This window comes from Hominisplanchenecus sp. (assembly GCF_046967715.1).
Taxonomy (GTDB): Bacteria; Bacillota; Clostridia; order Lachnospirales; family Lachnospiraceae; genus Hominisplanchenecus; species Hominisplanchenecus faecis.
Window position 1 is genome coordinate 1 of record NZ_JBKVNQ010000019.1, and the last position, 43,212, is coordinate 43,212.

The following is a 43,212-nucleotide window of genomic DNA, read 5'->3' on the forward strand; positions in this document are numbered from 1 at the left end:
ATTCTTCCGGAAGGAACAGAACTGGAGGAAGTGGAGTAAGAAGCATTTAAGGAGATATTTGATGTAATGGCAAAATAGACATTATATTAATTTAATTATTTTTCGAAAACAGTTTGAAAGGAGAAAGGAAGTAGAAAAGCGAAGCTGGCAAAACTGAATGAGATGTTTCTGGAGAAAGTTTAATCAGACATACTCCAAAATCCCTCTGCATACATTGTAAAAAGATGCATGCAGAGGGATTTTTTTGAAGGATTATATTGAAGAGCGGGCAGTGGAAGTTGCGTATTATATAATTGAAACGAAGGCTACGGTGCGTCAGGCGGCAAAGAAATTCGGGATCAGCAAGAGTACGGTACATAAGGATTGCACGGAACGTTTACGGCAGATTGATGCGGGGCTGGCGGCTCAGGCACGCGAGGTTCTTGATGTGAACAAATCAGAGCGCCATATCCGCGGCGGTGTAGCAACCAGGGAAAAGTACAGGCATTTGCATGAGCTGCAGGAGCATCATATATGAAAATAAAAAATGCAAAAAGCAAAATTTCGAATGGAAATATGAGAATTCTTTGCAGATCATTATATGAAAAATGAAAAAGTGCGATATAATGAAAGATAAATGCAGTTGAAAAACCAAAGAAGAAGGAGGGCATAATTTTGCAGGAATATCAGACAGTTACTCATCAATTTGAACCGGTTTTTGATGAGGATTCGAAGGTGCTGATCCTGGGGACATTTCCGTCAGTGAAGTCCAGGGAGCAGAATTTTTATTACGGACATCCGCAGAACCGATTCTGGAAGGTGCTTGCGAATCTGACGGGATGTGAGGTTCCGGGGACAGTGGAGGAGAAGAAAGGTTTTTTGTTAAGAGAACATATCGCGGTGTGGGATGTGATCGCGAAGTGTGATATCATCGGTTCGAGTGACAGTTCGATCCGAAATGTAGTTCCGGCAGATCTGTCAAGGGTTTTAGATCATGCACCGATCCGGCAGATTTATGCAAATGGCGCGAAGGCTTATGAATTGTATCAGAAATATGCATATCCGATCACGGGAAGGGAGATCGTAAAACTGCCATCGACAAGTCCGGCGAATGCGGCATGGCAGATGGAACGTCTTCTGGAAGCATGGGCGGCAGTGAAAGAGAATCTGGGATAAACGGATTCTCTTTTTTTCTTTTTTTGTTTCATGAATCTGATTGTTTTTTAACCAAATCAAGTAAGTCCCCTGCTTCAATTGCGAAAAGCAATAAGCAGTGGGTGGGGACTTGCTTGTATCAGGAGGAGTGCAAGCTCCTTCTGATAAACTGCGGAGCAGTTATTTGGTTATGAGCAAGTAGCAAAGCGGATTGCGAATATCCGCTTGACTGTAAAACAATAAAAAGTATAAATTCGGATAATGTGAAAAAAAAGATAATTTTTTAAAAGAATATGAAAAAATTTCTTGCAAAATTGTATTAAATTTTGTGAAAACAGAAAGCAAATTTATGTTATACTAATTAGCAAATAAGATGGAATATAAATGAAAAAGAGTGTGATACCAGAGAAAAAGAAACGAAATGCCGGAAGCAAAAAAATGTAATATATGACAGGGGAATGGCGGAGGCATTTTTTTAACTGAAGGTGAGAAAAAAAGTGAACAGGAGAGAAAAAGAACCAATAGATTTTGTAATTACCTGGGTAGATGGAAATGACCCAAAATGGCAGGAAGAAAAGGATAAGACGCTGATTGCTCAGGGACTGGGTGGTCATATAGATGGCAGGAAGGAGCGTTACCGGGACTGGGACAACCTGCAGTACTGGTTCCGGGGCGTTGAGAAGTATGCACCGTGGGTGAGGAAGATCCATTTTGTTACCTGGAGACATGTACCGGAATGGCTGAATGTGGATCACCCGAAGCTGCATATCGTAAAGCATGAGGATTTTATTCCGAAGGAGTTTCTGCCGACGTTTAATTCGCATACGATCGAGTGGAATTTTCACAGGATCGAGGGACTATCGGAGCATTTTCTGTATTTTAATGATGATATGTTTTTGTTAAATAAAGTGAAACCGACGCACTTTTTCAAACACGGAAAACCGGTGGATATGCTGGCTCTGCAGCCGGTGGTGGCGAATAAGGATAATGAAGTGATGTCCTACATTTATTTAAATAATGCGATACTGCTGGCAAAGCATTTTGATAAGTATGAAAATATGAAAAAGCAGCCGGGAGCTTATTTTCATGTGGGTTACCCGCTGAAGTATTACTGCTATAATGTGATGGAGATGGCTTTTCCGAGGTTTACGGGCTTTTATACGGTACATGGTCCATCGCCGCTCAAAAAGAGCACGTATGAGACGCTGTGGCAGGCGGAGCCGGAGCTTCTGAGGAAGGTGTGCAGCCATCCGTTCCGTCACAAGGAGGATGTCAGCCAGTATGTGATCCGGGAATGGCAGAAGCTCAGCGGTGATTTTGTGAATAAAAACAGCTACTGGCTGTGCAAATATTTTGATGTGTCAGATCACAATGAAAAGCTGCTCAGAATGATCAGAAAGCACACAGGAAAAATTGCCTGTGTCAATGACAGCAATCACGGCATTGATTTTGAAAAGGCGAAAGCGGAGATCAATGCAGCATTTACGGAAGGATTTCCGGAGAGGTCTGCATTTGAGTGTGAATAGAAAAAGGTGAAAGCGGAACGCAAATCTTTGATTTACAACTAACTGAAAAAGGGGAAATGTATGAATATTCTGTTGGTAGGCGGCACTTGCAGCCTGATGAATAATATCATTCTCAAGCTTCGAAAAGAAGGGCACAGAGTTTTTCTGCTGACGGGAGATAAATATAAACACAGCAAATATGAAAAAGTATTTGAACGGTACGATTTTCCGTATGACAGTGAGAATCTTAATGAGATCATCGAGAGTGTCAATCCGGATGTAACGATCCTGCTGGGAGCTTTTGATACGAACTATCTCTGGAATGGCGAGGAGCGTGAGACGGTTCATTTTATTTCGCATATGGTGAATATCCTGGTGGCCTATTCGGTGGTGAACCGAGGAAAACTGATTTATCTGTCTTCGGATGAGGTTTTCAGTGGCGATTATCCGGATGATATCACAGAAGGAGAGAAATTTTCCGGATATGGAATACGCCCGGCAGCGTTGTCACAGGCAGAGGAGCTGTGTGAGAATTTCCGGGTGAACCGGGGACTGGATATCACGGTTCTGCGGCTGGATCATCTGTACAGTATTCCGAAGGATAAAAATGATATCAACAATATCTGTGCGGGCATGTGTCTGGAGTATCTGCGTGACGGATATATCAAAGCGGACGAGAACCACACCTTTTCGATGTTGTACGAGAAAGATGCCGTGGAATATATTTACAAGGTGGTAAAAAGTAAGAAAAGGGCACATTCGATCTATCATCTGTCATCCAATGATGTGGTAAATGAGGTAGAGCTGGCATCCTGGATCTTGCAGGCGATGCAAAGTGAAGCAAACATCGTGACGACACCGGGGAAAAACGGAAGATGTGTGCTTTCCGGAAGAAAATTTGAAGAAGAATTTGATGTTTACACATTCTGCGACTGCAAAAAGACCATTGAAAAGATGGCTCTTTATATGCAGAAGCACAAGAATGTATTTGTAAATGAAGATAAAGAGGGATCCATCCTGAAAAACCTCTGGGAGAAATGGAAATGGCTGGTGCGGGCACTGGTACCGTTTATTGAGAACCTGATCTGTTTTATTCCGTTTTTCATGCTCAATAACCGAACGGTCGGCAGTCAGTATTTTGCAAATCTGGACCCGTTTCTGCTCTATGTGCTGCTGTTTGCAATCGTGTACGGACAACAGCAGGCAACGTTCTCGGCAATCTGTGCGGTAGCCGGATATATGTTCCGGCAGATGTATACGAGGACCGGTTTTGAGGTACTTTTAGATTATAATACTTATGTCTGGATCGCACAGCTGTTTATTCTGGGACTGGTTGTGGGCTATATGAGAGATCAGATCCGTACGATGCGGGCGGAGAGTGCGGAGCTGGAGGAGCATTTATCAAGGCAGATCGTGGATATCCGTGATATCAACGAGAGCAACGTGCGTGTGCGTGAGGTCATGGAGCAGCAGCTGGTCGGTCAGAAAGACAGTCTTGGAAAGATTTACAGTATCACAAAACAGCTGGATCAGAGTATGCCGGATGAGGTTGTCTTCCATGCGGTTGAAATGCTCACAAAACTGATGGAAACAAAAGATGTGGCATTTTACAGTGTGGTGAATGATGATTATGCACGTCTCTTTTCGGCATCTTCGGAAAAGGCGAGAAGTCTTGGAAACTCCATCCGCTACCGTGAAATGACGGAAATCTATGATGAACTTCTGGAAGAAAAGGTGTATATCAATAAAACGATGGATGAACGTTATCCGCTTATGGTACGGGGCATCTATGAGGATGGAAAACTGCAGATGGTCATTATGCTCTGGGGCTTAAACTGGGAGAAGATGACACTTGGACGGGCAAACTTCCTGACGGTTGTCAGCTACCTGATCCAGAATGCCGTGCTGCGGGCACAGAGATATATACAGGCCCTGGAAGAAAAGCGTTACAGCCATGGCTCCCGTATTCTGGAAAAAGATGCGTTTGAGTCTTTGGTTCAGGCCTATGTGAAAGCAGAAGAAAAGAACCTGGTAGAATGTACGCTGCTGAAAGTCTGTGTACAGTCGGAACAGTATCAGGAGGTTGGCCGGAAAATGGTTGAAAAGATGCGAGACAGTGATTACATCGGTATTATGGAAGATGATCAGCTTTATGTGCTGCTTGCTAATACCGGTCAGGAAAATGCCGTGATCGTTCAGAAGCGATTTGAGGAGAATGGATATCGTACAGAAATTGTGGAGTAGATAAAGTATGTCCCGGAGAATGAAATTTTTTATATTTTTACTTGTGATAAACTTTATTGTGGTTGTGATCTATGTGATCTGGAACCATTTGAGAGGAAAAGAAAAAAATCTCAGTACATGGATGAAGGCGATCGTGATGCTTTTATGCCCGGTGGTCGGACCGACGTTTCTCTGTGCGGCCTTTTTGCTGTACAAGCTGTTTATGTCACAGGCGATGGATCTTTCAGATGTTGTTTTCAGCAAAGAGAGAGTCAAAACCTTTATTCCTCCGGATGAAGAGCGGGGAAGAAATATGGTTTCCATCGAAGAGGCCCTGGAGGTTACGGATAAAAAGAGCCTTCGTACATTTATGATGAATGTGATCCGGGGAGATTACCGAAAATATTTGTCTTCGATCTCACTGGCTTTGAATAATGAGGATACGGAGACAGCACATTATGCAGCTTCGATCCTTCAGGATGTACTTGGAGAATTCCGAGAGAACGTACAGGAGAAGTATCAGTTAAGCCAGATGGAGGATGAACAGCAGGTGCAGCACTGCATTGAGCTGATCGAGTATATGAATCCGATACTGGAACAGAAAATTCTGACAAATCTGGAACAAAATTCCATGATTGAGCGAATGGATGAGGTACTTGAGAAGGCCTGGAGTCTGGAACCGGAAAAGATCAGCAGTGTGGTCTACGAAAAACTGTGTGCAAGGTTGATGGAGATTCCGGATTATGAAAAATGCGGCAAGTGGGCACAGCGTTCCATAGAGCAGTATCCAGGAGTGCTCTCGAGCTATACCTGCCAGCTGAAACTGTTCTTTTCCAATGGGGATAAGGAGAATTTTTTCCGTGTCATGAACGAGCTGAAGGCTTCGGACATCACGATTGATAAAGAAACACTGGAACTGATCCGAATATTTATGTAATGCAGAAGGATGAAATGATATGTCAATGACAATACTGGTAATTTTAAGATTTCTGGGCATTTTTGCAGTCTATACGGGTGTGACACTGGCACTTCCAGCACTGATGTTCCGCAGGATCCTGCGGGGCAGAAGTCTGGCAGAACAGTTTCTGATGTGTTACACCTTCGGTAATTTTTATATTATCAATATTGTGTTCTTACTGCAGCTGTTGCATATTTCAAATTTCTTTACGCTTGCCGGGCTGACTGCGGTATTGAGTATTGTAATCGGAGGCAGAGTCAATCGGATTCCTTTAAAGCAGCAGGCGGGAAATACCTGGCATCTGTTTGGCAAACTTCTGAGAGGAAGAATGAAATTAAAATCAGCAATTTTTCTTTTCCTTGGAAAATGTGCAGCGGGAATAAAGAGACTGGCGAAATTTTTCTATCGTCATATTGTGAAAAATCCGATCCAGAGTATGCTTCTGCTGGGAATCGGAGTGTGTCTGTGCTGGATCTACGGAAGACAGATTATCTTAGTCTATGGTTATCGTGCATCAGATATCCCGGTGCATATGAGCTGGATCAATGAGATGAGCAGAGGAAAAATTTTTGCGAAAGGTGTCTATCCGTTTGGTTTTCACTGCATGATCTATTATCTGCATGCAGTCTTTCGCTTTGATACATATGTGATCTTATGCCAGTTCTTTTTTGCTCAGGTAATCTTTATGCATCTGGTATTGCTGGCGATGCTGAAGCAGCTCTGCAAAACAAAATACATTCCATACATCGGAACTTTTGTATTTCTGCTTGGAAATTTCTGGTCCGGCCAGACTTACTCACGATTTTATGCGACTCTGCCGCAGGAATTTGGTATGATTTTTGTGATCCCTTCCATTTATTTCCTGATCCGGTTTTTTCAGATATCGAAGCAGAAACTGGCGGATAAAGAGACGAGGCTTACGCTGCAGTGCTTTGCGATGGCGTTTTCTCTGACACTGGCGATCCACTTTTACGGTACGATGATCGCCGGGTTGTGCTGCATCGGGATCGCGTGCGGATTTTGTTTTCGCTTTCTGCGTAAAGAATATTTTTGCCGTATCATGTTTACGGGAATCTGCAGCGTTTTTCTGGCGGTGCTGCCGATGGGGATTGCTTTTGCGACCGGAACGCCGCTTCAGGGTTCCCTCGGATGGGGCTTAAGTGTCATCAATGGAGGCAAAAGTTCTTCTTCGACAGAGACAGAGGCAGAGACAGACGAAGCAGAAACATTAGAAGTCTCCACCGGAGATGACAAAAATACGGTGCGGGTTGTGAAGCCGGATGGTACGGTTATGGAAATTGATGTCAGTGATCTGCCGTCTGCACAGGAGAACGAAAGCGGCGGACAGACGCAGACAGAAACCACGGCACCGGCCGTGCCAAAAGTATCTTTTGGTGAAAAAATTCGAAAAATTCCGGGGAAAGCAAAAAATGCTTTATCGGAAATGAGCAGTCGAATCCTGGAATTCATTATTAAACTGGATGTGAAAAATATCGGTTACATGATCCTGGCATCTTTTGCACTGCTGCTTTTGCTTGGATTTATATTCTGTGTTTTCAGGCGGACAGAATACGGAGCGATGCTGATGTCCATGGGATTCTGTATGTGGATCGTGACCATTTTGCTGTGTGCAGGCGTGTTTGGACTGCCGCCGTTGATGGATGGAGCAAGATGCAGTATTTATTATGTTTATCTGCTCAGTGCGGCTCTTACGGCACTGGCAGACGGACTGCTGTATATGGTGCTGCCGTTGCGGAAACTGCGGCTGGTAAGGAATGCTGTGTCGCTGGCTGTTACGGCAGCGGTTCTGATGGGAATGTTCCAGAATCATATGATCAAACAGTCCGGTTTCTCCAGCGGTTTTGCGATGAATGGAGCGATCACCTGCCTGAGCAATATTATCCATGAAAATGAAGATAAGACCTGGACGATCGTATCGGCGAACGATGAGACGCAGATGGGACTGGATCACGGATGGCATTATGAGACGATTACGTTTCTGCGTGGAATGGAAACTCTGGAAAAAAATACGAAAGTCATCATTCCGACCAAAACGGTTTATTTCTTTATTGAAAAAATTCCAGGCGATTATGCGGTTTCTTATGCAAAGAGCGGTCAGTCGATCTCCAGAAAGGGAGCCAGCCGTTCCCTGCCGAATGTGGGCGGCATCGGTATGTATCAGGGAGAAGGAAGATGGATCGTGATGTCCAGAATGTATTATTGGGCACAGGCGTTTATGGAGCTTTATCCGAATGAAATGAAGGTCTATTATGAGGACAATAAGTTCATCTGCTATAAGATCGAGCAGAATATGTATCATCAGTATAATTTTGCGATAGACTACAGATACAATCAGAACAAGATGCAGGATGAGACAGCAGAAGATACACAGGATGAGACGCAGCAACAGAGTGAATCAACGAATGAAACGCAGCAACAGAGCGATGCATCCGGAAAACAGGAGGCAGGAAAATAGAGTATGGTTTCAAAAAGAAAATTTTTCAGTATTGTGATTATGATGGTTGTACTGTTATTCCTGACTCAGTTTTCCATGGTACTGCGAGATCAGGCAAACCAGTATGATGCCAATGCCAGTCTGTCTGAGCGAAAAGCAGACGGAAAAGAGGTCATCGAACAGTCGAAGGCAGAAAGAAAGGATCTGTCTTTACTCATTTCGGAAAAAAGCGTGCTTTTTATCGGCGATGTTTCCGGTGCTATGGGAACGGAGGTAAAGAGATGGGCGGACTATGTGAAGTGGGATATGTTTTCCGTTAAATCCATGGACGAATACATTCAAAGCAAGGCTCATCTTCCGGAAATGATCATTCTGGAATCAGAAAAGTATGCACAGGGAGAAGATCTGGATTGCCTGGAGCGTTTTCAGAAACGGGGAGCGATCATTGTCTTCGGATGTCTGGAAGATCCGGCTTTGATTGAAAATAATGAGGAACTGATGCACTTTCTCGGAATCAGTAAGGTTGTTTCAGAAAAAGTAAAGCTTAATGGTGTAAAGTTATTTGAAGGACTGCTTCTTGGCGGTGAACAGATCTATGAAACGCCGGTTAAAGAGAATGAGAAAGACAGGCAGGATCTGACGCTCGATGTGCCGTGGTATCAGGTTGGAAGCGGCACCAAGACCTATATGGTCGGAATGTTTAAGGAAGAAACCAGCAGGGATATCAAAAATGAAGATCTGCCGACGCTGATCTGGAGAAATGGTATGTACCGGGGCAGTATTTTTGCAGTGGTCGGCGATTATTTAAAAGACAGCACGGCCAGCGGGATTCTGGATGGAATGCTGACAGAGGCATCAGAGTACAGCATTTATCCGATCGTAAATGCACAGAATCTGTCGATGGTCAATTTCCCGGGATTTGCGGATGAAAATAATGCGGAAATGATGGAGCTGTACAGTCAGTCGGTGACCGGAGTCGGACGTGATGTTATCTGGCCGACCTTGATCTCCATTGTGGAACACAGCGACCTGAAGATGACCTGCTTTATCCAGCCCCAGGCAGATTATAAAGACGGGATTGAGCCGGACAGTGAGTTCCTGGAGTTTTATCTGAAACAGTTCAAGGAGCAAAGTGCCGAAGCAGGTCTTTCCATGGAATATAAAAGTGCAGATTCGCTGGAGGAAAAAGTGGATCGTGACGGCGAATTTTTTGCAAATGCAGACAGTGATTATCGCTATGGTGCAGCATTTTCGGAAGAACGGGATCTTACCGATGTGCTGAATTTATCGGAGATAAAGCTGCTGAAAGATGTCAGTACGCTGATCTGTGAGTATACCGAGAAGCATCCGGTCGTGTCCTATGCTTCGGACTCGATCACACTGCAGTCGGTAGTCGGTGACGGCATGCATTATACATACAGTGCGGATCTTCGCATGCGAAGCATTCAAAGTGCACTGGGGTATACGAATATCATGCTGAATCTGCAGGATATTTTCTGGCCGCAGAACGAAAAAGACCGCTGGGAGATCATGGAGAGGCGATTTGCGAGCAATCTTCTGACCTACTGGAATAAATTTAACTGTTTTACGGCGACGACACTTTCCGAGAGCGACCGGAGGGTGCGTACCTTCCTGAATGTGGATTATACGGAATCGCGGGAAGAAAATGTGATCACTTTAAATACGACAAAAGCGGACAGCTGGTTTATTTTGCGGACGCACGGAGAAAAGATCGAGGACATCGAAGGCGGAAGTCAGACAAAGATTGAAAAAGATGCTTATCTGATCCATGCGGAAGATCATACTGTAAAGATACAGGTTGACGAACCGGGGCTTTCCTATGATTCCCGGCATCAGTGATAAAGAAGAGGAAGAACATGAAGGTTTGTATTGTAGCAGAGGGCTGTTATCCTTATGTGGTCGGAGGCGTTTCCGGCTGGATCAACAGCATGATCAAGTCATTTCCAAATATTGAATTTATTCTGCTGACGATCGTGGCAAACAGATCCGTGCGAGGCAAGTTTGTGTATGAACTGCCGGAGAATCTGACGCAGGTCTATGAACTGTATCTGGAGGACTGCGAGTGGGAAGAAGGAGAGAGAGAGCGAAAAGTACGAAAGCGTTTCCATCTCTCGAAGAAGGAACGCACCGAACTGACGAATCTGGTTATGAACCGGAAAATCGAATGGGGTGTGATCTTTGATCTGTTCCAGCGAAAAGGCGTGTCGGTGGATGATCTTCTGATGGGACCGGATTTCTTTCAGATTGTCCGGGAGTGTTATAAGAGACAGTATGCCAATATCGTTTTTTCGGATTTCCTGTGGACGATGCGATCGATCTATCTGCCGCTTTTCTGGACATTGAAGATGAAAGTGCCGCAGGCAGATCTCTATCACTGCGTGGCAACCGGATATGCCGGTGTGCTCGGCAGTATGGCAAAGCATTTCCATAACAGTTCGCTTCTGATCTCTGAGCATGGCATTTACACCAGAGAGCGAGAGGAGGAGCTGATCAAGGCAAACTGGGTCAAAGGTGTCTACAAAAACATCTGGATCGAGCAGTTCAAAAAGATGTCGCTTCTGGCTTATCAGAAAGCAGATACGGTAACATGCCTCTATGAACGTGCAAAACTTCTGCAGATCGATCTTGGCTGTCCGCCGGAGAAGATCCGGGTGACACCAAACGGGATCAATATGGCGAACCTTACAGATATTCCGGGAAAAACCAGGGAGGATGAGCAGTGGATCAATGCCGGAGCAGTGCTGCGTGTCGCACCGATCAAGGATGTCAAGACGATGATCCAGGCGTTTGCGTTTGCGAAAGAGAAAGTTCCGAATCTGAAACTGTGGATCATGGGACCAACGGATGAAGACAAAAAATATGCACAGGAATGTTTTGATTTGGTAAAGGCTCTGAATGTTTCGGATGTGGAATTTACGGGCAGGATCAATGTCCGGGATTATCTGGGGAAAATGGATTTTACGCTGCTTACCAGTATCAGTGAAGGTCAGCCGCTGACCATTCTGGAGAGTTTTGCGGCACACAAGCCGGTCGTTGCAACGGATGTCGGAAACTGTCGGGAACTGCTTTTCGGAGTGAATGACGGATTTGGAGATTCCGGAATCCTGACACATATCATGAACATTGAGGAGATCGCGGAGGCGATGGTGACGCTTGCCTGGCACAAAGAACTGCGGGAGCAGATGGGAGAGGCCGGATACAAACGAGTAAAACAGTTTTACCGGATTGAGCAGATGAAAGAGGTTTACCGGAATATTTACAAGGAGTTTGCAGATCAGCAGCAGATCGAATGGACAGAGAAGCCTTTTGAGATCAGATAGAAAAAGAAGGGAAAGAAGCTATGGCTGGTATAGGTGTTAAATTAAATAACATATATGGAAAAAATACCCTGACAACCGACGTAATCGGTATGGGCTACAGCACCGTCATGACCATCGCTCCGATGCTGACGGTCATCGGTGCACTGTGTATCATGGAATATTTCCTCGATTTTTCTTCGGTCGGATATGTGACAAGGGAGCTGTTTTCCTGTACAGTGCTTTATATCTTTATCTTTGCACTGCTGACGGCATCGCCTTTTAACTCGGTGCTGTCAAAGTATATGTCGGACGTGATCTATGAGGAAACGTATGCGGACATTATGGCATGCTATTATGTCGGACTGTTTTTAAATATTCTTTTGAGTTCTCTGGTCGGAATTCCGTTTTGTATTCATGAATATCTTGTCGGAAAAGTGGATATCATTTATGTTTTTACCGGATATTGTGGATTTATCGCACTGGTATTTGTATTTTATTCGATGCTTTATCTGTCCATCTGTAAGGATTACAAGAAGATTTCGTTCTTCTTTATCATTGGAATGACAGTCACGGTGTTATTGTCCTTCTGGTTTGTGCGTGGGTTACATAAAAGCATCACCTACAGTATGCTTCTGGCACTGACGATCGGATTCTGGCTGATCGCGGCTTTGGAATTTTCGGTGGTACGAAGTTATTTCCGTGAGAACAGTGGAAATTACCGGGCGGTGTTTGGATATTTTAAAGAATACTGGCCGCTGGTTGCGACAAACTTTCTGTATACGCTCGGACTGTATATCCACAATTTTGTTTTCTGGACGACGGATCTGCGGATGATCGTAGTTTGTAGTTTTGTCTGTGTGCAGCCGTATGATATGGCAACCTGTCTGGCGATGTTCACGAATATTTCGGCGAGTGTCATTTTTATCAGCCGTGTGGAAATGCATTTCCATGAGAGATACAAAGCCTACTCGGAAGCCGTGATCGGCGGAAGAGGGTGCGATATTGAAATTACCAAAAAAAGAATGTTCCGTATGCTGGCTGAGGAGTTGATGAGCCTTGCCCGTGTACAGTTTATTATTACACTTGTTATATTTTTGTTTTGTATGATCTTTCTTCCAAGGCTTGGATTTGGAGGTATGACCATGCGTATTTATCCTTGTCTGACAGCCGGATACTTCATTCTCTTTCTGATGTATGCGGAAATTATATTTTTATACTATTTCAATGATCTGAAAGGATCTGTGATGACCGGTCTGTCCTTTTGCCTGTCCACTATGATCGGCAGCATCATTTCCACGCATTTTTCGGAAATCTGGTATGGAATTGGTCTGGTGGCTGGCTGCTTTGTCGGATGGAGCGTTGCCTATGCGAGGATCCGAAATATGGAAAAAAATCTGGATATTCATATTTTCTGCAATGGACATTTGTTGAAGAGAACCAAAGGTACCTGCCCGTCGCCGAAAGTATTTGATCGATATCAGGGAGATACAGAAGAGAGGATGAAAGAATCATGAAAAAGGTACTGTTTGTAATCAACACACTTGGCGGTGCAGGTGCAGAGAAAGCTCTGCTGGAGCTTTTGAAAAGATTTCCTGAGAACGAATATGAAGTTTTACTTTATGTACTGCTGGCACAGGGAGAACTGATCCATCAGGTCCCGGAACAGGTGAAAATTTTAAATCAATCTTATTCGGATGCGTCGGTTTTATCGAAAAAGGGAAAGCATATTCTGAACCGGCAGATCTTCAAACGTCTTTTTATGAGAGGAGCTATTTTCAAAAATCTTGGATATATGCTCAAAAATATGGCAGAAATGCTGAAAAAAGGAAAGCTTTATCCGGATAAGCTGCTCTGGAGGGTGATGGCGGACAGCGCACAGGTGATCGATGGACATTATGATATGGCAGTTGCCTTTCTGGAGGGCGGATCAACATATTATATCCATGATCATATCCGGGCAGACCGCAAGGTTACGTTTCTGCATGTAGATTACAGTTATGCAGGCTACAGCCGCAGTCTGGATCGGGATTGCTATCTGAATTTTGATCGGGTGTTTACGGTATCCGATGAAGTAAAAAAGAGTTTTCTGGAAGTTTATCCGGAGTGTAGAAGTTACACTGGTGTGTTCCATAATCTTCTGGATAACGAAGAAATTATCCGAAAATCAAAACTGGCAGGAGGATTTGAGGATGCTTACGATGGCAAGCGGATCCTGACGGTTGGACGGCTGACGGCACAGAAGGCCTATGATATTGCTATTGATGCCATGAAGATTTTGAAAGATCATGGTGTAAAAGCAAAATGGTATGTACTCGGTGAGGGTGAGTTAAGGGATAGGCTTCAGATAAAGATCAACCATCTTGGCTTGAAAGATGACTTTATTCTTCTTGGGGCAAAGACCAATCCTTATCCTTACTATGCACAGTGTGACTTATATGTACATGCGACGCTGTTTGAGGGAAAAAGTATTGCTATTCAGGAGGCACAGATCCTGGGATGCACCTTACTGGTGTCAGACTGCAGCGGAAATCGTGAGCAGGTCATTGATGGCGTGGACGGAAAAATGTGCCAGCTGACCCCGGAAGGCATCAGTGCAGGGATCGAAGAACTTCTTTCGGACGAAGAGAAATGTCGGGAGTATGGCAAGAAAGCCTCAGAAAAGCTGACAGTAGAAAAAGAAGATGTCCTTCAGATGTTTCGGTTTAACGATAATTAAGATGTGCAGTTTTTGAACGCAGAGAAGCGGATTGTGAATGTCCGCTTTACTTTAAAATAAGGGACAGATACGAGGATAAAAGCAAATATGATTGGATTTTGGAAGAAAAAAAAAGCCTGGGAATTTTCACAGGAAGTTCTGGAAGAAGGAGAAGAAATCCTCTACGAAAATCCGGAGAGAGGATGGTACGAGATCTATACCTTTCCGGTGGAAGAAAAAATCGATCCACAGGAGTTAAAATGGAGTCTGCATGAGCAGGAAACACTGGCACTTGTCTTGCTGGATCTTCAGAAATTCCGTGAAAAACCGCTGGATGAACAGGCGATTTATAACATAAAAACGATTTTATATTTTTTCGCATCACATAAAAAAGATGTGATCCTGCGTCCCGTATACGACCGGGAAGGAAAAGGGCTGGAGGCGGAGCCAGAAAGTTTTGAGCTGGTTCTGACGCATCTCATACAGATCGGGGAAGTGCTGGAAAAAGAGAAGCACAGTGTTCTTGTTTTTCAGGGCTTTCTGGTGGGAAGCTGGGGAGAGATGCATACCTCGGCATATCTGACGGAAGAACATATCAGACAGATGTGGGATATGCTGAAAATACATACCACAGACAAGATCCGTGTGGCAGTGCGGACACCGGCACAGTGGCGTACTTTGATCCCGGAAGAGAAATTTCAGAAACGGGAATGGAAGGCTTTAGGTCTGTTTGATGACGGGATTTTCGGATCGACAACGCATCTTGGGACTTTTGGCACGATGATGCGTGAGGCGGTCGGATGGGAAAAGCCGTGGAGCCGAAAGGAAGAGCTGGAATTTATCGAACAGATCAGCCGTGATTTCCCGTGTGGCGGAGAGGCGATCGCTGAGGCAGATCCGGACAGGGCAGATCAGATCCTTACAAAGGATGCAAAAGCAGTGATATCCGAGATGCAAAAGATGCATCTTGCTTATCTGAATCTGGTGCATGATACGAGAATCCTGGATCAGTGGAAAGCACAGAGCTGCGGCAAAGACGGCATCTGGAGCGGCAAAACGCTTTATGAATACGTCAGTGCCCACCTCGGGTATCGTTTTGTTCTGAAAAAAGTGGAGATGCTGGTGCCAAAACGTGATAAAATAAAGTTTATTTTTGAAGTGGAAAACTGCGGATTCGCTTCCATGTTTCAGGAGGCACAGCTTTTTTTGATCCAGGAAAACGAAAAAGAAAGAAAAGAGATGCTGCTGTCAGAAGAAGTGCAGAAGTGGCATGGCGGAAGCACATACAAAGTGGAGACAGAGACCGGGGCAATGAAAGGAAATATTTTTCTTCAGATCCGCAGGAAAAAAGACGGAAAAATCATTTCTTTTGCAAATAAAAACAGTGCAGACCGCCTGCTGATCGGAAGTCTGCACAGTGTATAAAGCCAGAAAGAGTTCTGTCGGAACGGTAAGAGCTGAGTCCTGTTTCATCATGGGATCACAAGTCTTCCGACAGAAACGGTGGCACTCTCTTCGGAACCGGTGTTTGCAAAATGAATGACCTGTCTGGTGTAGGGATCTTTCATTTCCAGATTCACCTGATAAGAGCCTTTTGCAAAAGAGCGTACATCGAGTTCAATCTTAAACTCAGACTGATCGCTGCCGGCGATCGAGCGGTTGTCGATCTCTGTTTTCATCCGTCTGGACTCGCCTGTCTCCTGGTTCGTGAGGATCAGAGCAGTATCAAACTGCCGGTATGCCGGGGCAAAACCGACGTTTTCAATCGTAAGATACAGAGAGGCCTTGTCGCTCATAAAGGCATGGAAATCCAGGCTGGATGATTTTATAAAGTAGCGGTAGCCCAGATGGGCACGGATATAATCGTAACCGCTGCATCCGGAAAATACGCCGGAGCCGGTGTAAGTAGAATTTTTCCATTTATTCAGCACGGCAAGATCGTGATCCGAATTCAGGTACGATACGCACATCGTGGACAGATCCGAAATGGCATTGTCCAGGTTATTGTATTTATTATCGATCGTGACTTCACCGCCGTTTGGAACATACTGGCAGAGTTTGTTCTGGAAAAGAAGTTCTTCGCTCCTTGTGCCCTGTTCGTTAAATTCACTGGCGGAAGTCAGTGGTGTATCATCGTATGTACCGAGATCATAGACAGAGCCGAGCATACCGTCATTGAAAAGTCCCAGTCTGGAAGCAAGGCTCCCCTCGTCGCTCTGGCCTGCCATTGGTGTACGGCTGTAGAGAATACCGCGGAGCTGAGCCGGGGTACGCACAGCAAGATAGATCGAAGGCGAAATGTTCTTTGCCAGTGTCTCTGCAAGCTGACGCATCTGGTCAATGTCTCCGTAGTTGGTATTGTTCATCTCGCCATTGTTGCCGATAAAAAGTCCCTGAAGGATATAAATACAGTCGGCATGGGCATTTACTGTGGCAGAAACCTGCTGGATGTGGTTTTTGATGCGGTAAAAATCAGAAGGCTCCGTTTTTTGGGCTTTGCCGTCCCAGTCATAGAGAAAGCGAAGAATGATCTGTTTTTTCTTCTTTTCGCAGATCTTAAAAATGCGGTTAAGCTGCGAAAGAGCGTTGGCACTGAGATCCTGATCAGCATAATTCCGCAGATTGATCTCCAGAAGCATGAGAGGGTACGGAGTGTCCTTACAGCTTCTCTGGCACCAGATGTCGGCATCCCTGGCAGTTTTATCCTCGGCAAGTACATAGCCGTTTATCTTATAGAAACCGCAGAAAGGGTTTGTAATATCCGCTGTAGATTCTTTTGAGTCTGCCGGTGTATAGACAACGTTCAGCTGCCGCACCGACAGGGCATAAAAAGAAGCTGCGATTACCAGTGCAACGCACAGAGTAAAGACGGCGATATTGCCCCAGAAAGATAATTTTTTTTTCATAAAATGGTTTAGCTCCTTTTGGATTTTATGTCTATTTGTCTTTTGGCTCATGTTATGATGTTGGGGTCAAAAGATGCCATACGAATTGTTCCGTACTTCGTACTCCCACAATTCTGGCATCATGTTATTATACCTAAAAAGAAAGGATTCGTGAAGAGTGAAACAAAAATCAAGAACAGAATATTCCGTTATGAATACAAGTGTAGCGTTTGTGGCACAGGTTTCGGCAATTCTGATGGGATTCTTTACAAGAGTTGTTTTTACGAGAATGCTCAGCGAAGGTTACGTTGGAATTAACGGCCTGTTCACCGATATTTTGAATATTTTGTCGTTATCCGAGCTTGGCGTGGGAACGGCAATCACTTATGCATTGTATGCCCCGATCGCAAAAGGGGATATTAAAAAACAGCAGATTCTGATGCGGATGTTCCGCACCTTTTATCGCATGACGGCACTTTTTGTCATGGCAGCAGGTCTGTGCCTGATCCCGTTTCTGAATATTCTGATGAAAGACCGCCCGGACGTGGATCATCTGGTGCTGATCTATTGTCTGTATCTGTTAAATTCGGTGGTATCGTATCTGTTGATCTATAAAAAAACCTTGATCGATGCTCATCAGATGAATTATATTACTGTACTGTATCACAATGGGTTCCTGGTGCTTCAGGATATCTGTCAGATCATTATTCTGATCACAACAAAAAATTTTGTCCTGTTTCTGAGCGTTGCCGTAGTGTGTACGATTATCGGAAATGTGTGCATGTCCAGAAAAGCAGATGCATTGTTTCCATATCTGAAGGAGACCTGTCATGAAAAACTGCCGCAGGAAGAGCGGCGGGATATTTTAAAAAATGTAAAAGCGATGCTGATGCATAAACTTGGAAATGTTGTAGTCAATAATACGGACAATCTGCTGATCTCCAGTTTTGTCGGAGTGGTCAGTGCCGGAATTTACTCCAATTATTTCCTGATCATCGGTTCAATCCGTCAGGTTCTTGAACAGGCTCTTCTGGGGGTTTCTGCAAGTGTCGGAAATCTTGGAGTACTGGAGGATAAAGACCGGGTTAAAAGCGTTTTTGAACAGCTGTTTTTTATCGGGTACTGGCTGTTTGGATTTGCCGGTATCTGCCTTTTTGAAATGTTGAATCCGTTTGTGGAATTTGCGTTTGGCAAAAAGTATCTGTTTTCAAGAGAAATCGTGCTGGTTCTGTGCATCAATTTCTTTATCAACGGGACAAGAAGAGCAGTTTTAATCTTTAAAGAGTCGATGGGACTTTTCTGGTATGACCGTTATAAGGCGATCGCAGAGGCATTGCTGAACCTCAGCATTTCCATTCTGCTTGTACTTCATTTCGGAATTGTGGGAATTTTTATCGGAACGTTCTGCAGCACGGTTCTGACCTCTGTGTGGGTAGAACCTTATATCATTTATAAATATCGTCTGAAAAGACCAGTATCTGAGTTTTTCAAAACATATGCATACTATATGCTTGTCATGGCAGGAGCGTGGACGATTGCAGAATGTTGTTGCCGGATCACAAGCGGATCGCCGCTCTTCCTTCTGGTTTACCGTTTCTGTATCTGTCTGCTTCTGGTCAATCTGCTTCTGTGGGCGGTTTACCGCAGAACGGATAACTGGAAAAGAACAGAAGCCCTGCTGTATAAAGTATTTCAGAATATATGGAAGAAAGTAAGGAAAAAGTGACTATGAGCGAAGAAAAAGGAAAAATATCTGTGATCGTGCCGGTCTATCAGGCAGAAAAATATCTGGCAAAAGCACTGGACAGTGTGATAAGTCAGGATTACGAAAACTGGGAATTGTTTCTGCTTGTTCGAAAATCTTCGGATCAAAGTGAAAAGATCGTCAGAGATTACGAGAAAAAATACAACAGCATCCATATGATAGAGAGGGGAGAAAATAAAGCCGGTGAGGCGAGAAATCAGGGGCTGGAAAAGGCACAGGGAGAATATGTGCTGTTTCTGGATTCGGATGATTATCTTCCGGATGCATCCGTCATGCAGCGTTATGTCCGTATGGCAGAGCAGACAGATGCAGATATTGTAGTTGCCAATTATGCGAGACTCTGGAACGGAAAAATGCTGCCTGCAGTCAGCCACGCATCTTTTTCCAGATATCATCGAGATTCTCAGGAATTTCAGTTTCGCGGCTTCTTTTCCGCCGGGACACTTTCTTATGTCTGGGGAAAACTTTATCGCAGATCATTTCTGGAAAAGAATCAGATCCGTTTCGCAAAATATGATTATGCAGAAGATAAATTTTTCAACATGCAGTGTTATCTCTGCCGTGCAAAATATATTTTCCTTTCCCGGATCGGCTACATTTATCGAAAAAATGAAACATCCATATCCAGCCGGTACCGTGCAAATTCCAGCGAGTGCTGGATTGCGATGGCACGCGATCTGAAAGAATGGATGTCGGATCATGAAATCCAGATGGAGTCCTGTGAAGAACTTGTCTGGTATCTGATCTTTTTTGCGACATTTTTTGATGCAAAAATGGAATATGAAGAACACAAAAAGAAACTGAGATTTATCTGGAAAACGCTGCGGCTTTATGGAAAAGATGAATTTGCACGGGAATGTCTGTGCAGACTGGCAGCAGATAAAAAAATCTGGAAATTACAGGATAAGAAATGGGTTGTTATGACCAAAGGATTCTGTATCGGTATGAAGCTTAAGCTTTATCTGTTGCTGTCCATCGGAATCCGCAGCCTAATCCGGCGAAGAATAGATGAGAAATTATCTGATACCGGACTGCGGGAAGTGTAAATACAGGCAGCGACTCCGTCAGGAATCGCTGTTTTCAAAAATACGGATCAGCTGTGTCTTCTGATTGCTTTTTTTGAATCGCTGCAATGTTTCCCGGAAGGTGGTGTTTCGGAGCGTATAAGTATTTTTCAGAAAACAGAAAAACGTAATCGGCCACAGCATCGGCCACAGAAGCGGACAGCGTCCTGCTTTTGGAAAACGTACTTTCATCTGCAAATGTCCTTCCCGGAAATAAGTAAGCAGATTTACTTTTTTATAAGAATGACTGCCAACAAGTTCCTGTGATACATCCGCACCGAGATCCCCATCCTCCAGGATCCTGGACAGGAAAGCATCGCAGTCGGAGAGATCGTAGTGCACATCCGGATCGATCATCTCCGGTAAATTCAGATATATTCGGCAGGTTTCTAGGACGCTCTCGTAGAGATGGAGAATGTGCGACTTCTGACACCAGCTGTGGATCTTTGCAAAATCAACCTCCTGTGCATGCTGCTCCAGATAAAAAGAAAAATCAAACAGCAGCCGGATACCAAATCCGCTGTAGAGATAATGTTTCAGCATATGGTGGATCATGTAAAACACGTATTCCGTAGGCGGAAATACATGGTAAGAAGATCCGTTGATTTCCTGTGTTTCTGCTTTCAGATTTTCAGCGGAAAAGACTTCATCGATCAGCTGGTTCGCAGGTTTATACTGATATACTCCAACCACACGGTAATGCAGCTCCAGAAGAAAGCTGCGTCCTGTCTTTTCAAACGTATAGCGATAAGTGGTGTGATGATCAGAAAGTTCTTCTTCATCCAGATAGCCGTTTTCATGCAAAATCTGTTCTGCACAGTGAAACGCATCTTTATCATTAATATAGAGATCCAGATCGCCGAGTTTGCGATATTCCGGAACCGGATAAGAGGCAGCAAGGCTGATCCCCTTCATAACAAAGCAGGTAATGCCATGCTTTTCCAGAAGCGATACCGTGCGACGTGTGAACTGATCGATCTGATAGTAATTCAGCATCATGTGCTTACTCTTCTGAAGTATCTGCGGATAAAGACCGGTATTCCGGAAATAAGGAAGTACAAACGGAAGCGTACAGTGACGGTCTGCAAGTGCAAAAAGTGCAGGATAATCTTCCGGTGAAATATCCGGCAGATCCGAAGAGGGATCATCAAATGGCGTGGTGAGCATTTTTAAGTAAGTGTTGTATAATGAATCCATAGCAGGTGGCTCCTTTGATCATGGTATGGGGACTGATTTTCATTTTTATAAAGTGGCGAACAACAAATTTGTCTTAGTTATCATAACATTTATAAAATAAGAAGAAAAGAGGAAAAAGGAATGAAAAAAGCAGAAGGTTACGTGATACGAAAGTTAGAAGAAGAATATGTGCTAATCCCATGCGGCGAGCGTGCCGAAGAGATGAACGAGACAATCTCCTTAAGTGAAACAGCGGGATTTATCTATATCAATGCTGACAAAGCAGACAGTACAGAGGAGCTGGCAGGACTGGTTGCAGAAGAATACGATGTGCCAAAGTCAGAAGTATTGGAAGATGTAAAGGCAGTGGTAAAAACATTACAGCAGAAAGGAATTCTGCTGTAAAAAGAATCTGCTATTTAGATCCTCGCAAAAAAGCAGTGATGCGAAAGCAGACAGGACGCAGCGGCAGCATAAAAAGCCACAGAGCAGAGAGAAAGCGGTACAGCGGATTCTTTACCGAAATTTCCTTTCCATTGCGTACAAAGGCGATCAGGCGGCCTTTGATCTGGTCGGCACGCAGCGGACCTTCGATTTCAGATTGATTGTCTCCGACCATAAAGAATCCCTCCGCAGTGATCTTACAGATGCGGTGCAGGACAAGGATACTCTGGTCACGGCGGTAAAGAACGACATCGTTTTTGCGGACCGTGTTGGCAGAGACGGATTCGATCAGGGCTTCATCTCGCCCCGGGATAAAGAGTGGGTACATACTGTAGCCCTGTGGTCTGATGCGGATGATGTTGCCGTCCTGAAGTAAAGCTTCAAGATCAGGTCTGGAAGATGCCATGATGAAACCTCCTGTGGATCGTTGTTTTTGGTCTTACTGAGTTTTGATTTTAGCATTTTCAGAGCAAAAAAACAATGCTGCAAAAAGTCATAAAAAAAATATTGACTTTTAATCCTTATAAGATTAATATATATTTAAAAACAAAGGAGGTAAAAGCATATGAGAACATATAAAAAACCAGTCGTATCTGTGGATGCAGGAATGACAGAAGGTGTATATGCAGCAAGTGGTGCTGTACAGGGAACCCTGAATGTTACATACTACGGTGTATGGGACAAATGGGGAACAAATGGCGGTAAAGGACTTGCTATGGCAAACTGGTCCGGTATCGACGGAACCATTACTCTGAACGTTCATTTTAACGATACAGTAGATGAGGCAGAGACAGACGATGCATCTGTACAGGCATCATGTTCAGGAAAGACTGCTACTTTTGTATTTGCAAGCACAGCAACAAATCCGCTGACGATGGGTATCCATCTGAACCATGGAACAAGCATTGATAATCTTAAAATGACAAGCTTTGAATATTCTGTAAAATAATTTCAGGGTAAAAGATATTGGGTGATCTGTTTTAAGTGTCGGTATCACAGACGGATCACGTACAGAAGCATAGATAAAAAGACAAAACCGTTTCTGGTTTTGCCTTTTTTTTCGAAAAAAATACTGTGATCAGAAATCTCCCATCAGTTTTTCAATCTCTTCATCTTTCAGCACTTCACATTTTTTTTCACGTATCGCATAAACACGAGTGCAGATATTGAGTACGGTCGGTCGGTGAGTCGTGACGATACAGGTTCTCGGATAGGTATCCTGCATGATGTTTTTCAGCACCTTCCGTTCGGTAGCGACATCGAGTGCGGAGGTTGCTTCATCGAGCAGCAGGATCGGCGAGTGGCGAAGCAGTGCCCTGGCAATGGAAAGTCTCTGTGCCTGTCCTTCGGAGAATCCGCCGCCGCGTTCTTTGACCATGCTCTGAATGCCGTCCGGAAGCTTTTCCACGAAATCCCAGGCACATGCCAGCTGCAGGGCGTGGATGATTTCTTCGTCTGTGGCATCTGGTTTGACGTTTCGCATATTTTCTGCAATCGTACCGGAAAACATGGTATTTCCCTGAGGTACATAAGAAAACAGTTTTCTGGTGGAAGGTGACATTTCAATCTGTGTCCGATGGTTGTCTCCGGCACAGACATGACACGAACCGCCCGATGGCTGGAGCAGCGACAAGATCAGCCGCAGCATCGTTGTTTTGCCCTCCCCGGAAGGACCGACCAGGGCAACAATCTCGTGTGGATAAGCTTCCATGGAAGCATCGCGGAACACTTCGGTTCCGGTGTTGTAACTATAACTCAGATCCTGCATGGCAATGCCGATGCCTTCGGCTCTGTGATCTTTTTCAAAAGCAATGACCTGGTCATCATGGCTGTAGTCTTCCTGCGGCATTTCCACAATATCCATCAGACGGCCGGCAGAGATCGTCAGGGAAACCGCAGACGGAACAAGGCCGGCAAGCGAATTGACAGAGCTTGTCAGAGTCCCGGACAGGGAGAGGAACATGGTCATTGTTCCGTATGTAATGGCATTGCTCCAGACGCGGTAAATTCCCCAGCCGTAGCAGCTGTAGGATACGATAAAACCGATCAGCGTCATCAGGATGGAAGTCAGCATGGACATTTTCTGAAAATCCATTCGCATCTGGATATATTCTTTTTGCAGAGATTTCAGGCGTTCGATGTAAAAATGGATCAGGTCAAATGCTTTGATCGTCTGGATATTGGAAAACGTTTCCTGATTAAATCCATACATTTTGGCGTTCATGGCGGCACTCTTTGCATTGTTGTTGCTCATGCGGCGGAGCAGTGGTTTTGACAAGATCGCACTGAACGGAATGCCGATCAGGGCAAACAGGGCAAAGGTCGGGTCGTAGTAGAGAACGACGAAAAGTGCACTGATAAAACGGAAAATGTAAATGACCAGGTTCGGGATCCAGTTGAGGATGCCGCTGGAAATATTCGAAGCATCGGAGCTCCAGCGGGTGACCAGATCACCGGTGTGATAGTCGGTCAAGGACTCCCAGTCGGTAACCAGCATTTTTGCGAAAATGTCATTTTTGATCTCTGAATCGACTTTCAGGTTGATGAATGTCGAAGCATAGGTGGATGCCTGTGAAAATAAAATATTTGCAATGGAAAAACCGATCATTGCGGCAAAAGTGGAGAGCAGTTTGCCGGTCTGGTGTCCGGTGATGATGTCTATCAAATCTTTTGATATAAAACCGGAAACCAGTGATACGCCGGAACCGGCAATGCCGAGCAGTGTATAAACAACCATGGATTTCCAGTAGCGTTTTCCATACTGCCAGATCCATTTGGACTGCAGCCACATTTTCTGAAGATTCTCCGGTTTGAGGTGCTTCCATATCAGCAGCAGTTTATCTTTCATTGTTTTACTGCCTCCCACAGATCGATTCTCTGACGCATTTTGTGTGCCGCAGAAGGATTTTTCATACAAAGGAAATGGAAGACCGGAATCTCATCTGTCAGTGTTTCTGCAAATGCAAGGCTGCGTGAGACCAGCTCATCTGTCCAGGACGGGGAGATCATCCGCTGCATGACACGCAGAACTCGTTCCGCTGGAGTCATGATCTCAAAGCGGTTGTCTTTCGCATCGCGTCCAAGCAGTACAATACCGCCAAGCCTCTGTTTTTCGGTGGTACAGATGCCGGAAGTTCCGCACCACGGAATACCGTAAACAAAAAACTGCCCGTTTTCTTCGCCGATCAGGTTTAAATCTCCGTTCAGGAGCGGTGTGCCGAAAAGCTCCTTCCAGAGATTGGTGTGAGTGGATTTTCCCATGCCGGAGTGACCGGAAAAGAGCCATGCCTTTTCTTTATAAAGAAGCGAGGCAGAATGAACGGCGAATTTTCCGTTTTTCTGAGCGATAAAAAGGAAGAATGGCCGAATTGCATGGAAAAGGTTTTCCAGGTTGCTCTCTGTCACGGCGGAAGAACAGTAAATCTGTACAAGATGGCCGTCTTTTGTCATATGGGCTTCAAAAATATTTTTCAGTGTCGGAAACAGCATCACATAGCCGTCAGCATGTTCGAGGATGGAAAGTTCCCGGTTTCGAAGCAGCACGGTGCCGTTTTGCTTTGTCGGACTCTGACAGATTAGATGGATTTCCTGTGTGATTTTTGGGGCTGTTTTGGGATCACAGGCAAAAGCAGAAAATTCTTTTGGAAAAAGTTCTGCCGGTCCGCACAGACGGATCACCAGATCTGCAATGTTCATATATATAGAAGAAAGAGAATCGGCAGAATCACCGTCATCCTTTAAAATGTCAAAAGAAGTAAGCTGATTCAGAAATAAAGTTACGTCCTCTTCAAGCATCGGAAAGTCGGATTCTTCCAGCTGATAATGCCCGGCAAGCTTTTTTACAAGCTCTGCATGCTTTGTGGTATCACAGAGACATTCCCACAGAAAAGCACCCGTTTCATTGAGAAACAGTCCCTTTTTCTGATCGGCAACCTGCTGACCGAACGGAAGAAGATAGTAAGAATCTTTGATTTTTTTCAGGACGAACCCCGGTTGTTTTTTAAGCATAATTTTTGTCTCCTTTCAAAGACTGTACGGGGCAATTATATAACAATCGGGACAGAATTGACAGAAGAAAATTTCCGGTCTTTAAGAATGATTCGGATAGGCCGGATGAAAGTATAACAGCAGGATTCAGATGCAAAAAAAACTCATCTGGCCGGTGTGATGCAGATTTGCAGCAGATGGTATTCTGTGTTAAAATAGAGAGGCGAAAAACGGGAATACAGGGAAAGATGGAAAATCATTACAGAGGTGAAAGAGATGGAGGAAAATGCAAAATCAGAGGAGGAGTCATTCAAGACTCCGGGGGAACGTATCGTAAAACTGTGTGAAAAGCAGCAGATCTCCCAGAGGGAGCTGGCAAGGAGGATCGGTGTGACATCTTCACAGATCAGCCGTATTTTAAAAGGGGAGACGAAAACGATCAACAGTGATATGTTGATGGCTCTGGCACAGGAGTTTGGCGTATCCACGGATTATATTCTTGGAATTGTGAACAATCCGGAAAATACGCAAAGTGTGGAAAATACAGAAAACCTGGCAGCAGAATCAAAGGACATGGAGGAACGCAGGGAACAGCCGTTTCACACGCCGATGCTTCTGATGAGTTCTGCTTTTCCGCTTGGCGGCTGCATAGATTTTATTGAGTCACTTGCAGATCAGGATGAAAAGATGATGGCGTACGCAGAATATTATTATTTCAGCGGCCATCACGAGAAGGCGGTAGAATATGCGGAAATGTATCTGGATCATCCGGATATCATGCTGAAGATGTCGGCCTGCCTGATCTATACGTTTGCAAATCTGTCGCTGAACCATATCCATTCGGCACGGATGGGGCTGAACAGGCTGACGGAGAATCTCGATCAGGTGATGAAAGGAAATACGGATCAGAAGGCAAAGGCATTTGGTGTCTTTGTAGCTGCCGCGGCACACACACTTCTGCATCTTCCGGTTGGCGATATTCCGCCACTGTCAGATTATGTCGGAGAATTCAAAAAAGGAAAACAGCTGTGGGGTGTTTACGTGCTTGCACATAAGGCATATCTGGATCGGGAATACCAGCGTTCTCTTGGCATCGTGGAGGCATGTCTGATGACGACAAAAGAGATATATCCGATTTCAATGATCTACCTGAATCTGGTGGCGGCAATGAATGCCATGAATCTGATGCAGACAGAGCTTGCCAAGAAATATTTTATGCAGGCGTGGGAGATCGCAAGACCGGATGGTCTGATCGAAGGCATCGGCGAACACCACGGACTTCTGCAGGGGCTGATCGAGACTTGTCTTAAGAAAGATTATCCGAAAGATTATGAGCGGATCATCGCAATTACTTATAAGTTCAGTTTTGGCTGGCGGCGGATCCACAACCCGGATACGAATGAATATGTGGCGGATAATTTAACAACCACAGAGTTTACGATTGCCATGCTTGCGAGCCGCGGCTGGACAAATCAGGAAATCGCTGATTATATGCAGATCACGCCAAGAACCGTGAAACAGCATATGACCTGTATTTTCAACAAAATGAGTATTTCCAACCGAAAACAATTAAAAGACTATATGCTGAGATGATGCCGAATATTTAAAAAATTGTGGGACTTACTTTGTAACGGAGCAATTCGTAGCATCATTATAAAATAACCAGACATTACCTGAAGTTAAAAAAGAAAATTTTTCTTTGTAAATGGACATTCTTAAGAGGAAATGTCCATTTTTTTTGTCAAATGGACGATGTCTGTAAAAATTTTTTAAAGTAAAATATAAAAGAGGAAAATGTGCCGGGGACGGCACAGGGAGAAAATTAAAACAGAAGGAGGCGTAGTTTATGGAGAAATTAAAGCCAAAAATCTCGAAAAAAGTCAAAAAAGTTTTAAGTTCCGTGCTGGCGGCAACGCTTGTGCTTGGAAGTGTTCCGGCGAGTACCTTTTTGGGTGATGCCATACAGGTGCGTGCGGCGGCGTCTTACAGTCCACAGAAGTATGGTGTGGGCGTACTGTGCCGGGATCTGACGACCGGAGACAAGGCAAAGGAAATTTTCAATGCGCTGGTACGGTGCAAGTCCAAGAAAGAGGATTCGCTTTACGGCAGTATTTACAACAATGTTGGTATGGTGAAATACAAATACAACAAGACGCAAGCCGGCTCCGGGAAGACATTTTCAGTCAACGTGCAGAAGGACTATCCGGTGCTGTACAATCAGTCTGGACAGATCAGTCAGAATCTGATGGCATACATAACGAATGATAAACATAAGAATTTCGGACACCACTGGGGAAACCGGACGCAGTACGGAAAAATTATCTTTGGTTATCCGACCAGTGCAGATAATAACAGTTTCTGGCTCGGGCAGAGCTACAATACAGGCGATCATAATTCAGATGGAAGCTGGACGGTCGGGGATCGTGATACCTGGGCAGCATTTCGGCCATCGCTGGGACAGAATAAAAGAGCAGCTCTCTATGTGACTACGAAAAAGGGCTGCGGCAGCTGCGGAAGTGCCAAGATCCAGAATGTATCGATTGCATTTAAGGATGAGACCGCTCCGAAAATCAAGACGATCACGATCACGAGTGACAAAAACTCAGACACACCGACCTTGTATTTTAAGGAAGGTCAGACGATGTATGTAAAGGTGAAATTCAGCGAATATGTGCGTCTGGCAGATAACAATGCAGGCAGTACACAGTCAAAGAACATCAGACTGGCATTGTCGCTTGGACAGAAAAATACGGCAGATGTGGCAACTGCGTATGCGAATCTGGATACTTTGAAAGATGATATTGCAATATTTTCTTATAAAGTCCCAAAAACCATTGATAACAAAACGGTGGATTTTTATGTGTCCGGACTTGCGGATATCGGCTATCAGACATCGATCATTGATCAGAACGGCAGCAAAAATTATGACCGAAAATTTGTCGGTTATGATGGGGGTACCTTGTCTAATGGAAGTGGGACGATGAAAAAACTGAAAGCAGCTGTTGGGAGTTCCGATTATAACGCACTGAAAAAAACAAGCAGTGTCATTACAGACCTTGCCGGAAATCCGCTCAGTCTGGACGGATTTCGCAATGTGAAAAAAGGATCCGCAGGATGCAGCGTGACAAGGGCATACCTAGATACGGTAAATCCGATCGTCGAAACAGTTTCGATCACCACGAACCAGAAAAACCAGACACAAAATGCAAACGAAGCCAATTATCTGAAGGTCGGAACGACCGTGACGGTATCTGCTGTTTTAAATGAACGCATCCAGAAGATCAGTGATGCCAACAGGAAAAAGATCATCGCTTCTTTAAATATCAAAAAGAAAGACGGCAGTCCGGTGAAACTTGAGGCAAAATATGTTTTTGATCAGTCGTCAACCGGAAAAACGGTTGTCATATTCAAGGATTTTATCGTGGATCGGGATATGGTTTTCCAGAAGCAGGATAAACTGAACTACAAAAAGAAAACGGATTATAAAGTGACGATCACGGAAATTGCAGGCCTGAGCGAGATCAAAGATTATTCCGGAAATACACTTTCTGTGGCAAATGATCTGAGAGGCAGTACAAGTAAAGATTTCTATCTGGATAACGAAGTTCCGACGATCATGATCGACAGTCAGGCTGTATCAGAAACAAAAACGTATGAGATGGCGAGAATGACGAAGTCAGAAGATGAAGTGTATTCTCTGGCGTTCAGCGTAAAAGATTATGATACGGTGAGCGGAAATACTTCCGGGCCTCTGGCCTCGGGTGTGATCGGCGGAAAAGCCAGCATGACGGTGAACCTTCAGGGACAGGGAGATGCCAATAAGTTCTGGTATTATGCATCACAGACGGCACTGAAAGAAGATGAGATCGACCAGACAGGATTCAAAGAGGCACAGTCTGGAAAGACAAAGATCGATCTTGATCTGACCAATGATACAACAGATCTTCATCTGTATCTGAAATTCGACAAAAATATTGATTATTCTTCCGTAAACAACGGAGTCAAAGTGCAGGTATCTGCAAGTGATATTAATCATAATACAAAGACCGTAACAGCAAAATACAGCTACACGGCAAAAGACAAGATCGCTCCTGTGATTTCTTATGAGAGCATACAGCTCAAAGAAAACAATGACAACAGTGCATATCAGGAAGCCGTTGTGAGAGTTAAAGATGCAGGCGGCATCAATATCGACAATATTCGCTACTTCTGGCTGGAAGAAGGCAGCACGCTTCCGGGAAGTGACAAATTTACTACGGCAGCTGTGGGGGATGTGACGGTTGTGAACCAGTCCGGCGATAAAGTGACCGAGTGCCTAGTTACGATCCGTACAAAAACAGTCGGAGCAAACCAGACTTATCAGGCAGCACTTTATGTCTCGGCAGCCGATATCGCAAAGAATGAAACCATAAGCGAAAAACTTGCAGATGCGGCAATCGACCGAAATATTCCGGCAGTGGAAATTATAACACCGGAAACAAAAACGAACGAAGCAAACAAAGAATCTTCGCTGAAAGTCCGCGGACCGATCACTTCTTCCGCAAATGAAGCGGAACTGTTTGTGGCAGTAAAAGATCCGATCGAACAGGATGCTTATTTTATCCGCAGCGTGTCAGGAAAGGCATCAGAAATACTGATCGATAACGAAGAATTTTTGGATGCGGCAAAACTTCCGTATTCTTCCGGATATCAGAGCAGCGAGACCGGAAAATGGTCCTACGGAACGCTTATCATGACCGGAAATCAGAAATATGAGATCACGACAACTTACAACAGTTTAAATGATGCAAATGCGGCGACCGTAAGAGAACGTTTCCTGGCGATCAGCGGAAATAAATACTATGGAAATGTAACCGTTACAGCAGGGTCCGGTTTTAAGAGCAGTGCTTTTGCGACAAGCGGAAATAAAAAAACATTTGATGCATCAAAAGGAAAACTGGTCACAAAGACCTTTACCATGACTCCTGACGAGTATGGATTTTCCGATAAGAAAGATGTAAAAACCGGAAGTTATCAGATCGATCGGACACCGGCAAATACCGTGACGATCAAAACAAAAGATAATGCAAATTATGGGCAGCAGGTAAAACGGGAAGATTTTGGAGATGCATACAATCCGGAGGTAAACGGAGCAGAATATCTCTCCACACTTACCGGGGCAGCATTTGACATCAGCTTTGCAAATCAGAGAACCAGACATTTTGTGATGGATGATATGGATTATGCATCGCCGAATACCTATATCTGCCTGAAACAGACAGAAGGTGATAAGGAAACCGAAGTTTACCGGTGGAATATTATAAAGGGAAAATCCAGCCAGACGGTAGAAATTCCGGAAGGTCTGACACTGCCAAACGGACAGTATAAACTGGAAGTTTCTGTCAGCAACAAACAGGGTAATTCGGCAGAACCGGTCATTACGACGGAGCAGTATGACAACATTTATCTTTATAATTATGATGCTGATATGACAGAAGCATTTGGTATCAGCAAAGTGACGGGAAGTATTCATTTTGCAGCAGAAGATCCATATCAGGGAGCAGATAAAGTTCCGTACTATGGATTTGCCGCAACCGGAACGTATGAATTTAACCGGACCGTTGTGGATGACCAGAAACCGGATTTTACCGCAACCGGAGCGGATGGCTATACGACAGATGTTCTCTATCTTGGAAACTGTGCAACATCTGAGACAACGGAAGGGATTACTTACAACCGCAGCATTCAGTTTACGGTAAACGGCATGGAAGATTACGATGCCGGCAATTACTGGATCAAAGTCTGGGCGGGTGATAACGAGGCTTCTGCGAAATGGTTCCCGCTTAAGGATTATGATGCAGAAAATAAAGTGATGATGTTTGACGTAAAGCCGACGGATGCAAAAGCAATGTTCCAGGCGGAGGATGCGGCAGCCTTTTATGCAGGCGGATATGCAAATGCAGATGTATGTGCAGTTCCGGTCTTTGAAGGCAGCAACACAATCTCTTATGAACTGATGAACGTTGGAGGCGTGAAGTCACAGCGTCACGAAGTGGAGATTTATTATTCTGCAAAAGCACCGGATTTCAAAATAGAAGTGGAAGAAAGTGAGGCTTCCAGGCAGAGTATTTCTGCAGCAGTAACAGAAGCAGACAGTACGATGGTTGCAAAAGATCCGGAAATGTATGAAGTGAATCTTTCTGCTTCCGATGACACTGCGGATACGCTGATAAAAGAGAGAAGTTTTGCTTATACAGAAAACCAGCGACACCTGTATTATCTGCTGGATGGATATGGAAACTTAAGCTATCAGCAGTTTTATATCACAGATGTGGATCATACAGCACCAACAGCAGAGTTTACAGTGTTAAAAAGTGCCACAAGCGAGATTACTACAATCAGCACAGACAGTACCGCACAGAACGAAGGAGAAACGGATGAACATATCACAAATCCGAGCTTTGAAATTGAGATCCGCGACGATCGGAATCTGAAAAATGCAAATATTCAGCTGATCATCGATGGAAAAGATCCGATCCATGTGGTACAGACAGACGATGGATATGGATCCGACTGGGATGGCTCTTATTACTGCGGTATGGAGTTCACAAAGGATATCAACCAGAGTCTAGGTTTTCTGAGTGAAAATTATCTGGTGAATAAAGATGGCAGCCACACCCTGCGTCTTATGGGAGATTTCAAGGCAGACATTGATCTTTCCAAAGAGAAAGGACTTCATATGCCGCACAGTATTGAGCTGAGGATTGTCGATGAGGCCGGTAATGTCATGGAAACGATTTCTTCCAAAGACCAGGACTTCTACGGAATCAACCAGCGGCCGAAGATCCGCAGAATGGATGTTTATCCGCAGGACGGCATGGTAAACTTTGAATTCAATATGGAAGTCCATATCAAAAAAATAAATGGGATCGAACTTCCGCAGATCATGTACAGATACATCTATTATGGCTCGTACTTTATGCTTGGAAGGGCAAGAGATATGCTGCGTCAGTTTGATGTGCCGATGGACGACGAAAACGTCTTGCTGAAGGATTACTGCGGAATCAGTAAGGATGGAACTTACGAGATCGAGTATGAAGATATTTATGGAAATTCATATACGGAGCAGTTTACACTGGAGGACTTTTTCGGAGATTATTCGGCACAGATCCAGTACAGCACGACAGAGAAAACAAAAGAAGATGTAGTGGCAACGATCGAAGGTGTCAGCGAAAACGCACAGATTTCCCTGAAAAAGACAGACGATACAGGTGAAAGTAGTACGGATGACAGCGAAAACAAAGAAGATACCAGTGACGCTTATACGATCAGCTGGAACAAGCAGAAATCAAAGGCAACGATCGTGTTCCACAAAAACGCAAATATTACATTTGAACTGACCATTCCGGGAGCAGCTGAGCAGAAAACGGTGGACTACAATGTTACGGTAGAAAACATGGATAAAGATGCACCGAAGGATGCAAAGGTTTATTGGAGATTTCTGGAGAACGGAGAAGTACAGGAAGGAAATACACTGGATATTTCAAATCTTGAAGATCAGAGTACCACAGACGGTATTGAAGTCTGGATCGCTTCCGAGAGTGAAGATCTGTATGCTGCAAATGGAAAGGAATTAAAGCATACGTTCCTCTATTCGGAAAACATGGAACGAAGCTATACCTTTGAATACAGTGATGAGTGCGGAAACGAAGGTGCACCGATCACAGTCACACTGCCGGATGAGCTGAACATGAAGCCGTATGAAGCACCGGTGGAAGAAGAAGGTGCTTATGAAAAAGACACAACACCTCCGGAAGTCGTTGCGGAAGTCTATGCGGTCTATGACGGACTGGCAAGTTATTTCAGTTCCTGGACACCGTCAGAAGATGCTTTTGCCGAACTGGCAGAAAAGATCGGATACAGCGGCGGTTATAAGATTTCTTATACCATTTCTGATGACAGCCGGACGAAACTGATCGTGAAAAACGGACTGCAGGCAGATACGGGAAAACTGAATTTCAACAGTACCTCAGATCAGATTGATGGTGTGAAACTGGATGCGAACAATAACAGCCTGCTTATCACAAAGCCGTGTCAGATCACGGTGATTGCGATCGATCAGGAAGGAAACATATTCTGGCACAGTCTTGAGGCTGCGAAGATTGACCAGGAAGCACCGACGGTCCGCGTGGAAAAAGAAGGTATCAGCTTTACCCGCATGAGACTGAAATTCTATGCAGATGATAATTCTGATAAAGAAAACGAAAAAGGAACCATCCTTCCGGTGACGTCGGGACTGCAGAAGGGCATGGATGACGAGGGGTATTACTATTTCCGGGAAGTAGAAAATAACGGAACTTACGATACTGTTTTTAAAGACCGAAGCGGCAACCGGGCAAAGATCAGCACAAAAGTAACGGAGATCGACAAGGATGCACCGAAGATCAGCGTATCTTCCTGGAGTCCGTGTTATGTCAAAGACGGAGAATCTTATGAGAAACTGCCGCCGATCGAACCGACAAACAGCTCCGTTCTGCTGAGTCTTGATTTTAACAAGACAGTATCGGAACTGAAAGTATACTATAAACAGAATGATAACTGGGTAGAAGACAATGGAACATTCTCAAAGACAGGAATCGAGCTGGGCGGAAGAAAAGGAAACGTAGAATTTTTCGCAGCGGTTCCAGGAATGGTTAAGATTGTGGCGACTTCGCCGAACGGTGTTTCCGGTGAGATGACCGATATCGACCTGGTTGACATCATTGATAAAAATGCACCGACGATCACAGTGACACAGAAACTGGAAAACAACCAGATGAACGTTATCTTCCGCTCCGATGAAACCGTATTTGTAAGCGGCGGCGGTCTGAACAGAAAATATGGCGGCAACACCAATATTTCTTTGGCAATCAAAGAAAACGGTGTATATGATTTCACATTTGCGGATGCAGCCGGAAATATGACGCAGCAGCAGATCACGGTGGATTCGATCGATGAAATACCTCCGGTTGTCTACGCATCCGGCATTCCGGAAACGTACATCCGCTCAGAGGACTGCAGCGTAAAGGTTACGATGTCCGAGGCAGGAACGATAACGTTCCGCGGAAAAGAATATCCGGTCAAAGCACCGACGGACAAAAACGGCGATGGCGAATTAAAAGGAGATGAACTGGACTGGATCACACTTCCGATCACGACAAACGGAAGTTATCAGGTCAAAGCAACCGATCAGGCAGGACTGGTTTCTTACCGTGTACTGGAGATCCAGTATCTGGATGATATTGCACCGAGTATTCAGTTTGACCGCTCTGTTGTAAATGTTTTCCAGGGAACGACTGCCGAAGAATTAAGAGAACAGCTTCTGGATGCGACGACATTCCGGCTCTGGGATAACATTGATTCGAATCCGCAGATTTCACTGAAAAATATGCTGACGGAAAAACAGATGAACGAGCAGGGTATTCATGAAGTCACATATTTACTGAGTGACCGTGTGGGAAATGAAAAACTGGTCAAACGGTATGTGAAAGTCATCAGCTCGGCAAATCTGAAGATCACGGCAAACGGCGAATCACTGCTTCCGTGTGATACGACGATTCTGAAAGAAAATCGGGCAGATCTGGTACTGGAAAAATCCAGAAGAACCGGTGAATCCTTTAAGGTATATTACAAAAAGGGAATTCAGAAAGCCGGAGCGATGAAGAAGGCAGATGTTGTGAAAGACGGTAAGCTGACGGATCTGGAGGCAGGATTCTATACGCTCTATATTGTAACGCAGAATAAAGAAACGTATCTGACTTATATTTATATTGATTTAGAACAGTAAAGGAGGGCAGGTATATGGATAAGAGAAAAAACAAGATATTTTTAAAGAGGGCTTTCAGTCTGATGCTTTCCGCGGTTGTGCTCTTTACGGGCCTTCCGCTGGAAATGCTGGCGGCACCGCAGAGTATGGAGAGTAAAGTGGCGGATGAAGATGTGCTGCTTTTGCAGAACGATTCGATATCTGTCCGCATGTCAGGTAAAAACGGCGGATTTTATATCTCAAATGTGGAAGGTGATAAGACAATAAAATCCGACAATAACAAAGATCTGCTGTACCACAGCGATGATTATGACACTTCATTTACTTCCTTCCGCATAACCAGAAACGGAGAGACAAAAGATTACATTTTCGGCGGAGATTATTCTTTTGAAGGAATAAAGTCCGGCGGTGTAACCGTTTCGCAGGATGCAAAGGGACTGTCAGCAAAATGGAGCCTGGGTGAACTGGAATTCACCCAGCGGCTCGAGCTGGCAAATACCGGATCAAACGAACACGGCATGGTCATGATCAACTACGATGTACAGAATCATGGCAGTGAGGACGTAAAAGTTGAGGCGAGAATGCTGCTTGATTCGGCCGTCGGAGATCAGGATTTTGTATATTATGAAATTCCAAATACATCTTATGCCAGCGATATTATCAAACGGGAATGTGTGCTGGATGCAGCGAATATTCCGACTGCGTTTTATGCATACGATGACATTTACAGTCCGACGGCAACGGCATCAACCGTAGTCTCTTCCAAAGGAATGTTAAAAAAAGTCGCTTTTGCACACTGGAACTCTCTGGCGGCGACCGGCTTTGATTTTGCCCCGGATGAGACTCTGGATTTTACAAGCGATGGCAATGATCAGTACGGGACAGCAGATAGTGCCATGGCAATGTACTATGATCTTGGAACAATCCAGTCGGGAAAAGAAGGAATTGTAAACACATACTATGGAGTATTTTCCAATGAAAAAACAGATCTTGAAACAGATCAGGTAACCTTCAATATGACTTCACCGTCCGTTCTGGATCTGTCGGCAGACGGAAAAAATTATGTTTCTACCTGCAACCGCAATACAGACGGAACCTTTAAAGAGGACGGCATTATTGATATTCAGGCAACTTTAAAAAATATTTCTGAGAAGAACGATTATAAAAAAGTAGTCATCGCAGCTTATGCATCAGAAGGTCTCACACCGCTTGACGAAGATCAGAAAGAGCCAATCTACGAGACCAGCTATGCAGTGCCGTATCAGAGCACTTATGTGGATTTCACGAGGGGAACGGAGATCAAGATCCCATTTTATTTCCGGGCGAAAGTGGACAGTGCATCCAGCTATCGAAAGATTACGTTCCGTGTGTTTAACCTTCCGGATTCTACGGATGCGAGACTGTTATATGAAAATCTCTTGTATGAAGGTTCTACTTACATTCTTTGCCCGGGCGGAAACGGCGAACTGCCGAAGATCACGTTTCACAGTGCGACACCGGAGATCCTCTATAATGATCTGACGAGACATCTCTATGTGAGCGGCAGCAATTTCACCATGCTGGAGGATAAGAGCCGCTACACACTGTATGCACAGGGAGCAAGCGACAGCAAAAAGTACGAAATTCCATCAGAAAACATTTTGATCGATCCGCAGGAAAACAAACTGGATATTCTTTTTACGGAGACGATGAAACCGGACACATATCAGCTCAGTTTTGAGTGGACAGAACCGCCGACCGGCGTTGACAAGATCACAACCGGCGATGCTCTGAAGGTGGTCATGTCGGATGACATCCGCTATCGAAATGATTATTACGGGATTCTCGCAGTTGTGCAGGAAAAAGGCAAAACAGGGGATCAAGCAAAATATCAGCTGAAAACCTATGCAAGCGAAGAAGCTTACGCAGCAGATAAAAACAATTACGAAGAAACGCTGCTGTTCTTCCAGGGAAGCTTTATCAAAGATGATACCTTTGATAAAGGTGCGGACGGAACAAATGTGAAATACGTTGCAAAATCGATCAGCGGTGAAAAAGACAAAGTTGTGATCAACGGCTGTATCGATGCCCTGAACGGTACCGTAGAAGTCAGCCAGAAGGACGGCGTGATCAACACAGATTTTAATGATATTACATTAAATGCTTCTGTAGAAAACACCAGGATCTACAAGGGTAATGCTGCGTTTACAAGCATCGAAAACGGAACAGAATACGGACTTGTGCCTTATAACATGAACGGAGAAGAGATCGAAGGTTTTCAGGATGAGGAGATCACCCTGATTTATCCGGCGGCATTAAATGGTTTGATGACGATCGCCGGGATGGCATTTAATCTTTCTTTTGCAAGGCTTGGCATGATGTATGACGGCGATGCAGATCGGGTGGAAGAACTGAAGGTGGAGGATGCAGAAGGATTTGTGATGTCATTCTCCGCACAGCTCGACTTAAGCTTTCTGATCCCGACATCCAAAAGAGGAAACACCGGGGAAAAGGTTGATAAAGTAAATCAGAATGTATTTGCAAATGACGGAGCAAAAGCAGATACGCTCCGCAATGCGTATAAAAAAACTTACAAACCGACCGGCAGCTCTTCCGGTTCTCTTACAAAAAACAATAAGAAAACAAAAGTCGCAAACAACCAGAATAACAAAAAAGAAGGGGACGATGATGGCGATACCGATGCAAAAGTAGAGGTAAAAAATGTACTCTACGGCATGAATCAGGGATTTATCGGAGTGAATTTCTCAGCCGAAGTAAAAATCCCGGGCTACACCGATTCCATGCCGAACATCGAAGGAACGCTGGAGGTCAACACAGTGAATGACTGGTCGATGGGTGTGGAAGGAAGTGCATCGTTCCTGAAATCCATCACGCTGGAGATCAAACTGGGGATAAAGAGTAAAAATAAGATCCCGGTTGTGGATAACCTGTATTTCTATGTGGAAGGTATCAAACCGGGCATCAACCTGGATTCCTTCGGTGTATGCTGGATCATCGGCGGTGGCGGCGGATTTGAAAATCTCTATGATACGATCTTCTGCTGCAGCGAAGTACCTCCGATCAAACTGCTGCTGAGCGTATCGTTTAATCTCTTCCAGGTGCTGGAGGCTCGTGCCGATATGAGCCTTGGTCTGACAGGATTCGGCATCAAGGTTTCGAACCTGAAAGTGGCAAACACGGACATCAAGATCATGGAATATGCGAAACTGGAGACACAGTGGATCCCTTATTTCAAGACGCTGGTGCAGTGCAGCATCAACTATATGGGTATCATCGATGGCAAGGGCTATATTGTGATTGATGCCAGCAGTGATGCACAGGAAGCGTTTGAAGCTTATGCACAGGCGATCGTCAGCATTCCGGATGTGATCCCGCTGATCGGCGGTATCCAGATCGGCGGTGCGGCACTTGGACTGAACACAAAGCGTATCTGGGGTGCACTGAAAGTTCTCGGATTCTCAACCGGTATTTCTTATGCCTATGGCGGTGACCTCTCCTTTGGCTCACAGGCAAAAGTAAATCCAACCTATCCGCAGTATCTGGAAGAAGCAAGAAGCACAGAGGGTATTTCCGGCAGATGGTACGCCGTTGGCTATGATGAAGAAAAACAGGATATGCTTTACATGAGCATCGGCCCGAATATTTACCAGAAGGATTCAAGCGAAAACAGCACCCTGGCAGATGCAGACGGAAAAATCAGCTCCAGCCTTCGCTCTGATATTACAAGAACCACGCATAACGTAACGCTTGGCAATTTCCAGGACGGCGTGGCACAGGTTCTGAGCATTGCATTTTCAGCAGAATCACTGGAAGAGGCAAAAGCAGGAAAAGAAGGACTCAAAGTTACCGATGAGAATGGAACGCCATATCCGATCCAGTATTATGACAATGACAAAACCGATGAACAGAATGAGACTGCAAATGCCAACTTTACTTATGATGAAGAGAAGAAAGAAGCAACCCTTGTTGTCTCCTTTACCGATCCGTCACTGGCAAATAAAACTTATACGATAAAAACAGCAAGTTCTTCTGAACTGATCCTCTATGGCGTAGATCCGCTTCCGGAGATCACCACAGTTCAGATGGATAAACAGAACTACAGCAGTGCAGATAATAAGATCAATCTGACATGGACAGGAAATGACAAAATGTCTGATCTGGAGAAACTTGATATTTACATTCTGGAAAATCCGGATTCGGAAGAAAACGGCGGTACACCGATCGCTTCCCTGACAGGAGCGGATATCGCAAAAGGAAAGGCTGCGATCACAATCCCGGATACGATGGAAAGCGGAAAATATTATGTAAGACTTGTGTACAGTCAGGAAGAAGTTACAACCGGAATCGTTGATACTGCAAATGCATTTGCCTATACGAACAGCAGCCAGCCGGAGACGATCACAGCGATCCATGCGGAAAATGCAGGCGATCTGCAGATCCGTGCTTCCATTGATACGGTAACGGATGACAAATGTCAGGGTGCACTGTTTAAGGTTTATGAAGTCGGTGCAAATGGCGAAAAAGAAGAACTTTCGGATTACAATGTTTCTGCCGTAAAAGACGAAGAGAATCAGATCTATGCGGTGCTTGGCGGCAGCAGCGAATCCAGAAGTGTCGATGAAAACGGAAAAGAAACCGTTGAGACCATCGGACTGACTGCCGGAACGAAATACGTGATCAGTGCGACACCATTTAACAAACTTTTAGACGGTGACGGCAATCTGATCGGTATCGTTTATGGAAAAGAAACGTTTGGCGAAGTCCTTACCTTAAATGAACCGCAGAAAGCAAAGATCACACTTGCAGCGGATCAGAAGGTTTATCAGGTTGGAAGAAGCGAAAATGAAAAAGATGAGGATGGAAATGTCACAGAAAAGATTGTGATGTACGACACGTATGCAGCATCTTCTGTCAACTTTACGGCAAAAGCCGATATGGCAGTGTCCGGAACCTGGGTGCTGGACGGCGAAGAAGTAAAAACAGGAACGTTTGAACATACATCAGAAATTGCCATTCCATTAAAAGACCTGGCAGACGGAGATCATACCATTCAGATTTACGGCAAGAATGAAAAAGGTGACGGTTTCGATCAGAGTTTTGTATTTAACATCGATACGACAGCGCCGACCCTGATGCTGACCTCCCCGACCAATGGATCTGGATTTGCAGAAGACGGCACGCTGACGATCAGCGGAATCACGGAGCCGGATGCAAAACTGACCATTACGGTGGACGGCAAACCGCTTGCAAGAGAAAAAACGCTTGGGGATCTTGGGACAGCACTTGGCGAAGGAAATGAATTTGCTTATGAAGTGAACATTGGCAGTGGTTATTATAAAAAAGAAGTAGAGATTACAGTAAGCGACGCAGTCGGAAATAAAGAGACTGCAAGAAACAGCGTATACAATGATGGCATGGGTAATATTAAAAATCTGGATATTGCATTAAGTGCAGATACAACCGAAACCACACAGAAACAGTGGATTTCCTACACCAATAAAAATCTGTTCCTGAAAGATACAGACGGCGTAGAAGTGGCACTGCAGCTGTGTGCCGTGACCGAAAATGATCAGAAGATCATCCTCAATGATCTGGATACGGTGGATCTGGAAGTGCATGCGGTTTCCGGAACAGCCGCGATCGAAGGCAACAAACTGACTGTTTCCAAAGACGGCCATGGATTTGTGCAGGGCAGATGGAACCTGGCAGACGGTGCGGCAATGACGGCCTCCTTCACTTACGGAGCAGAAGTCTTAGGGCAGATCGAAGAGGAAAAAGGTCTTCAGGTGATCTACCATGCAAATGGCGGAAGCGGTGCGATGACAGATCCGAACAGTCCGTATAAAAAATACGATACCGTTCAGGCTGCAAACTGTGGATTTAAGTATAACGGCATGGAATTTGTCAGCTGGAATACAAAGGCAGACGGCAGCGGAACTACGTATCTGCCGGGTGATAAATTCTATATCACAGAAACGACAGAACTGTATGCAATCTGGAAAAAAGTATCCAATCCGACGACCGAAAAACCGTCAACGGAAAAACCGTCTCCGACTCCATCGGATAAGCCGAAGGATGTAGTTATTGGAAAAATTTATTCGGTTGGCAAGGCAAGATATAAAGTGACATCCAAAAAGGCTGTCATGCTGGTATCCTACAAAAAGCCGGGAGCGAAGAAGATGAATATTCCGTCAACGGTCCGCATCAACGGCAGACAGTTCAAGGTGACGGCAATCGGTGCAAATGTATGCAAAGGCAACAAGAAGCTGACAACGGTAACGATCGGTAAGAATGTAAAGAGCATTGCGGCAAAAGCATTCTACAAGAATAAAAATCTGAAGAAGATCAATATCAAGTCAGTGACGATTGCAAAGATCGGTAAAAATGCATTTAAGGGTATTCATAAAAAAGCCGTCTTTGTGGTACCGAAAAAAGCAAAGAAAAAGTTAAGGAAAAAACTGACAGCCAAAGTCGGATTCCAGAAAAAAACCATGAAAATAAAATAAAGTAATCATTCAGTGAAAGTTAAAATGCCTGCAACTGAATGACTGCGAAGACAAAGAGACTTGGGGGGAGATTTATATGGCAGAAATACAAAAAAAATGTGCGGAGAAACAATTAAAAATACGTACCGGAAATTGGTTCCTGCCAGGGCTGATGATCGTGCTGCTGCTTTTGGGGGCAGCAGCCGTCACCTGCCTTCATTTTGGAATACAGGATCAGAAACGGGCAGCCAGACTGCTGGATGAAGCAAAACAGGAAAGAGAAATCTTGCTGGAAAACGTCAAAAATCCGGACCGGGATACCTTTTTGAGTGTGGAAGGTAAAGTGGTGGTTGGATTTTTGCAGATTCCGTCACAAAATACAGAGTATGCCATATTAAATACCTTTGATGCAAATACTGCATCATTCTCACTTTGCAGAGATGGGACATCCATGCCGTGGGATACGGAGGGCATGACCGTATATGGAATTGCTGCATTTACAAAAAACCTGTCAGAACTTCAGGTGGGAGATCAGCTGATCTTTGAAGATCTGGCAGGCACACAGTACCATTATCAGTATATAGAAAAATCCGAAGAAGTGATCGATCACGGAATCCAGATCATTTCTTCGGACAAAAACAAAAACGAAAAAACAACATTTCAGTTTAAATTTTTTTCCTGAAATTCTTTTTTAGCGGATTCTTTTTTTAATCTCCGGTCCGAGGAGCATGGCAATAACCATTTTGATCAGGTCGGCCGGGATAAAAGGAATCACACATACCGTCAGTGCGGCACCAACGGTGTAGTTGGCACTGATACAGAACCAGGCAGTTCCGAAAGCGTAGCATACAGCCGTTCCGACGATCATGCCGAGCAGCTGGAGCCAGCGATTATGGCATTTGTCGATTACCAGTCCGGCGATCACTGCCATGGCGATGAAACCGATGATGTAGCCACCGGTAGGACCGGCAAGCTTGCCGATTCCGCCTGTGAACCCGGAGAATACCGGAACGCCGACCAGACCGATCAACAGATAGACCAGATAACTGATCGTGCCGCGTTTCCATCCGAGCAGATATAAAGAAAGATAAATAGCAAGGTTTGTGAAAGAAATCGGAACCGGACCGATCGGGATGGACAGCGGAGCTAGAATACAGGTCACAGCTGTCATCAGTGCGGTGACGGTCATTTCGTAAGTTTTACTGTGCTGCGAGGCAGCAGTTTTTGTAACGTTCATTTGAAAAGTTCTCCTTGTAATATATTTCCATGATTTCACGATTTAACCAAATCAAGTAAGTCCCCTGCTTCAATTGCGAAAAGCAATAAGCAGTG

General features: G+C 44.6%; 25 protein-coding genes. 19 read left to right on the forward strand and 6 right to left on the reverse strand.

All coding sequences use genetic code 11. The features are described 5' to 3' along the window. The first annotated feature begins 244 nt into the window (after positions 1 to 244). The 11 genes from spoIIID (at position 245) to ACLTL4_RS04280 (ending at position 15,715) form a co-directional block, all read left to right on the forward strand. Positions 245 to 517: a sporulation transcriptional regulator SpoIIID gene (gene spoIIID, locus ACLTL4_RS04230; RefSeq protein ID WP_022119670.1), complete on the forward strand. Its 273-nt coding sequence runs from the start codon at positions 245 to 247 to the stop codon at positions 515 to 517. Between the two features lie 134 nt (positions 518 to 651). Beyond that, positions 652 to 1,155, forward strand: a complete 504-nt coding sequence (locus tag ACLTL4_RS04235) for a DNA-deoxyinosine glycosylase (protein WP_412291331.1) — start codon at positions 652 to 654, stop codon at positions 1,153 to 1,155. 476 nt (positions 1,156 to 1,631) lie between these two features. After that, the gene (locus ACLTL4_RS04240; protein WP_412291324.1) at positions 1,632 to 2,660 is read left to right on the forward strand and encodes a Stealth CR1 domain-containing protein; all 1,029 of its coding nucleotides are present in this window, start codon (positions 1,632 to 1,634) and stop codon (positions 2,658 to 2,660) included. A gap of 60 nt (positions 2,661 to 2,720) precedes the next feature. Then, on the forward strand, positions 2,721 to 4,883 hold the full coding sequence (locus tag ACLTL4_RS04245) for an NAD-dependent epimerase/dehydratase family protein (RefSeq protein ID WP_412291323.1): 2,163 nt from the start codon (positions 2,721 to 2,723) through the stop codon (positions 4,881 to 4,883). A gap of 19 nt (positions 4,884 to 4,902) precedes the next feature. Next, entirely contained in the window at positions 4,903 to 5,799 is an 897-nt protein-coding gene (locus tag ACLTL4_RS04250) for a hypothetical protein (protein ID WP_412320273.1), read from the forward strand. Positions 5,800 to 5,818: 19 nt separating this feature from the next. Continuing rightward, positions 5,819 to 8,296 (forward strand): hypothetical protein, encoded by a 2,478-nt coding sequence (locus ACLTL4_RS04255; protein WP_412291321.1) that lies wholly within the window; start codon positions 5,819 to 5,821, stop codon positions 8,294 to 8,296. A gap of 3 nt (positions 8,297 to 8,299) precedes the next feature. Then, positions 8,300 to 10,135 carry a DUF2194 domain-containing protein gene (locus tag ACLTL4_RS04260; protein WP_412291320.1) on the forward strand — a complete coding sequence of 612 codons (1,836 nt, stop codon included), beginning with the start codon at positions 8,300 to 8,302 and terminating at the stop codon, positions 10,133 to 10,135. Positions 10,136 to 10,152: 17 nt separating this feature from the next. Beyond that, the gene (gene pelF, locus ACLTL4_RS04265; RefSeq protein ID WP_173896269.1) at positions 10,153 to 11,616 is read left to right on the forward strand and encodes a GT4 family glycosyltransferase PelF; all 1,464 of its coding nucleotides are present in this window, start codon (positions 10,153 to 10,155) and stop codon (positions 11,614 to 11,616) included. 20 nt (positions 11,617 to 11,636) lie between these two features. After that, the gene (pelG, locus tag ACLTL4_RS04270; RefSeq protein ID WP_412291319.1) at positions 11,637 to 13,109 is read left to right on the forward strand and encodes an exopolysaccharide Pel transporter PelG; all 1,473 of its coding nucleotides are present in this window, start codon (positions 11,637 to 11,639) and stop codon (positions 13,107 to 13,109) included. Further along, complete coding sequence (locus ACLTL4_RS04275) at positions 13,106 to 14,311, forward strand: glycosyltransferase (RefSeq protein ID WP_412291318.1); 1,206 nt, start codon at positions 13,106 to 13,108, stop codon at positions 14,309 to 14,311. The genes pelG and ACLTL4_RS04275 overlap by 4 nt, the downstream gene beginning before the upstream one ends. Before the next feature lie 87 nt (positions 14,312 to 14,398). After that, positions 14,399 to 15,715: a DUF4832 domain-containing protein gene (locus tag ACLTL4_RS04280; RefSeq protein ID WP_412291317.1), complete on the forward strand. Its 1,317-nt coding sequence runs from the start codon at positions 14,399 to 14,401 to the stop codon at positions 15,713 to 15,715. A 47-nt stretch (positions 15,716 to 15,762) separates the two neighbouring features. On the opposite strand, the gene ACLTL4_RS04285 is transcribed toward ACLTL4_RS04280, so the two are convergent. Next, on the reverse strand, positions 15,763 to 17,196 hold the full coding sequence (locus tag ACLTL4_RS04285) for a DUF4832 domain-containing protein (protein ID WP_412291316.1): 1,434 nt from the start codon (positions 17,194 to 17,196) through the stop codon (positions 15,763 to 15,765). Between the two features lie 157 nt (positions 17,197 to 17,353). On the opposite strand from ACLTL4_RS04285, the gene ACLTL4_RS04290 reads away from it, so the two are divergent. Both ACLTL4_RS04290 and ACLTL4_RS04295 read left to right on the forward strand, forming a co-directional pair. Then, positions 17,354 to 18,901, forward strand: a complete 1,548-nt coding sequence (locus tag ACLTL4_RS04290; RefSeq protein ID WP_412291315.1) for a lipopolysaccharide biosynthesis protein — start codon at positions 17,354 to 17,356, stop codon at positions 18,899 to 18,901. 2 nt (positions 18,902 to 18,903) lie between these two features. Beyond that, positions 18,904 to 19,986: a glycosyltransferase family 2 protein gene (locus ACLTL4_RS04295; protein WP_412291314.1), complete on the forward strand. Its 1,083-nt coding sequence runs from the start codon at positions 18,904 to 18,906 to the stop codon at positions 19,984 to 19,986. An 18-nt stretch (positions 19,987 to 20,004) separates the two neighbouring features. On the opposite strand, the gene ACLTL4_RS04300 is transcribed toward ACLTL4_RS04295, so the two are convergent. Continuing rightward, complete coding sequence (locus ACLTL4_RS04300; protein ID WP_173866079.1) at positions 20,005 to 21,201, reverse strand: nucleotidyltransferase family protein; 1,197 nt, start codon at positions 21,199 to 21,201, stop codon at positions 20,005 to 20,007. A 120-nt stretch (positions 21,202 to 21,321) separates the two neighbouring features. Between ACLTL4_RS04300 and ACLTL4_RS04305 the strand changes: the two genes are divergently transcribed. Further along, on the forward strand, positions 21,322 to 21,585 hold the full coding sequence (locus ACLTL4_RS04305) for a PqqD family protein (RefSeq protein WP_022118480.1): 264 nt from the start codon (positions 21,322 to 21,324) through the stop codon (positions 21,583 to 21,585). 10 nt (positions 21,586 to 21,595) lie between these two features. Here ACLTL4_RS04305 and ACLTL4_RS04310 read toward each other — a convergent pair whose 3' ends face one another. Continuing rightward, entirely contained in the window at positions 21,596 to 22,030 is a 435-nt protein-coding gene (locus ACLTL4_RS04310; RefSeq protein WP_173897516.1) for a S26 family signal peptidase, read from the reverse strand. A 159-nt stretch (positions 22,031 to 22,189) separates the two neighbouring features. Between ACLTL4_RS04310 and ACLTL4_RS04315 the strand changes: the two genes are divergently transcribed. Then, the gene (locus tag ACLTL4_RS04315; RefSeq protein WP_412291313.1) at positions 22,190 to 22,573 is read left to right on the forward strand and encodes a hypothetical protein; all 384 of its coding nucleotides are present in this window, start codon (positions 22,190 to 22,192) and stop codon (positions 22,571 to 22,573) included. A 129-nt stretch (positions 22,574 to 22,702) separates the two neighbouring features. Here ACLTL4_RS04315 and ACLTL4_RS04320 read toward each other — a convergent pair whose 3' ends face one another. Together ACLTL4_RS04320 and ACLTL4_RS04325 are read right to left on the reverse strand one after the other, a co-directional pair. Further along, positions 22,703 to 24,472: a peptidase domain-containing ABC transporter gene (locus tag ACLTL4_RS04320; RefSeq protein ID WP_412291312.1), complete on the reverse strand. Its 1,770-nt coding sequence runs from the start codon at positions 24,470 to 24,472 to the stop codon at positions 22,703 to 22,705. Beyond that, a complete protein-coding gene (locus ACLTL4_RS04325) occupies positions 24,469 to 25,632 on the reverse strand; it encodes a PqqD family protein (RefSeq protein WP_412291311.1) in 1,164 nt (387 codons plus the stop codon). The genes ACLTL4_RS04320 and ACLTL4_RS04325 overlap by 4 nt, the downstream gene beginning before the upstream one ends. Before the next feature lie 255 nt (positions 25,633 to 25,887). Between ACLTL4_RS04325 and ACLTL4_RS04330 the strand changes: the two genes are divergently transcribed. The 4 genes from ACLTL4_RS04330 to ACLTL4_RS04345 all read left to right on the forward strand — a co-directional run bounded on the left by ACLTL4_RS04330 (position 25,888) and on the right by ACLTL4_RS04345 (position 42,562). After that, positions 25,888 to 27,204, forward strand: a complete 1,317-nt coding sequence (locus tag ACLTL4_RS04330) for a helix-turn-helix domain-containing protein (protein WP_412291310.1) — start codon at positions 25,888 to 25,890, stop codon at positions 27,202 to 27,204. A gap of 253 nt (positions 27,205 to 27,457) precedes the next feature. Then, positions 27,458 to 35,416 (forward strand): hypothetical protein, encoded by a 7,959-nt coding sequence (locus ACLTL4_RS04335; protein WP_412291309.1) that lies wholly within the window; start codon positions 27,458 to 27,460, stop codon positions 35,414 to 35,416. 14 nt (positions 35,417 to 35,430) lie between these two features. Then, positions 35,431 to 41,901 carry a leucine-rich repeat protein gene (locus ACLTL4_RS04340; protein ID WP_412291308.1) on the forward strand — a complete coding sequence of 2,157 codons (6,471 nt, stop codon included), beginning with the start codon at positions 35,431 to 35,433 and terminating at the stop codon, positions 41,899 to 41,901. Between the two features lie 76 nt (positions 41,902 to 41,977). Continuing rightward, the gene (locus tag ACLTL4_RS04345) at positions 41,978 to 42,562 is read left to right on the forward strand and encodes a hypothetical protein (RefSeq protein ID WP_173896279.1); all 585 of its coding nucleotides are present in this window, start codon (positions 41,978 to 41,980) and stop codon (positions 42,560 to 42,562) included. Positions 42,563 to 42,571: 9 nt separating this feature from the next. Here the strand turns inward: ACLTL4_RS04345 and ACLTL4_RS04350 are convergent, their stop codons facing one another. Beyond that, the gene (locus ACLTL4_RS04350; RefSeq protein ID WP_412291307.1) at positions 42,572 to 43,117 is read right to left on the reverse strand and encodes a biotin transporter BioY; all 546 of its coding nucleotides are present in this window, start codon (positions 43,115 to 43,117) and stop codon (positions 42,572 to 42,574) included. Positions 43,118 to 43,212: the final 95 nt, after the last annotated feature.

Bases quoted from the DNA above. Each gene is read 5' to 3' on its own strand.
- ACLTL4_RS04320 (WP_412291312.1), bottom strand. From the start codon at position 24,472: ATGAAAGATAAACTGCTGCTGATATGGAAGCACCTCAAACCGGAGAAT.
- ACLTL4_RS04325 (WP_412291311.1), bottom strand. From the start codon at position 25,632: ATGCTTAAAAAACAACCGGGGTTCGTCCTGAAAAAAATCAAAGATTCT.
- ACLTL4_RS04245 (WP_412291323.1), top strand. From the start codon at position 2,721: ATGAATATTCTGTTGGTAGGCGGCACTTGCAGCCTGATGAATAATATC.
- pelF (WP_173896269.1), top strand. From the start codon at position 10,153: ATGAAGGTTTGTATTGTAGCAGAGGGCTGTTATCCTTATGTGGTCGGA.
- ACLTL4_RS04340 (WP_412291308.1), top strand. From the start codon at position 35,431: ATGGATAAGAGAAAAAACAAGATATTTTTAAAGAGGGCTTTCAGTCTG.
- ACLTL4_RS04350 (WP_412291307.1), bottom strand. From the start codon at position 43,117: ATGAACGTTACAAAAACTGCTGCCTCGCAGCACAGTAAAACTTACGAA.
- pelG (WP_412291319.1), top strand. From the start codon at position 11,637: ATGGCTGGTATAGGTGTTAAATTAAATAACATATATGGAAAAAATACC.
- ACLTL4_RS04260 (WP_412291320.1), top strand. From the start codon at position 8,300: ATGGTTTCAAAAAGAAAATTTTTCAGTATTGTGATTATGATGGTTGTA.
- ACLTL4_RS04300 (WP_173866079.1), bottom strand. From the start codon at position 21,201: ATGGATTCATTATACAACACTTACTTAAAAATGCTCACCACGCCATTT.
- ACLTL4_RS04305 (WP_022118480.1), top strand. From the start codon at position 21,322: ATGAAAAAAGCAGAAGGTTACGTGATACGAAAGTTAGAAGAAGAATAT.
- ACLTL4_RS04310 (WP_173897516.1), bottom strand. From the start codon at position 22,030: ATGGCATCTTCCAGACCTGATCTTGAAGCTTTACTTCAGGACGGCAAC.
- ACLTL4_RS04280 (WP_412291317.1), top strand. From the start codon at position 14,399: ATGATTGGATTTTGGAAGAAAAAAAAAGCCTGGGAATTTTCACAGGAA.
- ACLTL4_RS04295 (WP_412291314.1), top strand. From the start codon at position 18,904: ATGAGCGAAGAAAAAGGAAAAATATCTGTGATCGTGCCGGTCTATCAG.
- ACLTL4_RS04335 (WP_412291309.1), top strand. From the start codon at position 27,458: ATGGAGAAATTAAAGCCAAAAATCTCGAAAAAAGTCAAAAAAGTTTTA.
- ACLTL4_RS04275 (WP_412291318.1), top strand. From the start codon at position 13,106: ATGAAAAAGGTACTGTTTGTAATCAACACACTTGGCGGTGCAGGTGCA.
- ACLTL4_RS04315 (WP_412291313.1), top strand. From the start codon at position 22,190: ATGAGAACATATAAAAAACCAGTCGTATCTGTGGATGCAGGAATGACA.
- ACLTL4_RS04330 (WP_412291310.1), top strand. From the start codon at position 25,888: ATGGAGGAAAATGCAAAATCAGAGGAGGAGTCATTCAAGACTCCGGGG.
- ACLTL4_RS04250 (WP_412320273.1), top strand. From the start codon at position 4,903: ATGAAATTTTTTATATTTTTACTTGTGATAAACTTTATTGTGGTTGTG.
- ACLTL4_RS04255 (WP_412291321.1), top strand. From the start codon at position 5,819: ATGTCAATGACAATACTGGTAATTTTAAGATTTCTGGGCATTTTTGCA.
- ACLTL4_RS04285 (WP_412291316.1), bottom strand. From the start codon at position 17,196: ATGAAAAAAAAATTATCTTTCTGGGGCAATATCGCCGTCTTTACTCTG.
- ACLTL4_RS04345 (WP_173896279.1), top strand. From the start codon at position 41,978: ATGGCAGAAATACAAAAAAAATGTGCGGAGAAACAATTAAAAATACGT.